The sequence below is a fragment of the Enterobacter sp. RHBSTW-00318 genome (assembly GCF_014101375.1).
GTDB classification, from domain to species: Bacteria; Pseudomonadota; Gammaproteobacteria; order Enterobacterales; family Enterobacteriaceae; genus Enterobacter; species Enterobacter ludwigii.
Window position 1 is genome coordinate 1,545,102 of record NZ_JABXQH010000001.1, and the last position, 53,777, is coordinate 1,598,878.

Here is a 53,777-nt window from a genome sequence, read left to right on the forward strand (position 1 = left end):
GACGGATATCTCTGCGGTCGCTATCCGGTGCCCTGGGCTGATGAGCCCCGTGTTCTCGTTGGTCGCTGCTGCAACATCGCCCGCTATCTTCTGTGCGGCTCTGAGACCCAGATGACAGCAGAAATCCGCGAGCGGTATGAAGACACCGTTCGCTACCTGGAAAAAGTTGCATCCGGGCGAATCAATCTGGGCCGCACGACGACAGGTGAAGTGGTGAAAAGCGGAACCGGTGCGCGGATGGTGTCAGGTGGTCGCGTCTTCGGGCGTGACCAGACTGGCGGAGGAAGTTTCTGATGGTGATTACGGATATTGAAAAAGCCATCGTGGAGCGCCTTCGCAAAGGTATGGGGCGTATGGCGAAGAATGTGCGCTCCTACGGTGGCGAGCTGGATGGCGAGCCTGCAGAGGTACTGCGCCAGCTGCCTGCCGTCTGGGTGACGTTCGGCGGGGTGCAAAAAACCGAGCCATACAGCACAGCACGGCAACGGTTTGTCACTCACGGTCGCTTTGTCGTGGTGGTAGGCGAGCGCAGCCTGCGCAGTGAAGAAGCGGCCCGTATGGGTGGGCCGCACGTACAGGAGGTCGGTACGTACATTCTTGTTGCTGCCGTTCGTCGTCTGCTGTCCGGTCAGGATATGGCGGATACGGGTATCAAAATCGACCCGCTCAGCCCAGGTCGCGTGCGCACGCTCTTCAACACCCAGATAGAGTCTCAGGCATTTTCCGTATTTGCCTGCGAGTTCGACACGAAATGGATTGAGTCAGCGCTGGAGAACGGGCGTTACCCGCTGACGGATGCGCCGGAAGGCCATGTTGATCATATGTTCCAGATTTATGGTGGTGCCACCACCGACGATGACCCGGCATGGCTGAAAACCCGACTCAGTTACGATCTTAAGCAGCCTGATAAAGACAATGCAGCAGAGGACATTATCAGTCATGAGCAAAATTAAAGTAAAAGCCGCCAGTGGGTTGAGCGTGCCGCGCGAAGATAATGCGCGCCGCTACATTACCGATGCGGAACCCCTTGAGGTGGAGAACACCGCTTATTACCAGCGTCAGGTAATGGCCGGTGATCTGATTATTGTCACCAGTAGTGACAAGAACGCCAAAAGCAAAAATAACGTTGCCAGCACGGAGGTGAACGGTGAGCAGTCCTAATATCAGTTTTGACACTATCGGTACGAACCGCAAACCGGGACAGTATTTTGAGTTCAACACCCGTCTGGCCGTTCGTACCCTGCCGGGTAATACCCAGAAGGTGCTGATGATTGCGCCAATGCTGGCCTCCGGTTCGTCTGCGCCGCTTGTCATTCAGAATGTTTTCTCTGATGAAGAGGCCGCGACGTACTTTGGCCGTGGCTCAATGGCGCATCTGATGGCCACAGCGGCTATCGGTGCCTATCCCTACCTGCAGCTGCAGATGGTCGGCATCAGCGATGCGGCCACTGCAACAGCAGCTTCGGGCAAGGTTACCGTGACCGGCACCGCGTCATCCAGCGGGAAGCTGAGCGTAACCATTAATGGTACCCGTATTGATGTCGGCATTTCGGCTGCAGATACGGCGGAGACCATTGCGGCAGCGTTGACGGAACTGATTACCCAGAAAGACGGGTTGCCAGTCACAGCGACGGCAAACGCGGGGGAAGTGACCCTGACCTGCCGCCATAAAGGGGCGGTTGGTAACGACATTATTGTCTCTTCCGGCGTGACGGCAGCGGGTATCACAGCGGCGGCGACCACTCTTACAGGCGGTAATGTTGATCCGGATATTACGCCAGCGCTGGCAGCGGCGTTCTCTGCAGGTCATAACATTATTGTTTGCCCCTTCTCCACCCAGGAAGCGATGACGGCGCTGCGTAACCATCTGACAAACGTCAGCAATGCGATGGAGCAGCGCGGCGCAATCGGTGTGGGTGGGTGGCGCAAGTCGCTTTCCACAGGCATTGCACTGGCCGCCTCACTGAATGACGGGCGTATCACGCTGGGCTGGCATAGCGGTTCGGTAAAAACCCCGGCGCAGATTGCCGCTGCCTATGCCGCTGTTATCGCCAGTGAAGAAGACCCGGCCCGCCCGCTGAACACCCTTGCGATGAGCACGCTGGATGTGACTGCAGTGGAAAGTCAGCCAGGGCGAACCGAGCAGGAGAACGCCCTGCGTAATGGTCTTACGCCGTTTGAGATTGGCCCCGGTGACAAAGTGCAGATCGTTCGCGCTATCAGCACCTACACCAAAAACGCCCAGGGCGTGGATGATGTGGCGCTGCTGGATATCACCACCATCCGAACGCTGGACTACGTGCGCAAGGCCTGCCGTGAACGCATCGCTCTGCGATTCCCGCGCGATAAGCTCAGCTCAAGGACGCCGCCGAAGGTGCGCAGCGAACTGCTTGATGTGCTTTACAAGCTGGAGGAGCTGGAGATTGTCGAGGAGGTGGATGCCAACAAAGACGGTCTTATTGTTGAGCGCGATCTGCAGGATGTTAACCAGCTGAACGGTCGCATTCCTGCGGATGTTGTGAATGGCCTGCACGTCTTTGCCGGTCGAATTGATTTGCTGCTCTGAGGAGTAAACCAGAATGGCTCTTGAAGAATATGTTGGCGCGATCGTCATGGAAGTCGACGGCCAGGAAATTGAAGTGACCGACCTCAAGGAAGATGTGACCACCGGGCGAAAGCTTGTGAAGACGATGAACAAAACGGGCCGGGCCAAAGGTTTCTCCCGTGGCATCGAAGAGATCCAGCTGACCGTTACGGTGGTCATCCCGGAATCCGGCGACCTGAACTGGGGCGGTATTGAAGGTGCGAAAATCACCCAGTATCCACTCAACAGCAGCGGTAAACGTGTTTCTTACCTGGACTGCTTCAGCACTCAGGCCGGGGCTCAGTATACCGTCGACAACGAAGCGAAGCGCGATATCACCATGAATGCGCTTCGTCGGGTGGAGGAATAAATGGAAAAGCAGCAGCTTTTATATGGCGTTAAATACGGTGATAAAGTCCATTTTGACTTTGCCGTCAGGCTGCCTGTTGTCAGGGACACTATTGAAGCCCTGCGTCTCACGGATGAGGCTTGCGGAACAACCGAAGGGGCTTCGGCGGGGATGTATTATCGTGTAGCGCTGATGGCACAGGCAATTGAAGAACTTGGTTCACTGAATAAGGAAGACATAACACCAGAGTTACTCCTTGATGAGTTGAATGATGATGACTTTGACATCATTGATGCTCAGATTAACGCTGTTAAAAAAAAGCGGATGGATTTGAACAAAAACTCACCGGCTACCGAACCCTCGTCCTCGCACTCGGACGATACGGGATCAGTGAGCAGCAAATCGGAAGCATGACACGAACGGAACTCGACGGCTACACCGAAGCACTTGCCCGGTTACACGGAAAGAAAACCGGGCAAACTACCACCCGCACAACCCGTACGGCCAAATCGCAACGCCTGAAGAAAGTCGGCAAACGGAGATAACCCATGGCGCGTAACTTACAACTGGCGCTGCAGTTGCTGGCACGTGATACCGGCTCCAAAGTGCTTAAGCAGGCACTGCAGGGTATCAGTCGTGATACCAAAGCGGCGCAAAAAACCGATGATGAGCTGGCGAAATCCCGCCAGCAGAACGCAGCCACAGCGATTCGCTCCTCCCGTTCTCTTCAGGACGAATACCGTCGCGCCAGTTCGGCGCGATCTACCCTTGGTATTCGTTCAGAGCGAGAGATTCAGCGCGAAATACAGCAGACTATGGCCGCCTATAACCGCTTATCTCGTACCGGTGCACTGTCCGCTAATGAGCAGACAAGAGCCTTCTCTGCCATGAAAGATAAAGTGCGCAATTTGCGCAGTGAATTGAACGGTGTTGGTGAAGGTATGAGCCGAATGCAAAAACTAGGTACTGCGGGCTCAACTATCTCAGCTGTAGCCGGTGGGGTCATGGCAGCAGGCGCTACACTGGTCCGTCCGGTCTCGAATCAAATGAGTTACCAGCAGAGACTGGCAATGATGGCTAACACAGCCTATGCAGATCAGGGCCTGGAGGGCCGGCGCACTGGTATGAATGAAATGGATTCCCTTATTCGTCATTCAGTTAAAACTGGTGGCGGGACTAAAGAATCAGCAGCAGAGACTCTGGATGCAATGCTTGCATCAGGCTCTGTAAGCATGCAATCGGCGAAATCAATATTGCCTTTGATTCAAAAATACTCAACTGCAACGGGAGCAGCTCCCGCTGACCTTGCAAATATCGCAATTAAATTAAAACAGTCATTTGGAATTCAGGATACAGAGCTTGATAAAGCACTCAATATGTCGATCAGTGCCGGACAAAACGGTTCATTTGAGTTGAAGGATATGGCAAAGTGGCTTCCATCACAACTTGCAAGCGCCGGTAATGCTGGTATGAAAGGTCTGGACGACTTTGCAGTGTTATTGGGTTGGAATCAGGCATCAGCCATTACCGCTGGCTCTCCTGACCAGGCAGGTAACAATCTTAATAATCTTCTCTTGAAATTAAATAGCCAGGATGCCGCTAATGCCGCCGCAAGAGTAAAATTACCGAGTGGTCGAGGAATCGATCTTTCAGGTAGTCTCGCCAAAGGTGTTGGTAAAGGAGTTAATCCTCTCGAAACATTTAACCAAATTGTAGATAAGGTTGTTGCATCTAATCCTGCTTATAAAAGGCTAGAAGAAAAACTTAAAATAGCGCCTGAAAACGAAAAAAGAGAAATTATTAACTCTCAAGCAAAAATACTGGAAGGGTCAGGTATTGGAAAAATAATTGCAGACCAACAGGCTTTACTTGCACTCCTGGGATACAGAGGTAACAAATCCTATACGCAGGGTGTTATTTCAGAAGCTAATTCTCAACGTAACTTATCAGATGGAAAAACGGCTGGCGATCTTAGTTTTTTGTTAATGTCGGAACAACCTGGATTCAAACTGGGACAACTTGATAACGAGAGAGACTTTCAGGAGATGGATTCAGTCAAGCCGTTATCAGATTCCCTGGGATATCTTTCAGATAAATTACTGAAGTATGCAGAGGAATATCCTGGTTTAACCAGGGCTGTTTCTGATGCAGCTATTGGAATTAAAGCAATGGCTGCGGCTGCGGCGGTATTTGGTGCGATAAAATGGATGTCAGGACGGGGAGGGGCTGGGGGCAAGCCAGCAGGCTCAAATCCCCTTGAAATTCTCGCGGAAGGTGCTTCTGGCAACAATGCCGTACCTGTTTATGTAACTAATGCTCAGGAAATCGGCGGCGATAAAGAAGGCTTCCTTGACAAATTTTTGGGGGGAAGTAGTGATTTGCCAGGCCAGTTAGGAAAATGGGCTTCATATGCAAATGTGGCAAATATTATTTATGAGTCTGCCCAGGATAAATTCGATTCTGCTGACGAGGAAGCTAAATCAAAAGGGATCACTACTGGCGAGCTTTTTAGACAAAAGTTTCAGGAAAAAGAGAATAACAAGAAACCTCTTTTCGATGTTGATCTCTTTTCAATGGTCAAATCCTGGTGGAGTTCACCTGCCACTATAGGGCAAAACACACCTGCAGCAACAGGCGTGCCGTCTTATCTGTTGCCTCAGCAGCAACAAAAATCACAACCCATTAACCTCACCACAAAGCTGATACTGGACGGTCGTGAAATAGCATCAGCTGTTAATGAATACAACGGCGAACAATCCGTTCGCGGCTCAACAGGAGGCCCGCAGTGAGCTGGGAAGATTCATTACAGGATGCCTCATTCAGGGGCGTCCGCTTCGATGTGGTTAATACCCGTGACAGCGCCAGCCGCGACATTGCGACCTATGAGTATCCCTATGTGGACGGCGGCGATGTTGATGACCTTGGCCGCAAGCCTCGTAACCTGCGAATGACGGTCCTTTTCTGGGGTGACGATTACGAAGTGCGACTGCAGGCGTTTCTGGCCGCGCTGGATACACGCGGTAGCGCGGAGTTAATCCACCCGGTTTTCGGCTCCATGACGGGCATGCAGTGCATTGAGTATCAGGCATCGCATGAAGCGGAGAACGTTGATTACTGCGTTGTCGAAGTGGTCTTTATCCAGGGTGGACTTAATCTGCCTTTCTTTGGCAGCGACTTCCCGCTGTCGAAGGCCGATATCATTTTCAACCAGGCGCAATCTGCTCTGGAGAAAGCCCAGACGGCCATCGACAATATTCTCTCGCCTCTGCGTACAGCGAAAAAGTGGATGAAGAAAGCGAAATTGCTGGCAACCACGACGCTGAATATGGTTACCGTACTTAAGGGGGAACTGACGGGATTTGTCAGTACCACCTCGGATTTTGTTAATTACCCGAAAGCGTTCATGAATGACCTGCAGAGTGCGCTGAGCCTGACGTCGTTTCAGTCCAAATCAAGTGTCAGTAATAATCCAGGAAGCTATTCACAGTCTTCAGACGTTTCCGGTACAGCGGGCATCGTGATGGCCGACTGGAAGAATGGCCGTAACAATCTGCAGGAGGTGGCCGCATTACCTCAGCAAATCGTGACCGGGCAAAAGACTGTTGCCGTCACCGTTCCGGCGGGATCATCAACGTCTGATATCACTGAGCTGGTAACGGCGGTAAAAATCCAGGTTGCAATCCAGCTGGCGCTTGATGCTTCCGACATACTCAGTGACAGCAGCATCAGCGATATTCTGTCGCCTGTCGATATTGAGCAGATCACCAACGACACCAGGACGGCCATTCAGACGGCAATCGACCAGACGCGGGACACCTTTGCTGCCGATACGCAAAACGTGAGCGCCGGTGAAACACCGGGTGGCGTGACATGGCAACCCGTGGTTGAAAGCCTCAAGGATATTGCCCTGACTGTTCAGGAGTTGGGCGCAGCCGTTATTACCAGCAGACCGCCACTGACGACGCGAGTGATATTGTCCGACACCAACCTGCATTTGCTGGCCCACTTGTGGTACGAGGACTACACCCGCGCCGCCGAGCTGCTGCGCCTTAATCCGACATTACGTAATCCTAACAACATCAAAGCCGGTGACATTCTGAATGCCTACTCAAGATAAAGATTCGCAGAATACGGTGAGCCTGGTTATTGATGGCAAAATCCACAGTGCATGGAGCCGCTATCAGATTGACTCCGATTTTCTGATCCCCTCCGATGCCTGGAGCGTAACGCTTGGGCTGCCTGACGGTATTTTTCCGGCGGCCATTAAACGAGGTGTGCCGGTACTGGTCAGGGTGGGTAATGATGTGGTGATGTCCGGTCGGGTGGATGTGGTTCAGCGCCGCGTATCCCGTCAGCAGGTCTCTTTATCGCTTTCCGGTCGCGATGGCGCTGCCGTGCTTGTTGACTGCGCTTCACCAGTTTTCACCTCCCGTCAGCTCAGTCTTGAAGAAGTGATCGCCCAGGTAGTCAGGCCGCTGGGGGTGACAAACATCCGCATTGAGGCTGAGACTTCCCTGCGTAATGACAAGGTCAGCGTTGAACCCGGAGAACGTGCGTGGGATACGCTTGAGCGTGCAGCTGCTGCACGCGGGTTATGGCCATGGTTTGAGCCAGATGGCACGCTGGTTATTGGTGGGCCGGACTACACAAAAGACTCGGTGGCCACGCTGATTCTTAATCGTGACGGTCGGGGAAACAACGTCCTCGATCTCAGTGACCGGTCATCCATTACCGGGGCGTTCTCTGAACTGACAATGCTGGCACAGGGACACGGTCAGGGGAAAAAATCCGGGAAGCTCGATGTTATTGACGTTGATGGCCAGAGCGCTGACGCAGAAGACGACGATGATGCCGATGATATTTATGACAGCACCGGCTCTGCAGAGAATGGCTTTCATGGCTTACGCAGCACCGTTCGGGACAGTACCGTACCATTTTACCGTCCGCAAATTATGGTTGCCGGTGATGCTGATAACCAGGCACAGGTTGATTATCGCGCAAGAAAGGCCATGGCCGATGCCCGCCTGAACGGGTTTGATCTGACAGCTATTGTTAAAGGCCATCGCATGGAGAACGGTAAGTTATGGCAACCGGGCCAGCGTATCCGTGTCCGAAGCGAGTCACATGGCATTGATGACATTTACTTCCTCATGGGAAGAGAGTTTTCAGGTGGACGGCCAGACAACACCATTACCACCCTGCGTCTCAAAGAGGATGGAATATGGATACCGGATGCTTATCCGAAAAAACGGAAATCACGTAAACGCCGCGCCAAGGTAAATAAAGAGCTGGAGATTATCGATGTGGAGCAAAATTGATTCGCGTATTAACACGGCGTTAAACCGTATAAGACAGGCCTTCAGGGGCGTTTTAATAAGGGTTAACAGCGGCGGTGATATTCAGACCATTCAGGGTAAAGGTCTGGCTACGGAGTCCCTGCAGGATGTGGAGATGTTCCAGCAATACGGTTTTACATCCAACCCGCCCAGGGGCACTAAAGCCATTATGCTCCCGCTGAACGGGCGCACCAGTCATAGCGTGGTTATTGCCACGGAACACGCTTCATACAGGCTAAAGAGCCTGAAAAGTGGTGAGCTTGCCATTTATTCGGATGAAGGCAGCAACATTATCCTGAAGCGCGGGAAAATTATTGAAGTGAACTGTGATGAATATATTGTTAATACTAAAAAACATATCGTGAATACCGAAGAGCATATTGTTAATACAAAAACGTATAAAACCACAGCCTCAGAGCGGGCAGATTTTGATACACCACTGCTGAAAGGCAGTAATGAAGTCGCTGACGGGAAATCTACGCTGAACACCATGCGTGAGACTTATGACGGTCACGACCACAACCACGGCGGCGATGCAGGCACAACGCAGAAACCTAATCAGCAAATGTAATTTGTGGTAACGTAAGTTCTCCTTCAAAAGCAATACCCACTGAACCCCTTCACCGATAATTTAAATTTCCATGCCGATAGTATTACGGCATGGAAATGTTGATTGACCCAACGACCGGCGATTATACCGGCGACAGCTCAGACACTTTAGCGAATGCCGTCTATTTAAGGCTGATGACGCCCCTTGGCTCATGGTGGGCTGAGCCAGCACTGGGCTCTCTTTTACATACACTGCGCCGCGAAAAGGATGTGTCCCGCGTTCAGAAACTCGCGGTGCAGTATTCGCAGCAGGCCCTGCAGCCGATTATTGATGACGGTCGCGCCCGGTCTATTTCCATTACTGCAGAGCACTGGCAAAAAGGCTGGATGCTGCTTCATATAATCGTCACGTCCGCGAGCGGAACGCCGCAGACCTGGAAATTTCCGGTTAAGGTCAGCTGATGCCATTCATTACCAAAAATGCCGCGCAAATTCGCACCGACATTCTGCGGGATATCAAAAATCTCCTGCAGTTGTCAGATGACAAGCTGGGGCCAGACAGCGACTGGTATGTCCGGGCGTCAAGTGTGGCCAGCGTTGCCGAAGGGCTTTATCAGCATCAGGGATGGATAGTCCGTCAGATATTCCCGGATACAGCTGATTCTGAATTTCTCTATCTGCATGCCCGCTTACGTGGTTTAAGTAAAAAAGCAGCAAATAACGCCTCCGGGCCCGCTACATTTACCGGCGAACCGGGAGCCTTAGCTGCCGCCGGTCTTGTGTTCAAACGCGACAGTGTTTCATGGACAACAACCGAAGAAATTACTATCGGGCCGGATGGAAAAGCATCCGTAAATGCCATGTCATCACTGTCAGGGACTGCGGGTAACACCACCTCAGTCACATCGGCAACGCTGACCACTACACCTGACGGGTTTGACAGCACAGTGACCGTAGGTCTGATGACTGGCGGTACGGATGAGGAAACTGATGCGGAGCTGCTTGCCCGTCTGCTAGAAATCATTCGCCGACCTCCTGCAGGTGGTAATAAATATGATTACAAACGCTGGGCCCTGGAAGTATCCGGCGTATCCGCCGCATATGTTTACCCGTTGCGTCATGGGCTGGGTACTGTTGATGTTGTGATCACGTCTGCAGGTGGGCTGCCTTCTCAGGATGTGATCGACAGGACACAGGCTCACATTGACGATGTCCGGCCTGTTACAGCAAAAAACACGCTGGTTCTCATGCCTGCCATCCGTACATTTGACGTGCTCGTAAAGGTATCACTGGAAGGCATCACCCTCGCCGCAGCCAAACAGGCTATCACCGGAACGCTTGAGGACGATGACTCGCGCCGTGAGCCGGGAGTGGCTTTTATTCGCAGCCAGGCGGGGACATTGATTTCTCTCATTCCTGGTATTACCGACTATGACATCGTTACACCATCCGCAAATATTCAGCCTGTAATCGATTCCACGAAAGTCGAATGGCTTAGATTAGGAAATGTGGAGGTAGAGCTGCTATGAGCTACTTCACGCTGTTAAATCGTCTGCTGCCACTCGTTTCGTACAGTCCGGGCCAGCCTCTGCTTGATGCATCATTGCGATCTGAATCAGGTGTTTTTGAGACTCTCGATGCGTCTGCAGGGCTTGTTGAAGGTGGAGTTACTCCATTTTATGCACGCAGCCTTTTGTCTGACTGGGAACGCGTCCTGGACCTTACTCCTGCTGAAGGTGCGACATACCAGCAACGCCAGCAGCGTGTGCTGGCCAAACTGGCCGAGGTTGGTGGTCTCAGTATTCCGTACTTTATTCAGTTGGCCAGTAACCTTGGCTACATCATCACAATTGATGAACCGCAACCTTTCAGGGCGGGAGTTAACCGCGCCGGTGATCGCCTCTGGGTTGAAGACATTATCTGGGTCTGGCGCGTCAATATTCAGAACTCAGGAACGCAATCCTATCGCTTCCGCTCAGGCAGCTCAGCAGCAGGTGAGCGCCTGACTACCTTTGGTGATCCGGTCATTGAACAAGTCTTCCGCGATCTCAAACCAGCTCATACATTTTGCTACTTCGCATATCAGGAGAATGAATAATGCGGCCCTTAATGCCACCGGTGCAGACGCCGGATAATCTTTTCCATGATGGTAATCCGCTCACTGGTGAGCTGGGAACCATAGTTGATGCTGAACACCTTAATAATGAACAAGCCGCTATCCGCGATACACAAAGTGAGCTGATTGCCATTCTTACAGCAGCGGCAATGGAACCAGCATCGACAGCAGGCCAGCTGTTAGCTGCGTTGAATAAACTTTATGCCCCATTTAACGATACTTTGGGAGCGCTTTCCACTCTGGTCGGGGGGGCCAATAAACTCCCATATTTCACCGCCGCTGATGCTGCCGCTTTAACAGCGTTATCCAGCATTGGTCGGGACATCATCGGTAAAGCAACGGTTGCTGACGTTCTCACATACCTTGGTTTGGGAGATGGCACAGGAAGACTTATAAATGCCCAGACTTTTACAGCTAGCGGGACATATACCCCAACGGCCGGAACTAAATTTGTTATCGCTGAGGTTCTTGGCGGTGGTGGCGGCGGTGGTAGTAATGCGGCTACGCCAAGCGCAGGGGCTGCCGCAGGTGCCGGAGGAGCTTCAGGTGCTTATGCGGTTTGCAAGCATACACCGACAGGGCCGGTGAGTATTGTTATTGGTGCAGGTGGGGCTGGCGGAGTATCTACGGCAGCTGGAGCCGATGGTAGCACAGGAGGAACTTCATCTTACGGCGCGGTTTCAGCTCCCGGTGGTCGTGGAGGCCCCAGAGGCGTAGCGTTTAATACCTTCCCTACGGGTGGAAACGTTGCGACAGGTTCATCTGGTGTTACTGGTTCCGTTATTGTTGGTACACCAGGTACCGGCGGATCATATGGCATTCTTTATTCAGATTCGAATGCTACAGGCGGCGGTGGAGCAAACAGTATTTATGGCGCAGGCGGAATTGCCATAACAATCAACAGCGGTGGATCAGGTACTACACAAGGGTCTGATGCCAGTGGTTATGGTTCTGGTGGCGGTGGTGCTGTTTCTGTGCATACGGCGACAGCAGCCAGTTCACGTGGAGGCAATGGCACGCCGGGGATTGTAATTATCTGGGAGTACGCATAATGAAAGAGTTTGCAGTAATTAAAGATGGTCTGGTGGTTAATATTATATTGTGGGATGGAGAAGATAATGCCTTTGCGAAAGATATTGATGGTGAGCTTATCGCAATTCCAGAAGATACTCAGGTCGGTATTGGCTGGAGTTATGACGGTAAGAAATTTACATACCCTCCTGAGCCCGATAAAACCAAAGAGCAGCTTATTCAGGAAGCAAACCTTGAAAAAGAGGGGCGCATAAATTCAGCTAATGATTACATGAACAGCAGGCAATGGCCCGGTAAGGCAGCGATAGGAAGACTCAAAGGAGATGAGCTGACACAGTATAATCTATGGCTGGATTATCTTGATGCACTGGAGACTGTTGACACCTCCAGCGCACCTAATATCGAGTGGCCTACATCCCCGGTGGTATAGGCCAGTTAAGGTCCGGAGCAGCTGATACGTCAACGGCTCCGATACTGTCAAGGTAATCCAGCCAGGCGTTATATTTCGCCTTATCTGTATCGTTCAGGCGGCCCATGGCCGCTTTTCCTGGCCACTGATTGCTGTTTATAAAGTCATTCGCAGCATCAGTTCGGCTCTGCTTTTCAACCCCCGCTTGCGCCACAATTTCTTCACGGGTCGGAGGGGGAATGTCTTCCCATTCAGGAAATCCATTTTTTCCAGCTACTCTTTTTTGTCCTTGAGGAGGCTCACCTGTAAATTCGCTGTATACCTGTTCTGTTACCTCGACTGCATCCTCTGGCCAACCGATGCCATTGATATAATCATCTTTAAGCTCAAGCGGGAAAAAGCTGTTGTGTTTAGCGCTATAAAAATATGTGTTCACATTAACTCCCAATAGCAAAAAAGTATGCATTGAAACCGCCTGCGCCGGACATATACGCCCCAAATCCTGCGCCGTTTACTGTATTATTCACCACCGCTAAAGTTGGCGAGGGGGTTACACCAGAAAAGTTAATATCTGCAAATGTAAGCTGAATATTGCTAACCACACTGGGGAAATTGATAGGGAAAGGAACTGAAATCTGAGTTTGCCCCACAGGAAAACCTGCTTTTCCCCACTGTAATATTTTCCCACCTGGCAATTTTTGCCACCCACTCGCGTTGGTAAAGCTGGACATGTCAGGTATCTGTCCGGCACCGACTCCTACGTTCTTCGTTGCCGCTGTTCCCAAACCAACATTTTTGAGAATGACCATCTAGCTCACCAGTGGCATGCTTTCTGCCTTTTGCAGGGAATAAACCATGCTTATTGGGTATATCAGGGTGTCAACAAATGACCAGAACACCGCATTGCAGCGAACCGCGCTGGAATGCGCAGGATGTGAACTGATTTTTGAAGACAAGATCAGCGGAAAGACCTCGGAGCGCCCAGGGCTAAAGCGCGTGCTTAAGACCCTGAGAAAGGGGGATACGCTTGTGGTATGGAAACTAGATCGCCTTGGGCGCAGCATGCGGCATCTTGTCCTGCTGGTAGAGGAGTTGCGGGACCGAGATATAAATTTTCGCAGCCTGACAGACAGTATAGATACGTCAACGCCAATGGGACGTTTCTTCTTTCACGTTATGGGGGCACTGGCTGAGATGGAGCGTGAGTTAATTGTGGAACGCACAAGAGCCGGTCTTGCGGCTGCCAGGGCTCAAGGTAGGGTGGGAGGAAGACGCCCAAAGTTTACATCGGAACAGTGGGAGCAGATGGGAAGATTAATTGCATCTGGAGAGCCACGCCAGCGAGTTGCGCTTATTTTTGATGCTGGTATATCCACCCTTTATCGTAGGTTCCCGGCTTCATCATTTGAATGAGATAAGCAGCGTGGCGTTTTAATTTGCACCGTGCGCAAAAGCTGTTTTTCGCTCTCTTGCTGCGGTGCATAATTTAATGCGTTTCGGTGCGAAAAATTTCGCCGCGCTACACCCCGACCATTTGTGATGCTGTCTCCACTACACAAGGAGACACTCATGAAAAACCTGAAAAAATTCATTCCCCCTGTTAAAAAGCCCCGCCTCAGCGGCTGGCTGCTGACCTCTCTGCTGTTGCTCGGCACCATCGGTCTGGTATCGCCTCAGCAGCTGCCGGTGGTTGTCTACAAGCTGTCACTCATCACGCTGGCAGCAGTGCTGGGCTACTGGCTTGACCGTTCGCTTTTCCCCAAAGCCCGTCCCGGTCAGTACCTGAAGCACGATGACAGGCTGATGGCCGACGGACGTTTCCCGGTGCAGACCGGCCTCCATCTGGTGTTTTCTGCCGCATTGATCCGCCGTGCTCTGATTGTTGCAGCGGTCTGTCTGGCCGTGGCTACGGGGCTGTGACCATGAACTGGCCTCAAATCACCCTCATCATCCTGCTCGCCTTTGGTCTGGGCGTAACCGCCATCAAGCATGGCGAGCCACGCAACGATAAATACAGCTTCTGGTGGCAGCTCGCTGGCAACCTGGTTATTGCCTGGCTGCTCTGGTGTGGCGGTTTCTTCAGTCAGGCCCGCGCAGCCCAGCCGCCACAGGCCGCTCTGCAGTATCGCGACGATGTGATCCGTAATGCCCGGCTTGAATGGGGACTGTCTGCGCCGGTGGCCGATTTCGCCGCGCAGCTGCATCAGGAAAGCGGCTGGCGACCTGATGCGGTCTCGCCGGTTGGCGCTCAGGGGCTGGCGCAGTTTATGCCCGCCACCGCTGACTGGATAAGTCAGCTGATGCCGGGGCTGAACAGCCGTGAGCCGTTTAATCCTGCATGGGCCATCCGGGCGCTGGTCAGCTATGACCGCTGGCTGTGGCAGCGTGTCAGCGCCGCCAACGGCTGCGAACGTATGGCCATGACGCTGTCCGGCTATAACGGCGGTCTGGGCTGGGTACAGCGGGACAAACGGCTGGCCTCACAGAAGGGGCTGGACAGTGCCCGCTGGTTTGGTCATGTCGAGACGGTGAATGCCGGACGTAGCGCCGCCAACTGGCGTGAGAACCGCCATTACCCGCAGCGTATCCTGCGGGAGCTGGCTCCGCGCTATCTCACATGGGGAGGCAGCAGCTGTGTGGAACCTGGTTAAAAGATTGCCGTGGCGCGGCATGGTGCTGGCGCTTGTTCTGGTGGCTGCTCTTTATGGACTGAACCGCTGGGGCTATCACGACGGTTCTGAGGACGCAAAACGTGACGGTGACGCAGCGTTCAGTCGGCTGCAGTCAGCGTTTGATACCTATAAAACCGAACAAACGACGCTTGAGAACGCAGCGCTGCGGGCCTGGGCAAAGCGGTATCAGGAGCAGGTTGCCGCAGGCCATCAGGCCGAAGCCAGTTACCTTGAGCAAATTGCTCAGCTTGAGAGCCAGAACAAACAACTACAGGGGCAAATTAACGATGTCACACAGCGCTGGATTGATGAAAAAGGTAAGAGCCATCCCATTGAGTGCGTGTTTACTCGCGGTTTCGTGCGCCAGTACAACGCCGCGCTCGGATATGACAACGCATCCGTCGGCACCGGTCATTCAGACGCAACTGCCGCCGCTGGCACCGGCGCTCGCGCAGCGTCCGGGCAACCTGAAGCCGCTGACGCCTGGCTACGCGACTCAGGTGTCTCCCAGCGTGACGTCCTCGCCAACATCATCGACAACGCGAAGCAGTGCCGCATCTGGCGCGGCCAGATAAACGGGCTGCTGGACGAACGGGAAGGATTACAGAAATGACGTTGCAGGTTGAATTCTGGACGGTGGTGGGCTTTCTCATCACCTTCATGAGCTTTGTCGGCGGTATGGCCAAGTGGCTGTTCAGTAAAGCGGAGGAGCGCCAGGCGGCGCGGTTCGCCTCCCTTGAGCAGTCTCTGCAACAGTCCGCCTCCAACTGGGGCGAACTGGAAAAAGAATTTATGCGGTTTAAGGCGGATTTACCGCTGAACTACGTCCGCCGCGAGGATTACATCCGTGGCCAGACGGTCATCGAGGCCAAGCTGGACGCACTCTACAACAAACTGGAAGTGGTACAGCAGTACCGTCATACAGGAGGTCACCATGGTTGATATCGCCCGCGTGCGCCGGGAATCACTGCGCTGGAGTCTGCTGGTTGCTCTGAACAAAACCCGCCCGTATACCGCCAGCGAGACGCTGCTGCTGGACGTGTCCCGCGCCATCTACCCGGACACCACGCCGCTGGAGCTGCGCCGTGAGCTGGATTATCTGGCCGACCGCAAGATGGTTGATCTGGAGAAAAAACCCTCCGGTGACTGGTTTGCCGACCTGACCCGCCTCGGCGTTGACCTGGTGGAATACACCGTGGAATGCGGCCCCGGCATCGCCCGCCCGGAAAAGTACTGGAGTGAATAATGGCCAGACGCAGCACGATAGAAAAGCTGCCGGAAGATGTGCGTCGCTGGCTTGAGCGGGCGCTGACTGAATCCGGCTTCAGCGGGTATAACGAGCTGGAGTCCCTGCTGCGTGAGCAGGGTTACGTCATCAGCAAATCGGCTATCCATCGCTATGGCCAGAAGATTGAGCGCCGCTATGGCGCTATCCGTGCGGCCACCGAAGCGGCCCGGATGCTGACCGAAGGTGCGGCTGACGATCAGGATGCACGTTCGGAGGCGGTGATCGCCCTGATTCAGACCGAGCTGTTCGAGAGCATCGTCCAGCTGCAGGAAGCGGAAGAAGGCGAAGTCGACCCTAAAGAGCGCGTGGCGCTGCTGTCGAAGGTGGCGAAGAACGTGGCCACGCTGTCCCGCGCGTCCGTCAACCTCAAGAAGTTCCAGTCTGAAGTCCGGGCCAGAGCGCAGCAGGCGGCCAGCAACGCCGAGAAAATTGCCCGTAAGGGTGGACTGTCAACCGATGCAGTACAGGCGCTGCGTCGTGAAATTCTGGGGATTGCCACATGAGTCAGCTTGCTCCCGTTTTGCCTGATACTTCGGCGCTGGATATCCCCGCCGTTCTGATGCCCTACCAGCAGCGCTGGGTGGCTGACACCTCTCCGCTCAAGGTGATTGAGAAGAGCCGCCGTACCGGTATCACCTGGGCTGAGGCGTCCGATGATGTGCTGACCGCAGCCTCTTCAGCACCTGCGGGCGGGATGAACGTGTATTACATCGCTTATAACCAGGACATGACCGTCGAATATATCCAGGCGTGTGCGATGTGGGCGCGGGTATTCAACTATGCCGCCAGTGAAATCGAAGAGGGTTTCTGGGAAGAGGACGAAGACGACAAGCACATCAAGACCTACACCATCAAATTCCCTGACTCCGGCTTCCGCGTTGTCGCGCTCTCCAGTCGTCCGTCTAACCTGCGTGGCCGTCAGGGCATCATCGTTATCGACGAAGCGGCGTTCCATGAGCAACTGGATGAACTGCTGAAGGCGGCGCTGGCGATGCTTATCTGGGGTGGCAAGGTGCGGGTTATCTCCACCCATGACGGTGACGATAACCCGTTCAATACGCTTATCGGTGATATCCGGGCCGGGCGTCAGGGGGGCAGCGTACACCGCATTACTTTCCAGGAGGCCGTGTCGGAGGGACTGTTCCACCGCGTCTGCCTGCGTACCGGGAAAGAATGGTCGGAAGCGTCCGAGCAGGCGTGGATGGCATCGGTGTACAAATTTTACGGTGCCGGTGCATCGGAGGAGCTTGACTGCGTTCCGGCCAACGGTGGCGGAGCCTGGCTGTCCCGCGCCCTGATTGAGTCCCGTATGTCGGCTGGCACGCCGGTGTTGCGCCTGACCTGCCCGGAGGGTTACGAGCTGAAGCCCGATGATGTCCGCTGGAGCGAGACGCAGGACTGGCTGGACGAACACCTCAAACCATTGCTGGAAGCACTACCGGTTGAAGCACGTTCTTTCCTGGGGCGCGACTTTGGCCGCAGCGGTGACCTGTCGGTGGACTATCCCCTGCTACAGGAGAAGAACCTGGTGCGTCGCGTACCGTTCGTGCTGGAGCTGCGAAACGTGCCGTTCAAACAGCAGGAGCAAATCGCGTGGTATCTGATGGACGGCCTGCCAAACCTGATGGGCGCGGCGCTCGATGCCCGTGGTAATGGCTCCTATCTCGCCGAATACGCCATGCAACGCTACGGCTCCAGCCGGGTCAAGCAGGTGATGCCTACCGAAAACTGGTATCGCGAACATATGCCGCCGGTCAAGGCTGCGCTGGAAGATGGCAACCTTGTGGATTTACCGAAGGATGAAGACACGCTGGACGACCTGCGGGCTGTTCAGGTGGTCAACGGCGTTCCCCGTGTACCGGAACAGCGCTCAAAAGCGAAGTCTGACAGTGGTAAACGTCACGGGGATTCAGCCATCGCGCTGGCGCTGGCGTACTTCGCCAGCCGTGAAATTAACAAAGGGCCGGTGAAGGCAAGCTCACGCCGTCGTCGTCAGGCGGCCCGTATGCTGGAGGATTACTGATGGCCCGTGGACTCTGGGTTTCACCCAATGAGTTTGTCTCTTTTGCCGAACCCAATAAAACGCTGACGGAGCAGATCGCCTCGCGCAGCCGCTCCATCGACTTCTTCGGGCTGGGAATGTACCTGCCTAACCCTGACCCCATTCTGAAATCTCAGCGCCGGGATATCCGCATCTATCGTGAACTGCGTACCGACCCGCTGGTTGGTGGCTGCATCCGCAGGCGTAAGGCGGCGGTCAAGTCGCTGGAGCGTGGTCTTGAGCGCGGTCATGCCCCGGCGCGGGTATTCAGCTTCATCCGGGATATGCTCGACGATCTGGATTTGTCCCGCATCATCGGCGAGATGACCGACGCCGTTCTCTACGGGTATCAGCCCTGTGAGATCATGTGGGGGCGTTCTGTTAAATCCTGGGGCATCGCCGATATCGTGAGTAAGCCACCGGAGTGGTTCCTGTTCGACAATGACAACCTGCTACGCTTTCGGGCAAAAGACGCCGGACTGGAAGGCGAGCCGGTACCGCTGAACAAGTTCGTGGTACCGCGTCAGGACGCGACCTACGACAACCCATATGGCTTCCCTGACCTGTCGATGTGCTTCTGGCCCGTGACATTCAAAAAAGGCGGCATGAAATTCTGGGTGCGCTTTGCCGAGAAGTACGGCTCACCGTGGGTTATCGGCAAGCATCCGCGCGGGACGGCCCAGGGTGAGATTGACCTGCTGCTGGACTCTATGGAGGCAATGGTGGAAGACGCGGTGGCCGCTATCCCTGACGATTCCTCCATTGAAATTAAGGAGGCCGCAGGCAAGGCCGACAGCAGCGATATTTATCAGAACCTGATAACGCTTGCCCGCAGTGAAATCTCCATCGCTCTGCTGGGGCAGAACCAGACCACCGAGGCCAACAGTAACCGCGCCTCCGCGCAGGCCGGACTGGAGGTCACCGATGATATCCGTGACGCTGACGCTGATATCGTGGAAAGCGCGGTGAATCAGGCCATCAGGATGGCGGTATCAATGAACTTTGGCGATGTGGCCAGCCCCGTCTGGAAGATGTGGGAACAGGGAACGGTCGACGATACCCAGGCAACCCGCGACGAGAAACTCAGCCGCGCCGGTGTGGTCTTCACCCCGCAATATTTCAAACGTGAGTACCAGCTGCAGGACGGCGATATTGACGAGACACCACCGTCAGAGCGCCAGAAGAACACGCAGCTGTTGTCTTTCGCCGAGGTCATTGATGCCGATATACAGGCCCAGCAGGACCTCGATGATGCGCTGGATATTCTGATGAACGGTGGCACCTTAAACGGCGTACTTGCGCCGGTGCTGGAGCCGCTCTTTAACCAGGTGAAAGATGGCGTTAACCCGTCTGAGCTGCTGGGGGCGCTGGCTGAACTGTACCCGCAGATGAATGCGGATGACCTGCAGGAACGGCTGGCCCGTATCATGTTTGTTGCAACTGTCTGGGGGCGTCTGCATGAGCGTGACAACGGCTGAACTGGCGTACTGCATGACGCTGCCCCCAAAACGGGCTATCAGTTACCTGAAGTCCAAAGGGTATAGCTTCACGTGGGACTGGGAGGAGATGTGGCAGGATGCCCATGCCCGCGCCTTTACCGTCGCCAAAGTGACCCGCCTTGATATCCTGGAAGATATCAGGAGCGCCCTGCAGCAGGCACTGGATGAGGGCAAGACTGACCGCTGGTTCCGCCAGCAGTTGGAGCCGGAGCTGCAGCGCAAGGGATGGTGGGGGCCACGTGACACCACAGACCCGGTAACGGGCGAGCCGGTCAGCATCCAGCAGGGCAGCCCGTGGCGGCTCGACACCATCTTTCGTACCAATATGTCCGTACTCTACAGTGCCGGTCGCTGGGCGGAGCAGATGGAGAACGTCGACGACAGGCAGTACTGGATGTATACCGGCATCAACGACAGCCATACCCGCAAGAGCCATCTGGCGCTGCATGGTCTGGTGCTGCGCTATGATGACCCGTTCTGGCAGGCGTTCTACCCGCCGAACGGCTGGCGCTGCCGCTGTGGTGTCATTGCCCTGAGCGCAGCCGATGTGCGTGCCCGTGGCCTGAAGGTGTCAGATTCTGGCTCAGCCATGGGCTGGGAGCTGAAGCTGGTCTCAGAGAAAACAGGCGAGATGCAGAACGTCGCCACCTTCAATACCGGCACCACGAAGGTGGCCACCGACGTCGGCTGGTCTTACGCGCCGGGGGCAGCATACCGTCCCGACCTTGCCCGCTATCAGGGTACGCTTCAACCGCTGGCACAGCAGGAACTGAGAGGATAACGATGGCTTCCGATAACCTGGTCAATATCACCATTAACGATGAATCCCTGCGCCGGAGCCTCCTTGCGCTGGACCTGGCTGCCACAGACCTGGAACCCGCGATGCGCAAAATCGCCGGAACCCTGCTGGCGGAGACGCAGTTTAACTTTCTCGATGAGGGGCGTCCGGGGTGGACTCCCTCGCTGGCAGCAGAAGAGCGCGACGGGCAAACACTGCAGGATACCGGGCGTCTGATGGGGTCAGTATCAACCGACCATGATGACCGGCAGGCAGCGGTTGGCACTAATGTCGTTTATGGGCCGATTCACCAGTTCGGTGGTAAAACGGGGCGTAATGAGTCCGTTGAACTTCCGGCCCGTCCGTTCCTGCCGCTGACAGGGGACGGTGAGCTGCAGCCTGAAGTGGTTGTCCCCATCCTCGATACGATTGTCCGCCATCTTGAAGCAGCGGCCCGTCGCTGAGTTTTGTCTCTACAGGCGGGTGATTTATCATTGCCAGCCGCTGAGGGGCTGTATTACCTTTATAAAGGCTTTACAGCCCCCGCTTTGCACCACTATTTGCCCGCAGCGTGACATTCCCCGTACCGATACCCCCGATTTTTTCTAAAGCAGATTAAAAGCGCTGCTGATGCTTTTTCCACAGACTGTCCCCGACAACGTAACGCGGGACAGCAAAATGCCAGCCATTCACATTTTTAAAGCCGGTACTCATACCGATATGCACGGCACGAAACTGCCGTTCACGCAAAGCGATCTTGCCGCCTGCGTGAAAGCCTATGACCCGTCCGTCCATGAAGCGCCTCTCGTTATTGGCCACCCCAAAACGGAAGACCCGGCGTGGGGCTGGGTGAAATCCCTGTCGCTTAACGGCGGCGATCTGCTCGCTGAGCCTGACCAGCTCGACCCGCAGTTTGCCGAACTGGTGGGCAACGGACGCTTCAAAAAGGTCTCCGCCTCGTTCTATCTCCCTGACTCACCGAACAACCCGAAGCCCGGCACGCTTTACCTGCGCCATGTCGGCTTTCTGGGGGCGCAGCCACCTTCCATTAAGGGGCTGAAGCAGGTTTCGTTTGGTGAGAAAGAAGAAGGCGTTGTGGAGTTTGCCGACTGGAGTGATATCACCAATGCCTCTTTATGGGGCCGTCTGCGCGATTTTCTGATCGCCCAGTTCGGGCTGGACGAGACCGACAAGGTGCTTCCTTCATGGCAGGTTGACTCCCTGCGCGAAGAGGCTTACCGCGACACCGGGAAGTCTGAACCGGACTTCAGTGAACACAATCCCAACCCTCAACAAGAGAACAGCACCATGACTGAAGAAGAAATCAAAGCGCTTCAGGCGGAAAACACACGTCTGAAAGCAGAAGCCACCCAGCGGGCAGAACAGGAAGCGAAGAGCAAGCAGGACAAACTGCACGCGGACAACGTCTCCTTTGCCGAGAAGTTGGTCGGCGCGGGTCGCCTGACCCCGGCAGCAATACCGGTTGTTGTTGCCATTCTTGATGCGGTAGCCGGTGGCGATAAGCCTGTCGAGTTCGCCGAGGGCGATACCCGCACCCCGCTGGCCACGGCGTTTAAGACGCTGCTGGATGGCACTGTCCCAGTACTGAATTTCAGTGAACACGCGACCAAAGACCGCGTGAACACGGATATCAAAACGACGTCAGCGGAGTTCGCTGAAGCCGACCCGGAACGTCTGGCTCTGCATCAGAAAGCGCTGGAACTGTCGAAAAAAGAAGGCATCAGCTACGACGCTGCTGTCTCCCGCTGCCTGTAATTAAGGAGAGAACATGTCTGACTATTTAAAGAGTAAGCGCGTCGTTGACCCGGTGCTGACCAGCATCGCTCGCGGTTATAAAAATGCCGTGTTCATCGGTGAGCGCATTTTCCCCATTGTCCTTACCGATAAGGAAGGTGTGACCGTGCCGACCTTCGGTAAATCCGCTTTTGTGGAGTATGACACCGAGCGTGCCGTGGGGGCTGACAGTAACGTTCTGGTGCGTGAGAAAACCGGCAAACTGGATCTGGTACTCAACGAGCACGATCTGGCCGCACCGGTGGACTATCGCGAGCAGGCGGAGTCGATGTTCAACGAAGAAGCCAAAGCCATTCGCCGTGTGACGAGCGGCGTCAACCTGAAACGCGAACTGTATGCGGCCCGTCTGGCTCAGGACAAAAACGTCTATCGCGCAGCTAACGTCAAAGCGCTGGCCGCTGCCGACCGCTGGGGCGGTGGCAAGGGTGACCCGATTGGCATCATTGAAGGCGGCATTGAAGCGGTGCGTAATGCCACCGGTTTGCGTCCAAACCTGATGACCATGGGGGCAAGCGTCATGTCACTGCTGAAGTTCCACCCAGCGATTCAGGCCGCGATTGGTGCTAACGAGCGCAAGCGTATCACCATCGAAATTCTGAAAGACCTTTTCCAGCTGGAAGATGTGGTGATCGGCGAGCCAGTCTCCATGGCCTCCATGAAAGACGCGCAGAACAAGGACAAAGTCCCGACCGATATCTGGGGCGACAACCTGATGCTGCATTACATCGGCAAACCCCAGCCAGGCACCGACAGCGCCGACGAAAACGAACCGTCCTTCGGTTACACCCTGCGCCGTAAAGGGATGCCGGTGGCGGATAAATACGACGGCGTCGGCGGCAAAGTGAAGTACTGCCGTTATACCGATATCTACAAAGTCGCCGTGGTCGGTGGCGATGCCGGGTATCTCGTCACCAACATCGTGAAATAAGGAGACGGTCATGGGTACAACTCAACAGGTCATTCTGACCACCACCGTGACGGCCAGCGCGGCGCTGACGCAACAGCGCTTTGTCGGTGCCGATAATGGCCCCTGTCAGGCCGGAGCCGTCGCGCTTGGCGTGGCAGAGGTGGATGCCGCTGCCGGTGATGTAACGCCAGTCAACGTACTGGGTATTGTTGCAGTCGAGGCTGGTGCTGCGATTGCTAAAGGGCAGAATGTCCAGTCGGATGAGAATGCCTGCGCCGTTCCCCAGACAGCCGCATCAGGCGAGACCCCGGCGGGTATTTCTGCCGGGATTGCGCTGGATGAGGCTCTGGCCGAAGGCGACGTTATCCGCATCCTGCGCGGGGTGTGATATGTACTGCACCCTCGCGGATTTGCTTGAACAGGTTCCTGAGCGGACGCTAATTCAGCTCACCAATGAGGAGCTGGACTTCGACTCGCCCGCGACGGTGAAAACTGAGGTGGTGGACAGCTGTATTCGCTATGCCGATGAGCTGATTGATGCCCATCTGCGCGGACGCTATACCCTGCCGCTGGCGGAGATACCGACCGTTCTGCGCGACATTGCCATCACGCTGGTGCGTTACCGGCTCTACACCCGCCGCCCGGAAGGCGCAGTCCCGGATACCGTGAAGGATGACCACAAAGAGGCCCGGCGTCAGCTTGAGGCCATCCGCGACGGAAAACTCACGCTGGGGCTGCAGTCGACTCAGAAAGACGTGCCTGAGTCCGGTGAAATCCGGGCACGTGCACGCCGCCCCACCTTTGGCGGGCGCGACGGCTTACTGGAGAAATACTGATGAACGTTCTGCCCGTCCTCGATGTAGTAATGACCCGGTTACGGGAGAAGCTGCCGCAGCTGCAGGTGGAGTACTTCCCGGAGAAACCGGCTGAATATCGCCTGAATCATCCGGTTGGGGCGCTGCTGGTGAGCTATGCCGGGTCGCACTTCGATAAGCCGAATGATATCGGTGCGGTACTCCAGCCTCAGACTATCCAGCTCTGCGTCACGGTGGTCTTCCGCCAGCTCAACGGTAAAAGAGGCGCGATTGATGTTCTGGATGCAGTCCGTCGCATCCTCGGTGGCTACACCCCGCCGAACTGCCGCCGTCGCATCTGGCTGACCCGCGAGGTATTTATCGGTGAGGTCAAGGGGCTGTGGCAGTACGCCCTCGACTTTGCCACTGAAAGTGTCTTTATCGAAGACAGCGATTTACCGTCCGGCCCGCTGTTAACCGAAGTGAACTATGAGGAAAGCGAGTGATGAAAGAATACCGCTATTCCGGCCCGGCCAGCGGCGTCACGCTGTCGGACGGAACCGAAATCCTGCTCTGGCCGGGGAAGAATGTTTCCCTGCCGGAGGAGCATGACTATGTGAAGGTACTGGTGGCGCTGAAGCATCTGACACCGGTATCTGAAGAGACTAAACCCGCCAGCACACCGGTTGTGCAGTTACCAAAGCGCAGGAACGTCGGCGACAACGATGTGAAAACGGAGGACTCCCATGGCAGCTAACTATCTGCATGGCGTCGAAACCATTGAGGTGGAAAACGGTGCCCGCCCGGTAAAAACGGTGAAGTCTGCCGTCATTGGCCTGATTGGTACCGCCCCGATGGGGGGCGTCAATACGCTGGTGCAGTGCCTGTCTGAGAAAGATGCCGCGGCGTTTGGCAGCCAGCTCACCGGCTTTACCATTCCGCAGGCGCTGGATGCGATCTACGACCATGGGGCAGGCACCGTTCTGGTCATTAACGTGCTTGATCCGGCTGTGCATAAAACCGCTGTGGCCGATGAAGATGTAACGTTCGACAAGGCGACGGGCAAAGCGAAGCTGGCTAATCCGGTGGTCGCGCAGCTGGTACTGAAACCGGACAGCGATGGCCAGCCTTATGTGGAAGGTCAGGACTACTCACTTGATGCACAGACCGGGGTGATTACCAACCTCGGTAAGAGCATCGCGGCAGATGCAACGGTGAAGGCCAGCTATAACTATGCTGATCCCACTAAAGTCACCCCGGCTGATATCATCGGTGCCGTTAATGCGGCGGGCAACCGTACCGGCATGAAGCTGCTTAACGACAGCTTCAACCTGTTTGGCTACTTCGCAAAAATCCTGATTGCCCCGGTCTTCTGCACCCAGAACAGCGTCTCGGTTGAGCTTATCGCCATGGCTGAGAAGCTGGGCGCGGTGACCTACATCGACGCGCCGATTGGTACCACTTTTGCTCAGGCTCTGGCGGGGCGTGGCTCGGAAGGCACCATTAACTTCAACACCAGCTCCGACCGCGTCCGTCTGTGCTACCCGCACGTCAAGGTGTACGACGCGGCCACCAACAGCGAACGGCTGGAGCCGCTGAGCCAGCGTGCTGCAGGTTTGCGTGCAAAGGTCGACCTGGACAAGGGCTACTGGTGGTCGTCCTCCAACCAGGAGATTCTGGGTATCACCGGCGTGGAGCGCCAGCTGTCAGCAATGATTGACGACCCGCAGAGTGAGGTGAACCTGCTCAACGAACAGGGCATCACCACGGTCTTCAGCAGCTACGGCAGCGGCCTGCGTCTGTGGGGCAACCGTATGGCGGCATGGCCAACGGTCACCCATATGCGCAACTTTGAGAACGTTCGCCGCACCGGTGATGTGATCAACGAGTCCCTGCGTTATTTCAGCCAGCAGTACATCGACATGCCGATCACCCAGGCGCTGATTGATGCGCTGACAGAGTCGGTCAACGCCTACGGTCGCAAGCTGATTGGCGACGGTGCGCTGCTGGGCTTCAGCTGCTGGTTTGATCCGGCCCGCAACGAAGAGACGGAGCTGGCCGCCGGTCACCTGTTGCTGAGCTACAAATACACGCCGCCACCGCCGCTGGAGCGACTGACGTTTGAGACCGAGATCACCTCGGAATATCTGTTAACCCTGAAGGGGAATAGCTGATGGCAAAGATTGAGATCAACCGCATCACGAATTCCAACATCTACCTGGATGGCGCTAACCTGCTGGGCCGGGCCGAGGAGGTCAAACTGCCTGACGTCTCCATGACCATGCAGGAGCATAAGGCGCTTGGGATGGTGGGCAAGGTGGAACTCCCGGCAGGCTTCGACAAGCTGGAGGGTGAGATCAAGTGGAACAGCTTTTACCGCGATGCGATGCTGTCTGCCGCGAACCCGTATAAGTCGCTGGCGCTGCAGTGCCGTTCCAGCGTCCAGCGTTACAGTTCGCAGGGGCTGATTGACGAAATTCCGCTGGTCACATTCCTGACAATCATGTTCAAGAAGAACCCGCTGGGGACGTTCAAACAGCACGAGAACGCTGAGTTCTCCAGTAGCTTCACCTGCACATACATCAAGCAGGTACTGGATGGTGAAGAGCTGCTGGAGCTGGACTATCTGGCCAACATCTTCCGCGTCGGCGGCGTTGACCAGTTGACCGACTACCGCATCAATATCGGGGGCTGACGGTGACCGTCGAGATTGAAGATAAAGGCGGGAACTGTGGTTCGATTGGCATGGGAAATGGTACGTGGTTTACCATCCTTGATATTCCGGGGGTGGAAAACCTTTTTAATACCCAGAAAACCAATTACCCGATTGACTGCACACGCTCTAAAGCACGAAAGCTCGCTGACCTGATTGAGGCATGGGAGCCACCTGACCACTGGTTCACCGGCATCGGCAAATCTGAAGGAAAGGCGCTTCTTATCGCCTTCCTGCGTAACTGCAAAGGCTTTCGCACTCACTGATATCACAGGGGCTTCGGCCCCTTTCTTCTTAATCCCCTTTAATATCCGTCACGTCCACCTCCAGACATACTGCTCTGAACTTACACAGGAGCACGATCATGTCACAGACCCAATCCGATACTTTTAAGCTGTCTTACCCCTTCACCACCGCAGCAGGCACCAGAGTTGAGCAGGTTGAACTGAAACGCCTGACGGTCAAAGACCTGAAGCAGGTGCGCAAAATCAGTAAAGACCCGGCTGACTGGGACGAACCGCTGATTGCCCGTAGCACCGGTATTCTCCCGGAAGACCTCGATAACATGGATCTTGCTGACTACATGGAGCTGCAGAAACGATTTCAGCAAGTCACTGGGCTGGGTAAGAGCGACGAAAACGCTGATGCAGGCGCAGGGGCTGCTGGCGAGGTGGTTTAGATTTCAGCCGGGGGAGATTGATGCCCTCGATACTGACGATCTGGAGATGTGGCTGGAGCAGGCTGAAGAGCAAATCAAAAGCGAGTTCGGCGACAATAAGTAACACCTCATCACTTAACAGCCGCCACACGCGGCTGTTCTGCATGCCTCTCAGACACTTTCCTTCCGTTTTTCCGCTTTCAGAGGATAACCACCGTGGCCAGTGAATTTTCAGTCGGCGTCATTATTGGCGGCATTGTCGGGAGCAGCTTCCGCTCAGCCGTCAGTGGCACCCGACGCGCCCTTGATTCCCTGGGTGATACATCCCGACGCCTGCAGGAGCGCCAGAACGCCTTAACCCGTGCAACTGAACGTTATGGCCAGTTAGGCTCTTCCCGGATGCAGCGCCTCAACAGTGAGCTGCTGCGGGTAAGCCGCACAATGGAGCAAATTGAACGCCAGCAGCGCCGTCTGTCAGCAGTATCAGCCACCAGTGACGCGCTGAAAGCTAACCGCATGGCGCTCTATGGCCAGGGGGCAGAGACTTATGGTATCGCCCGAACGCTGGGCGCACCGGTCATGGCCTCTGTCAAACAATATTCATCGTTTGAATCCCAGCTACGCGATATCAGTGTCACCGGTGATCTGGATTCAAGGCAGGAACAGGCCATCGGTACTGCCATTCGTCGGGCATCCCTGCAGGTCAATCAGCTCCAGGAATCTCTGTTGGGCGGCGTGGGTCAACTGGTTGCCGATGGCATGAATCCGCAGCAGGCAGCGACCTTTGCCGGGATGCTCGGTAAAGCGGCCACGGCCACCAAAGCGGATATGACTGACCTCGCAAAAATGACCTACGCCTTTAGCGATGCGCTGAAAATTACCGATGCCAAAGAGCTGGAGCAGGCGTTTGGGATTGCGGCAACCGGGGCCAAGCTAGGCTCGTTTGAGCTGAAGGATATGGCGAAAGCGTTACCCGGTATGGCCAAAGCCTTCGCTGCACGTGGTATTTACGGCAAAGACGCTATAACCCAGATCGTCGCCAGTCTGGAAGTGGGTAAAGGCAGCGGCTCAGCGGAAGAGGCCGTCACCAATATGTCAAACTGGCTGGCGGCAATGGGACGCGGAGATACCACGCAGAAATACGCTAAGGCTGGCGTGGATTACCAGGGATCAATGCAAAATTATGTAGCCCAGGGGTTCTCTCAATATGAAGCCTCCCTGATGATTGCCAACCGGTTTATCGACGGTAAAGGCAAGGCATTTGTGCAGCAATGGAAGGCGGCAGGCTCAAGAGGCGATCAGGAAGGCCAGCAGAAGCTGATGGAGTCCTTCGGACTGGCGGAAGTCTTTACCGATATCCAGACCGTGAACCATCTGCTGTCTATGCGTCAGGGCTGGGATAAGTACCAATCTAACAAGCAGGAAATGAACACTCCCTCTGCAATGTCTACGCTGGACAAGGATGCAGCGAAACAAAATGATACGCTCGAAGGACGTTGGCGCAGAACGCAGATTGGGTTTAACGACTCGGCCATTAGCATCGGAGAATCATTACGTCCGGCGTTGATCCAGCTGGGGGAAACATTCATCCCCTTAATGAACAGCGTTGGAAAATGGATAGCGGCTAATCCGCAACTCGTGAGCGGCACAATTCAAGTGATTGGCGCATTACTTGCGTTCAAGATGGCAACCATCGGCCTCAAGCTCGGGCTGAATCTCCTTATTTCACCTTTCGTCAACGTCTGGAAAAATGCCGTGCTCCTGCGGGCCAACTGGCTTCGCCTGACACTCGCACTGGGTGAAGGCGGCAAACTTCGCTGGCTGGTGACCGGCTTCAGCGCCGTCGCCAGAGGAGCCAGAACTCTGGGGGGGGCGCTGTCAGGCGGGCTGGTTCGCGGCATTATGATCGCCGGGCGTGCCGTTCTCTGGATTGGGCGGGCACTGCTGATGAATCCCATTGGTCTTGCTATCACCGCCGTCGCGGCGGCGGCTTATCTTATTTACCGCAACTGGGGCGCAGTCAGTAGCTGGTTTAAACAGCGCTGGGCTGACATTAAAGAGGCTTTTAACGGCGGTATCGTGGGGATTGGTAAGCTGCTGATTAACTGGTCGCCGGTTGGTCTGCTCTATAAAGCCTTTGCGGCTGCGCTGAAATATCTCGGCGTTGATCTTCCCGCGAAGTTCACTGACTTCGGTGGCCATCTTATCGACGGGCTGATAAACGGCATCAAAAACAAATGGGAGTCGCTCAAAACCACCGTCACAGATATGGGCGACAGTGTCGGCGGCTGGTTCAAGGAAAAGCTGGGCATCCATTCGCCGAGCCGCGTGTTTATGGGCTTTGGTGACAACATCGCGCAGGGTGCTGCTATCGGCCTGCAGCGTACCACACCATTGGCCGCACTCGCGGGGCAACGTCTTGCCACCGAAATGACCCCGGACGTTCCCCGCATCCCGTCGCCGGAAATCATGGCTGCGGGATATTCAGGCCGTGGCGCAACTGCAGCCGGAGGCGGTACATCTGGCGGTATTCAGGTCAGCTTTAACCCTCAGTTTTTCCTCAATGGCAAAGAAATCGCAGCGCCTGCCGGACTGACCGGCGCACTGAATATGAGCCTGCATGAACTGGAGAAAATGCTGGAACGTCTGCTGGCTCAGAAACAACGTCGGGGATACGAATAATGTTTGCGGTACTGGGTGATATTGAGTTTGAACTGATTACCTACTGGGACGGCTTTGAGGCCACTTTCGGTGTCGATTATGCCGAACATGCCCGCATCGAGGGTAAGCCCGGCCTGCAGTTCGTCGGCGATAAGCTGGACGAAATCCAGATAAGCCTGGTCTTCCATCAGCATTATTGTGTGCCTGACGTGGAGCTGGCGCGTCTTCGAACGGCCATGAAAGCCCATCAGGCGCTGGCGCTGGTTTTCGGCAACGGTGACTATCGAGGCTGGTTCGTGATTACCGACGTGACCGCGACCAGCGAGCAGACCGACAGCACCGGCAACGTGCTGGCCGTTAATGCCACCGCGTCTCTCCGGGAGTACATTGGCGACCCGAAAAACCCGCTGCAGCCGCCTGCAATAAGCACTCAGGTACCCGGCGTCGGGGCAGTCTCCGGTGCCGTTCCTTCACCTTCTGGGGTAGCGCAGTACGTCCGTGACGGCGTGAACTACGCCAAACAGGCGCAGTCTGTTCTCCAGACTACTATCAGTGCCGTTCGGGTGGCGCAGAAAATGAAGGATAACCCCGCCGTTGCACTGACCCGTGTACCGGGGCTGATGAGCGGGCTGGGCAATGTATCCGGGGCGTTAGGCCAGAGCGTTCCGGCGTTTAATGCTCTCTCTGAATCCATGCCTGATGCCATCAGTCTGGCCAGAGCCACCAGTGATGCGGCAACGTATGTACAACAGGCACAGTCTTCGCTGAGCGGAGTGGACGGCAGCAATATCGCAGCGGCGCTGGATGCCGTTTCCGGGCAGCTTAACTCCGCCAGCACCACGTTCACCCGGATGTCGCCAGGGTTAAGCACCATGGCAGCTAAAATTCTGGCGAGGAGTGTGTGATGTTTCTTGAACATGTCACCCGTGACGGAGAGCGCTGGGATTCTCTGGCATGGCAGTACTACGGCGACCCACTGGGCTATCCCCGGATAATTGCCGCCAATCCGCACGTGGCCATTACGCCGGTGCTGCCCTCCGGGTTGTTGTTACTGATCCCGGTGATCGAGGCTGAAGAAGTCAGTACAGAAGAGGATATTGCCCCATGGCTGAGATAAACAGCACTGCACAGGCCGCATCAGCGTTAACCGGCGTCAGCGATGTTCTGAGTCCGGTGTTCACGCTGTGGTATCTGCAGAAGAACATCACCACCGATATCGCCCCCTATGTCACCCGCGTGACCTACAGCGATAACATCAAAAGCGAGTCCGATACCATTGAGGTGGAGCTGGACGACACCGATGGCCGCTGGCTGGATAAGTGGTATCCGGGCAAGGGGGACACGCTGACGCTGAAAATGGGTTATCAGGGCGAGAAGCTGCTGTCCTGCGGTACGTTCTCTATAGACGAGATCGAGGTGAGTTCGCCCGCGTCCGTTGTCGCTATCCGGGGTGTGGCCACGTCGGTCAACAACGCCCTGCGGACTAAATCCAGTCGTGGTTTCGAGAGCACCACGCTGGCGGCCATCGCAGGGCGGATTGCCAAAAAGCATCAGCTGAAGATGGTTGGCAGTATTGAGTCCATCAAAATTGACCGGGTGACCCAGTACGCTGAAACGGACGTGGGCTTCCTGCGTCGGCTGGCCAGCGAGTATGGTTATGCCGTAAAAGTGGTCAGCGACCAGCTGATTTTCTCTCATCTGGCCACACTGCGCGGTCAGGAGCCGGTAAAACAGTTGAAGCCACAGGATGTGGCCAGCTTTTCCCTGCGTGACACCATCAACCGCGTCTACAAATCCGCAAAGGTAAAACACCAGAAGAGCAGCGATAAAAAGCTGATCGTCTACGAAGCTGATGGCGGTACCAGCGAAAGCGACAAACAAACCAAAGGCGGTAAGGTCACCAGTGCCGACTCACTGAAGGTCAACAGCCGCGTCAGCGACCCGGACAGCGCCCGGATTAAAGCGGATTCGGCGCTGGCCAAGCATAATGAATACCAGCAGAACGGCTCCCTGACGCTGATGGGGACGCCTCAACTGACTGCAGGCAACAAAATTGAACTGGTGGGTTTTGGACAGTTATCCGGGCCATGGCTGATAACCACTGCCCGCCATGCGTTTGACCGCAACAGCGGCTATATCACCGAACTGGAGGTGGCGCGAGGGCCGGTCACGCAGGGCAAGGCGAAGAAAGGTAAAAAGACCGGCAAGAGTCAGACACTGACCGTCTATAAACCGGACGGCAGCACATCTACGGTAACAAAGGAGAAGAAATAATGGCAGGTGTCACCCGTCAGGTCGGTACGGTCAGCGCCGTCGATGCCGACAAGGTTCAGGCCCGCGTTCGTCTGCCTGAGTGCGATAACCTGCGCACTAACTGGCTTAACGTACTCCAGCGCAACACCCAGGATAACAAGGATTACTGGCTCCCTGACGTGGGGGAGCAGGTTGAGGTGCTGCTCGATGCCAACGGCGAGGATGGTGTCATTCTGGGCGCGGTGTACTCAGACGTCGATAAGCCACCGTTCAGCGACAAAAACGTCCGGGGCACGAAATACGCGGATGGCGCAGAGTTCAGCTATAACCGCGCGACCCATACGCTGACGGTCAAAGGTGGTATCGAGCGCGTAGTAATCGAGGTTGCGGTAGGTATCAGCCTGAAGGGGAAAACCATTGATTTGACCGCTGACACCACCACGGTGAACGGCAACCTTGAAATCAACGGCAATGCCCACTCCACAGGTAGCATGCTGTCTGACGGCCAGAACTCTAATCACCATTCCCACTGACCTTCTTAAACGCCTTTAATATCGGCGTTCCCGCACAGGGGCAATACTGCCCCCATGAAAACAACTTCCGTATTCTGGCAACCGGCCCTGCAGGCCCCTGGCGAAATCGTCCGGGGGCTGGATGATATCTGGCAGGCCATTCAAATCATCCTGCGAACTCCTCGCGGCAGCGACCCGCATCGCCCGGAGTTCGGCAGCAACCTGCATCTTTATATCGACTGGCCCATCGACCGGGCTATCCCACATGTGGTGCGCGAGTCCGTTGATGCCATCCGGCGCTGGGAGCCTCGCTGCCAGCTTATGTCGGTTAAACCCGCCGTCGACGGCGAACATCTTACGCTCCGGGTGAGCTGGAAAGGCTCTGACGGACAGCCCCGGACTCAGGAGTTGCTATGGCGCTGACAGAACCCGATTTTATTGAACGTGATGCCGACAAAATCACGGCTGAAATGATTGCACAGTACGAAGCCGCAACCGGCAAAACGCTGTACCCCGCTCAGGCTGAGCGCCTGTTGATTGACCTGTGGGCATACCGCGAAATGCTGGTCAGGGTAGCGGCGCAGGAAGCAGCCAAACAGAATCTGGTCGCCTTTGCCCGTGAGCCGATGATTGATTACCTCGGTGAACTGGTCGGTGTTTACCGCCTTGCCGCGCAGCCTGCCACCACCACGCTCCAGTTCTCCGTGGATGAGGCACTGGCCATTGACGTGCTGATTCCGGCGGGTACCCGCGTCAGTGCTTCCGACAGCATCATTTTTGCCACCGACACGGACGTGGTGTTAAAGGCCGGATTGCTGCTGGTCAATGCCACGGCCACCTGTACCGAGCCGGGGGCCGCTGGCAACGGCTGGCAGCCTGCACAGGTCAGTCAGTTGCTCGATGAAATTGATAACGTCGACCTGCAGGTGACCAATCTGGCGGCCAGTTCTGGTGGTTCAGAGCAGGAAGACAATGACAGGCTCCGCGAGCGTATCAAACTGGCCCCGGAGTCATTCACCAACGCCGGAAGCCGTATGGCATACCGCTTTCATGCAATGCAGGCTCATCCCAACATCGTCGACGTCGCTGTGCTCTCCCCGGTTCCCGGCACCGTAGAACTGTATCCGCTGCTCAGTACCGGCCTGCCGGACGACAGCATTCTCACGCTGGTAGAGAGTTTCTGCTCGGACGAAAAAGTCAGGCCGCTCACTGATACCGTGCGGGCTAAAACACCTGTACAGGTGGATTACGCCATTGAAGCCAACATGACTATCTATCGTGACCAGGATGCCAACTCGATAAAGGACAATGCCAACAGCGCCATACAGAACTGGGTAGCGTCCCGTACCGCCACGCTGGGGCGCGATATTGTCCCCAGTCAGATTATCAGCGTGCTGTCCGTTGCCGGAGTGTATCAGGTCGAACTGGTGACACCGGTGCTGAAGGTCGTGGCAGAAAACGAATGGGCAAACTGTACGGCGATCACTCTTAACATGACTGGAGTGTCTGATGGCTGAGCCGCTACAACTCCCGCCGCCGCTTGAGGGTGATATCAGTCTCAGAACGCTGGGAAGACTGGCCGGGCGGCTGGATAACATCGACCTGAGCGTACTGATGGTCTATCTCGTCGATATCGTCGACAGTTCCGCGCTGCCATGGCTGGGCGAGCAGTTCTCACTGTTCGGCGATGGCTGGGAGCTGGCGGAATATGACGATGTTCGCCGCATGCTTATCAAATCCGCTATCGAGCTGCACCGCTACAAAGGGACGCCGTGGTCAATCAGGGAAATTATCCGCCGTTTCGGCTTCGGCGAAGTGGATCTGATTGAAGGCACTGGCCAGATTGGCTACGACGGCAAACACACTTACAACGGGCTTTTCGTTCATGGCGATGCGGAAGCCTGGGCGGTATATCGCGTCATCCTTCAACAGCCCATCACTAACGATCAGGCGGCGCTGTTACGCCAGACGCTCGCTGCTTTTGCTCCGGCCCGCTGCCATCTGGCAAGCCTGGAGTATCAGTCTGTCGCCATTCGCTACAACAACACCGTCAACTATGACGGCAGCTATAACCACGGGAGCAGTTAATTATGGCAAACCTACCCGAAACCCCGCAGTGGGAAGAAGGCATCTACCAGATTGAGGTCTCTGACCCCGTTCTGGGTGGGCCTGACGGAATTTCTAACCGTCAGGGTAAACAACTGGCCAGCCGCACGCTGTACCTGAAACAACAGGTTGAGAAAGGCGGTACAGACCTTGCGAAACACATCGCGGCAGCAGACCCGCATACCCAGTACGCACCGAAAGCCAGCCCGACATTCACTGGCACGCCAACAGCGCCTACGCCTGCAAATAGCGACAACAGCAAGAAGCTGGCGACGACGGAGTTTGTGGCCAAAGCACTTGCGGCGCTTGCAGGCAGCGCCCCTGAGACGCTGGATACGCTCAAAGAGCTGGCTGATGCCCTTGGTAACGATCCAAACTTTGCAACCACGGTCCTGAACAAGCTGGCGGAGAAGCTGGCCAAAGACCAGAACGGCACAGATATTCCTGACCCGGCGCTCTTTGTCAAAAACCTTGGTTTAGGGGAAGGCTCTGCTTTGCCGGTTGGCGTCCCCATTCCGTGGCCGTCAGCAACGCCACCAACAGGGTGGCTCAAATGCAATGGGGCTGCGTTTACCGCCTCCCAGTACCCTAAGCTGGCACTGGCTTATCCGGCGCTCAGACTGCCTGATTTACGCGGGGAGTTTATCCGTGGCTGGGATGACGGGCGTGGAGTCGATGCAGGACGTAGCCTGTTGTCGGTTCAGAATGACGCCATTCAGAATATTGTTGGTACTTTTGGGCGCACTCAACTTTTTCAGGACACAATTGCCGGTGGGCCATTTAGGCAGGATGGTGGAATATTATCTGTAGGACTTTCGCCAGCACCAGCAAATACAGGTTACGGGGCACCAAACTGGACATTTGATGCTTCACGCGCTGTACGTACATCCACAGAAACTCGCTCGCGCAACGTCGCGTTCAATTACATCGTGAGAGCTGCATAATGGTTAAAGCTGAATTAAATCAGGACATGATCGCCACTGTGGCCGGGGAAATGACCGTCTACAACTACGATGGTGAGACGCGTGAATATCTGTCTTCATCCGTTGAGCATCTGGCTGTAGGCGTGGGTCTTCCTGCAAATTCCTGCACTGATGCGCCGGGAGAGAGTAAGACCGGTTTTGCCATTTGTCGTACATCAGACTTTTCATCATGGGAATATATCACCGACCACAGAGGCCAAACCGTTTATAGCACAGAGACAATGCAACATGTTGAAGTGATGGGACTGGGAGATTATCCCAAAGGTACAACGCCTGATGCCCCTGCATCACCGTATGACAAATGGGACGGAGAGAAATGGGTCATGGATTCTGACGCAAAATATCAAGGTGATATTGCTGATGCAGAACAACACCGGCAATTGCTCATCGCTCAGGTGGATGAACTAACCTCCGACTGGCGAGTGGAACTGATGCTCGGTGATATCAGCGAAGAAAACAAAAAGAAACTGTCGTCGTGGATGGCTTATAAAACTGCGGTTAAAGCCGTCGATATTTCGACGGCTCCTGATATTAACTGGCCTGTTCAACCGGAGGCGTAGGCCATTTGATACTTTGTGCAGCGTCAGGAATGACAGCCTGCAATTCCTTTATGTAGGTCAGCCAGAGTATCAGGCTGGCCTTATCTTCATCACTAATAATGCCTAACTGCAGCTCCGTCTGCCACAGGCTGATAGTTGCCTGCGCTTGGGCTAAGAAAGCTGATTTTTGCTGTATTGCTGCCCCCACGTCTGCTGTGTGCTGCTTGTCGGTATCCGTTACCCACTCGCTGCCGTTCCACTTATCGTATGGTGTGGCAGGTGCCAGCGTAGTGGTGCTCTCCAGATAATCGCCGGGCACAGTGATGGCAAGCGCTTCACCTGTTTCGGTGCTATAAACTGTTTCACCACGATGATCGGCTACATATTCCCATGATGAAAAATCAGCCGTCCGGCAAATGGCAAAACCCTCCTTTTTTTCGCCTGGTTCATCAATGCAGGAATTGGCAGGAATACCAACCCCCACGGCGAGATACTCAACGGTTGAAGACAGGTATTCACGCGTCTTGCCGTCGTAGTTATGGACAGTAACATTACCGGCTACAGTTGCGATTTGGTCGTTATTCAGCTCAGCATGCGTCATTATGCAGCCCTCACAATATAGTTAAATGCAACGTTCCGGGGTCGTGTTTCAGTGCTGCTCATTGGCTGAGTGGATGCACTCACAACACCACCATCTGTAATCACAGAGTTTGGTAAGGGATAGTTATCAAAATCAATGACAGGTGTGGCTGGAGTGATTTGCTTTAAAATAGTCGTACCCGCGAAATCCGCTAACGACGAATCATTTAGTCGTGCAGTCCAGAAACCATAGCGGTGAACATGAGGCCCCAGATCATGATTTTGGGCTGACAGCAGACTACGACCTGCATCAACCCCACGCCCATCATCCCATCCCCGGATAAACTCCCCGCGTAGATCTGGCAGTCTGAGTGCCGGATAAGCCAGTGCCAGCTTAGGGTACTGGGAGGCGGTAAACGCAGCCCCATTGCATTTGAGCCACCCTGTTGGTGGCGTTGCTGACGGCCACGGAATGGGGACGCCAACCGGCAAAGCAGAGCCTTCCCCTAAACCAAGGTTTTTGGAAAAGCGGTTACACATAGCGAAATCTGTAAAAATCCTCCCTCCGCGACATAGAGGAGGAGAATTGATGGCCGTCATTGGTTATATCCGTGTATCAACAATCGACCAGAACAGCGATTTACAGCGTAATGCACTCACAAGCGCAAACTGTGACCGCATTTTTGAAGACCGTATGAGCGGAAAAGTTGCCAGCCGCCCCGGTCTGAAACGCGCTTTAAAGTGCGTTAATAGCGGAGACACCCTGGTTGTGTGGAAACTGGACAGGCTGGGGCGCAGCGTTAAGAACCTGATCGCACTGATATCAGAGTTGCATGAGCGCGGTGCCCACTTCCGCTCTTTAACAGACAGTATTGATACCAGCACTGCCATGGGGCGTTTCTTTTTCCATGTGATGTCGGCACTGGCGGAGATGGAACGTGAGCTAATCGTCGAACGTACACTTGCCGGACTGGCAGCAGCCAGAGCACAGGGACGCATAGGCGGAAGGCCCAATGCATTAAAGCCGCATGAGCGGGAACAGATTGGGCGGCTATTAACTAAGGGGCATACCCGCCAGCAGCTGGCTATTATCTACGGGGTGGGGTTATCGACGCTCTACCGGTATTTTCCGGTAGATGGTCAGAGGAAGGATGACGCGGTAGGATTGTAATTCTTTTGCAACTACTGAAACGCCGCAGCGGTGCCATTTATCTCACGGAAATGGGCGCATTTATCGCGCGGCGCATCAACTGGATGTCGATGGCGGGTTAAACGCCTGATCGCATGTTGAATGTAAACAAAAGCAGATCAGCTTTTGTTTACCGGAAGAGGGTTAACAGCACTTCGCGCCGCCCTTGCCGCCGTAGCGGGCGTCCTGGCGGTCGCGGAAGAAAGCTTCATAGGTCATTGGCGTCTGGTCAGGGTGGTTGACGCGCATATGCTCGACGTAGTTGTCGTAATCCGGTACGCCGATCATCATTTTGGCGGCCTGGCCCAGGTATTTTCCTGCTTTGGAGAGGGTGTCGAACATAGTGGATATCTCGTCTTTTATCCCCTCTCCCCGGCGGGGAGAGGGTGAGGGTGAGGGTGAGCGATTAATGCGCCCCTTTCGCCTGGGTCACAATCTCTTCCAGGTTCTCAGGCATTGGCTCATACGGTGTCTCTTTTGCCGTCGGCTTGTCTTCTTTCAGCGCCGCCAGTGCAGTCTTCAGAGAATACAACGCCAGCACCACAACCACCACCATAAAGAAGATGGTCAGCCCGGCGTCCAGACGGTTGTTAAACACCAGCTGCGACAGCTGTGATTCCGTATATTGCGCCGGGATCTTACCGCTGTCGATCATCGCCTGGAACTTGTTGGCGATAGCCAGGAAGCCCACCTTGTTGTCCGGGCTGAAGGCTTTCTGCCAGCCTGCCGTCAGGGTACAAATCAGCAGCCATGCGGTCGGCAGTAACGCCACCCACGCATAACGCTGACGCTTCATCTTGAACAACACTACCGCACAGAGCATCAGCGCCATGCCCGCCAGCATCTGGTTGGCAATACCAAACAGCGGCCACAGGGTGTTAATCCCTCCCAGCGGATCGACGACGCCCTGATGGAGGAAATATCCCCACGCCAGTACGCACAGCGCCGTTGCCAGCAGGTTCGCCGGTAATGAATCGGTACGTTTCAGGTTCGGTGAGATCACCCCCAGCAGATCCTGCAGCATAAAGCGTGCCGCACGCGTTCCTGCATCCACCGCCGTCAGAATAAACAGCGCTTCAAACAGAATGGCGAAGTGATACCAGAACGACACGTCCATCAGCCCGCCCAGCGCGCCGTGCAGAATATACGCCATGCCCACCGCCAGCGTTGGCGCGCCCCCCGCACGGGAAATAATTGACTGCTCGCCCACTTCACTGGCGATATGGGTCAACGTGTCAGGGGTAATGGCAAAGCCCCAGCCGCTTACCACCTGCGCGGCAGAGGCCACCACGTCAACGGTGCCGGCCGGTGCCAGCAGCGCCATTGGGCTGTTCATCGCGAAGTAAACGCCCGGGTCGATAATACAGGCCGAGACCAGCGCCATTATCGCCACGAACGATTCCATCAGCATGCCGCCGTAGCCAATCAGGCAGGCCTGATTCTCATTGGCGAGCATTTTCGGCGTGGTACCGGAGGCAATCAGCGCGTGGAAGCCAGACACCGCGCCACAGGCGATGGTGATAAACAGGAACGGGAACAGGTTGCCGGTCCAGACCGGGCCGGTGCCATCAATAAATTTGGTCAGCGCAGGCATGGTCAGCGTCGGGCGCATAATCAAAATGCCGATTGCCAGCCCCACAATCGTGCCAATTTTCAGGAAGGTGGAGAGGTAATCGCGCGGGGCCAGCAGCAGCCACACCGGCAGCACCGCCGCCACAAATCCGTACCCTACCAGCATCCACGTCAGCTGTACGCCGGTGAAATCGAAGAACGGCGCCCACGTCGGGCTCTCAGCCACCCAGCCGCCGGAGATAATGGCAAACACCAGAAAGACCAGGCCGATGACCGACACTTCACCAATGCGTCCCGGACGCAGGTAGCGAATGTAGATCCCCATAAACAGCGCCAGCGGAATGGTAAAGGCCACGGTATAGGTTCCCCACGGACTGTGGGTCAGCGCTTTCACCACGATCATCGCCAGCACCGCGAGGATGATCACCATGATCATAAAGGTCGCGATCAGGGCGATCACCCCGGCCGTGGCTCCCATCTCCTCTTTCACCAGCTCACCAAGCGAACGTCCGTCGCGGCGGGTGGAGACGAACAGCACCATAAAGTCCTGCACCGCACCGGCCAGCACGACGCCCGCGAGGATCCAGATCATCCCCGGCAGGTAACCCATCTGCGCCGCCAGGACTGGCCCCACCAGCGGGCCCGCGCCGGCAATCGCCGCAAAATGGTGACCGAACAGCACTTTCTTGTCGGTAGGCACATAGTCCAGACCGTCGTTATGACGAACCGCAGGCGTCATGCGCGTGCCGTCGACCCCTAACACCGTCTTCGCGATATAGCGGCCATAAAAACGGTACGCGATCAGATAAATACAGACCGAGGCGACAACGATCCACAGCGCGTTGATCTGTTCCCCCCGGTTGAGGGCGATATAGCCCAGGGCAAATGCTCCCACAACGGAGAGCCCTGCCCACGTAAGGTATTTCCCTGAGTTGTTCATAGTTGTTGTCCGTTGTTGTGAAACAGTGAGATGTTACATTTTGTTTCTAGAACAACGCTCAAAATTTAACAACTTTGAAACGCAATAATGCGTGGTCAAACCAGACATTTACACCACATTGTTAAGCCGATCACCTTCCGCTGAAACACCCCTGCCGCCACGGGTCACACTTTTGCCTTTTTCGTCCCGACACCGCCTTACGAAATGATTTGTATCATTTTTTTTGCTCAAAACCTCGCCAGAATGACCCTGCGCAATCGCGTGCATACAAGGAAAAGGATATGAACAGTTCAGTACCTCAGGATCTCAAGGTCGGGCCCGGCGCGTACGTTGCGCTGGCATTCGCAGCCGTTTTCTTCTCTGGCCTGCTGGGCGGAAAAGAGTGGTACGGCGTGTTTGATTTCACCACCCTCAACGGTGCGTTTGGCAAGGTGGTCAGCAAGGCCAGCCTTGAAGACGGCACCCTGACCACCGCCACCAGCGCCTTTCGCGGTACCGGCGGCAGTGGCGCAATGGACGGGTTTCTCTTTGCGCTCGGTTTAATTCCGGCCGTGATGTTTGCGCTCGGGATGATCAACGTGCTGGAGCACTATGGTGCGCTGCGTGCGGCACGTAAGCTGTTAACGCCGCTGCTGCGCCCGCTGCTGGGCATTCCCGGTACCACCGGGCTGGCGCTGATTGGCAGCCTGCAGAGCACCGATGTGGGTGCATCCCTCACCCGCAACCTGTCCGATGAAGGGCAGATTAGCGAAAAAGAGAAAGACGTTTTCGCCATGTTCCAGTTCTCCGCCGGGGCGATGATCACCAACTTTTTCTCCTCTGGTGCCATCCTCTTTACCCTGGTCGCCGTTGACGGGACGGCCGCGGTGCCGACCTCCATTGGTGCCTGCATCGCCGTGATGTTCATCATGAAGATTGTCGGCGCGAATCTGCTGCGCCTGATCCTGACCGTCATCGGCAAAGATGCCCCTGAGCAACAACCGACACAAGGAGAGACCGTATGAGTGCCCCACAATCTCATCCCGTGATTACCGATGTGTTTGTCGAAGGCGCACGCAAGGGCTGGAGTATTGCCACCGGCAGCACCCTGCCCAACGTGGTCATGGCTTTTATCATCATCAAGGCGCTGGAAATTACCGGGGCGCTGAAAGGGCTGGGGATGATCTTCTCCCCGCTGATGGGCCTGTTTGGCCTGCCGGGTGAAGCGGCTGCCGTGCTGATTGGCGGCTGGATGTCGATGGGCGGTGGGATCGGCGTGGCGATCGGCCTGTTTGATAAAGGCATTATTACCGGCGAGCACCTGGCGATTCTGGCACCTGCTATCTATCTGATGGGCTCACAGGTGCAGTATCTCGGCCGCATTCTGGGTGTGATCGGCACCCGCGCCAAACGTATTCCGCTGATGATTGCCATTTCGGTCATCAACGCCTTCTTAGCCATGCTGCTGATGCGCATTATTCTCTGAACAGGACGTTAATATGAACCTTGACCATTATATTGAAGAGCTGAAAACCCTGGTGAACGTGGACTGCGGCACCCGCACTGTCGCAGGCGTCGAAACCGTGGCTGGCATTATTGAAACGCTCTGGCAACGCGAAGGCTGGCACACCGAACGGGTCAATCTGGGCGACAAGGTCGGCCCGGGCGTATTCGTCAGTAATAAGCCACAGGCGGCACAGTTCGACGTTCTGCTGGTCGGCCATCTTGATACGGTATTTGCCCCCGGCACCGTCGCCGAGCGTCCGCTGAGCGAGGACGCCACCCGTCTTTATGGCCCTGGCGTATCGGATATGAAGAGCGGCCTGCTGAATATCTTGTGGGCGATGCGTGAGCTGGACGCAGCCGACCACGATCGTCTGGCCATTGCGATCGCCATGAATCCCGACGAGGAGACCGGCTCCGTCTATTCACACGAATGGATTGGCGAACTGGCAAAACGCGCCCGCTGCGTGCTGGTATGCGAAGCCGCGCGCGCCGACGGTTCGCTGGTGAAGGCTCGCAAAGGGATGGCGGGCTATCACCTGACGTTCAGCGGCGTGGCGGCACACGCGGGTAACGAACCGGAGAAAGGCCGCTCGGCGATAACCGCCCTGGCAAACAGCATTATTGCCATTAATGCCCTGACCGACCAGGAACGTGGCACCACGCTCAACGTTGGGGTGATCCACGGCGGCAGCGCGGCAAACGTGGTGGCCGATAAAGCCGCTGCCGAGCTGGACGTGCGTTTCTGGGAAAACGATGAGTACAGCCGGGTGAACCAGGCGCTGGAGGCATTGTGTGAAAAAGGCTTTTTAGAGGGCGTCACGACCTCGCTGACGCGCGTGAACCACAAACCGGCGATGGCAGCGAGTAAAGCCACGCAGGCGCTGATGCAGCAGGTTGAAGCAGCAGGTCAGGCGGAAGGAATAGCCATTACCTGGCAGGCGGTCGGTGGTGGCAGTGATGCCAACCACACCGCCGCGCTGGGCATTCCGACCCTGGACGGGCTGGGGCCGATCGGTGCCGGGTTCCACAGCCCGGCGGAGTGGCTGGATAAAGCGTCGATTGCGCCGAGAATACGCTTGTTGAAGCGGGTGATTTCGATGCTGTAAGCCTTATCCCTCTCCCCAACGGGGAGAGGGATATTGACCGTGCAACGCTAGCCCAAAATTTGGGTACTCAACCGGCAGGTACAGCACCGCCGTCCCTGCTCGTCGAACACCACAATCTCCCAGCTCTGGCTGGTTCGCCCAAGATGCAACGGCTGACACACTCCGCGCACCTTCCCATGCGATACCGCGCGATGGTGCGTTGCGTTCAGCTCCGTTCCCACCACGCTTTGTCCGTCGCGGGTCATCAGAAACCCGGCCATCGACCCCAGCGTTTCCGCCAGCGCCGCCGACGCCCCGCCGTGCAGCAGACCGAACGGCTGATGGGTACGCGCATCCACGGGCATTTCGGCCTCAAGCGTATCGTCACCGATGCGGGTATAGACGATGCCCAGATGCGCCACCATGGAGTTCAGACTGGTGGCGTTCATTTCTTCACGCGATAAGTGACGTTTCCAGATCATCTACGCCCCCAGCGTGGAGCCGCCGTCCACCACGATATCCTGCAACGTGATATGGCTGGCAGCATCGGAGGCGAGGAACAGCACCGTGCTGGCAATCTCCTGCGGACGGGCGATTTTGCCCAGCGGAATACCGAGCTTGAACTGCTCGCCAAAGCCGCGAATACGCTGCTGCTCAGCATCGTCGCTTTTCCACAGGGTGCGCTGCATATCGGTATCCGTTGACCCGGGCGACACCAGATTACAGCGCACGCCACTGCCCGCCAGCTCAAGCCCGACGGTCAGCGCCAGGCTTTTTAGCGCCGCTTTCGACGCACCGTAGGCGCTCATGCCGATACGCGGCGTGTGGGCCGCGTCGGACGCCACGGTGACAATCGCCCCGCTTTGCTGGCGACGGAACTGGCCCATCGTCTGCTGGAACAGGTTAAATGCCCCGCCGACATTAACCGCGAAGGTCTGCTGCCAGTCCTCCTGCGCAATCTGGTCGGTCGCGCCCATAGGCAGTATTCCCGCCGCGTTCACCAGCACGTCCAGACGCTCAAGCCTTGCCAGCGCGCGACCGCACACCTCGCGAACCTGTGCGGCATCCGCGATATCCAGCGTTTCGGTGGCAAAGGGATACGCTTCCTGCGGGAAGGCCAGGTCGAATCCGGTGACCTGCGCGCCCGCTTCAACAAACGCCCGCGCCGTCGCGCAACCGATGCCCTTACCCGCGCCCGTTACCCAGACGGTTTTGCCGGTAAAATCGAACCCCGCCATCACTTCACCTCGCGGGAGAGCAGCGCCCACCAGGCGTCGAGGGTGGGATTTTTCGCCAGCATCACAAAGTCGATATCGCCGTGCACTTTGCGCCAGCGGGCGGCCAGCGCCATCATGCGCACCGAGTCCAGACCGTAGTCGATCAGGTTTTCGTCATCCATCGGCTCATCTGATTCATCCAGCAGCGGCAGGATGATGTCACGCAGCGCCGCTTTCGTGGCCGGAATGGACGGCAGCAGGTCGTCCGTCATGACCACCCGGCCGGCGCGCCCTGCGACGTAGTTCAGGGACATCAGGTGCTCATCGCGGGTAAAATCGGCCAGCGCATCGGCGATAAAGAACGGTTTGATATCCCGCATAAAGGCGTCTGTAGCGGTCGTCATGCAGCCAATATGGGCGTAAACCCCGGTGATCAGCAGCTGGTTGCGCCCCGTCTCTTTCAGCATCAACTCCAGCGGCGAGCGGTGGAACGCGCTGTAGCGCCACTTCACCAGTACCGTATCGGCTTCATCCGGCGTCAGCTGAGACACAATGCGCTGCTGCTCTGGTGAGCGGGTCAGCCCCGGTCCCCACATATCGTTCAGCAGGGCGCGGTCTTCATCGCTTTGCGCTTTCGGCTGCGCGGTGTAGTAAACCGGAATATTGTGTTGCTTGCAGTAATCGCGAAGTCTGGCGATATTCGCGACCACCTGGGCCATCATCGGGCTGTTTTCGCCCCAGAAGTTCAGGAAATACTCCTGCATATCATGGATCAACAGCGCGGCACGTTCTGGCTCAAACGCCCAGTTCACTTTGTTGTCTGGCAGGTCTGCGGCCGTCGGCAGCGCATAAGCGGTTAATTGTGGAATGGCCATACTCTGTTCCTTAGCCCCGGGCGCGTTCAGCTAGCCACAGGCGCAACTGTTTCTTATCGACTTTGCCGACGGGCGTTAACGGAAGCGCATCAACGCTCTCCACGCGGTCCGGCAGTTTAAATTCTGCAACGCCCTGCTCACGCAGGAAGCGGCGCACCTCCACCGCACGCAGTGGCTCTTTCACCACCAGATACGCGCAGCTCTTTTCACCCAGCAGGCTGTCCTCCATGCTCACCAGGGCCGCGTGGATCACCGCGTCGTGGCGCAGCAGCAGGTTTTCAATCTCTTCTGCGGCAATCTTTTCGCCGCCGCGGTTGATCTGATCTTTCTCCCGTCCCTGAACGGTGATGTAGCCCTGTTCGTCAATGGCGATCAGATCCCCGGAGCAGTAAAAGCCGTCCGCATCAAAGGCGCTGGCGTTGTGCTCCGGACTGTTGAAATAGCCGCGGAAGGTATACGGCCCGCGGGTCATCAGACGCCCGACTTCACCGCGCGGGAGCGGATTACCGTGCTCGTCCGCCACCCACACTTCGTCATCCGGGCACATCGGGCGCCCCTGCGTATTGATAATGCGTTCCGGCGTATCATCGAGCGCGGTGTAGTTCACCAGCCCTTCCGCCATACCAAACACCTGCTGCAGCTGGCAGCCAATTTCTGCCGGAATACGCGCCGCGAGCGACGCGGACAGGCGCGCCCCACCGACCTGCAGCAGCGTCAGCGATGAGAGCGGAGCATTCCCTGCACCGTCGGCAATCGCCTGCAGCCACAGGCTGACCGCCGGGGGCACCAGCGAGGTAACCGTGATCTGATGTTTTTCTATCAGCGGGAAGCAGATTGTGGCGCTCGGATCGTTTGCCAGCACCACGCAGCCCCCCGCCGTAAAGACGCCTAACGAGCCGGGCGAGCTCATGGCGTAGTTATGGGCCGCTGGCAGCGCATTCAGATAACGCGTGTCCGCGGTAATCCCGCAGATCGCATTGCTGCGACGGATGCTGTAGTCATAGTCGTTATGCGTACGCGGGATCAGCTTCGGCGTGCCGGTGCTCCCGCCCGAGAGCTGGAAGAACGCCACTTCGTCGGCAGGAGTCGGGTTCGGAATGAAATTTTCTGCCGGATGCGCAATCGCCGCGTCCAGCGCATGTTCACCTTTGTCGCCGCGCAGCAGCACGACGCGTACCGAACGGTGCTCATCGACAAAAGTATTGAGGAAGTCATCCCCTGCAAACAGGGCGTGCTCGCGATCGGCTATCAGCAGCGCAGGTTTGATCTGCGCGGCGTAGGCGTTCAGCTCCGAGCGCTGATGGCTAAAGAGCGCATTGACCGGCGCCACGCCCACCTGCAGCAGGGCGAAAAAGGTCATGTAAAACTCGCACACGTTGCCAAGCTGCACCAGCGCCGTTTCACCGCGATGAAGCCCCAACGCCTGCAGCCGCGATGCCAGGTTATTCACGGCCTGGTTAAACTCGCGGTACGTTATGCGACGGTCACCGTCGACGATCGCCACCGCATCGTTATTCGCCTGATCCGTCAGGATGTGGGTCAGCGGCAGATCCTGCCAGTAGCCTTTTTCACGGTAGCGCCGGGCAAAATCCTCGGGCCAACGGGTAAAGGGAAGGGTCATGAGTGTTCCTTAGTGCAAACCAAAAACATTGAGCATGGTGGAGAGTTTTACGCCGGTTTCACGCCACTCGCCCACGGGTGAAGAGGCCGGGACAATGCCCGCGCCGGCAAACAGGCGAACGGTATTCTGCTGCAGACGTGCGCAGCGGATGGTGACCACCCATTCGCCATTGCCTTCACTGTCACACCAGCCGACGATGCCGCCGAACAGCTCGCGATCGAACGGCTCCAGCCCGGCGATCAACGCCTTAGCAGCCTGATGCGGGAAACCGCTCAGGGCTGGCGTCGGGTGCAGCAGGCAGGCCAGCGTCAGCGCGTTTTCGTTTTCACGCGCCTCACCTTCCACCGGCGTGGCCAGATGCCAGAGCGTGGGAGTGGTGATCAACTGTGGGGAGGACGGCATGCTGAGGTGATGGCTGCGCGGTTTGAGAATGGCTTTCATCGCCTGGGTCACCAGGTCATGCTCGTGACGATCTTTTTCGGACGCCAGCAGCTTGTTGCCCGCCTCACGATCCAGCACGTCATCCGGCTGACGACGCGCGGAGCCTGCCAGCGGCAGAGAGCTAAAATGCGCCCCTTCTTTACGCAGCAGCAGTTCCGGGCTTGCGCCGAGCAGCACGCCACCGTCTTCCAGCGGTACGTGGAAGTTGTAGCTTGCCGGGTTCTGGGCGATCAGCCGCTCCATGAGTGCACCGCTATCAATCGGTTTGTCGGTGACGATATCAATCAGGCGCGACAGCACCACTTTGTTCACCTGCGGCGTGGCGGTGAGGGCAGCCGCGCGGGCGACCATCTCTTCAAATACCGGCTGCGGCGGGATCTCGGTGCGTTTTTCCACCTTCAGCGCCTGTGAGCCGGCAACATAGCGGGCGGACTGCTGACGCGCCGGGCGAGAAAAGGTCTGCCAGCGTTGCGGTATAAACAGAGACGACGGCTTGCGGGTATCAAACGGAATGGCACCCACCATCACAGGATGGGCAATGCCGCTGGCTTTTGCGTTGCGGAAAGCGTGGGCTAATTTCTGCTGAAACTGTCCTGCCGGATCGTCACCCCCGACGGCGGATTCAGAGAAGCGGGAAAAACAGCCGGACGTGGTAAAACTGCGGTAAGGCGACATAAAGAAAAAGCTGTCTGATTGCAGCGTGCTGGCGGTGTGCTGAACTTCCTCAGCCAGGGACGTATCCATTTCATCCTCCTAAAATGATAAAGGCAGTAATAATGATTATCATTTATATTTACGCTCGCTAACCTAATCTCACATCGCGTCGGTGTCAACCGCAGAGCAAACATCTTCTTCGGGTAACGCTTGCATCCCGTCGTCGCAGACATGAAAATGAGAAGCATTAACTTCAACAGAAACAGGATGCCACATTGTGAAATGTCTTGCCGTCTGCCGTAATCCCCTGCTTTTCATCGGACTTTTTGTTTTAGGACTTACCTCAGCGCTTGCCGCCGACTGGCCGCGTCAGGTGACAGACAGCCGCGGCGTGCATACGCTTGAGCACAAACCGACGCGCATCGTCTCCACCAGCGTGACCCTGACCGGCTCCCTGCTGGCGATTGACGCGCCGGTTATTGCCAGCGGCGCCACCACGCCCAACAACCGCGTGGCGGATGGGCAGGGATTCCTGCGCCAGTGGGGCGATATCGCAAAACAGCGTCAGCTTGCGCGTCTGTACATTGGCGAGCCGAGCGCCGAAGCGGTGGCCGCCCAGATGCCGGACCTGATTTTGATCAGCGCCACCGGCGGGGATTCGGCGCTGGCGTTGTATGACCAGCTTTCAGCTATCGCGCCGACGCTTGTTATTAACTACGACGACAAAAGCTGGCAGGCGCTGCTAAAACAGCTCGGCACAATCACGGGTCAGGAAAAACAGGCCGCCGAGCGCATCGCCGCGTTTGATAAGCAGCTTGCCCAGGTGAAACAGCAGATGACATTACCGCCGCAGCCGGTGAACGCCATCGTCTACACCGCCGCCGCACACTCGGCAAACCTGTGGACGACGGAATCCGCTCAGGGCCAGTTATTACAGCAGCTGGGCTTTACGCTGGCTGAACTGCCTGCCGGATTGCACACCTCAAAAAGTCAGGGTCAGCGTCATGATATTATTCAGTTAGGCGGGGAAAATCTGGCGACCGGGCTGAACGGCGAAGGGCTGTTCCTGTTTGCCGGTGATCAGAAAGATGTGGATGCGATTTACGCCAATCCGCTGCTGGCGCACCTTCCAGCCGTGCAGAACAAGCGCGTCTGGGCACTGGGAACAGAGACGTTCCGCCTGGATTATTACAGTGCAATGCGGGTACTGCAGCGTTTAGACGCACAGTTCAGGTAAGAGGCTAGCCCGGCCCTCTCGGTGAGAGGGCCGGTGTGAACGCATCAGGCCGCACTGTCGTTCAACACAATCTCCTGCCTGAACCGACGCAGCTCAACCAGGACCACCAGCAATATCCCTCCCAGCATAGCCAGGACAAAGCCGCTGCTGCTCGCTGAAGCCACCGGGGTCATTATCGCCCCCAGCCCGCCGAGGATAGCCGCGCCAATGGCATCGCCCGTCACGTTCTGTGCGGTCCACAGACCGTTGATACGCCCCAGCATCCCTTCCGGCGTCTGGGTCTGAATCAGGGTGTACTGCAACAATGAACTGATGGCGCTTAGCCAGCCAAAAATCACCAGACACATTACGCCCAGCGCCCATACCGGCATCAGACTGAAGAAACCAATCGCAATAAACGACGCCAGGGTAGCCAGCAGCATGATCAGCCCGGGACGCGCACTCTGCGCCAGGTTACCGCTGGTCAACGCGCCGCATGCCGCGCCGAGCGGAATAGCCGCGTACAGCACGCCGATTTCCGACGCGCTCATCTGCCACACGCCCGCCAGCGCCGGGTAAAGCACGCGTACGGCACTGGCCATCGTCAGCAAACCGCCGAGCAGCGCAATGCCACCTATCAACGGATTACTGAACAGAAAACGGATCGCGGCCATTAGTGATGTCAGCGGATGTTCGCGCGGCTGTGGCGGAGGCGGCAGACGCGGCAAACGCAGGAGCGTGAGCGTAGTGATAAAGGTGCCCGCCGCCGCCAGCCCATAGTTCCACGCCACGTTGCCGGTCGCCAGCAGCAGGCCACCGACCATCGGTGAAATTACCGACCCGAGGCGCACGGTCAGCATGGTGATTGCCCCCGCCTGCATCAGGTTTTCGCGCCCGACCAGCGCGGGCGTGGCTGCCAGCAGCGCCGTGACGCCGAGTGACGCAAAAAAACCGTCCCACAGACCGAGGGCGTAAATGGCAATCAGTGACGGCTCCGGCAGCATGGCGTTCAGACACAGCCCGATAAAGCCTACGCCGCACGTGCCGCGTGCCAGCAGGATCAGTTTTTTACGCTCATACCGGTCCGCCAGCACGCCGCCCACCATCAGGCCGATAAACATCGCCCCACCGGTTAAGGTGACCGAAAGCCCCACCAGCCAGCTGGAGTGGGTCATGGACTGGATCTGCACCGGCACGGCAACGCCAAGCAGGCCGAGGGAGAGGATGGAGATAAAACGGGCGATAAAGACAGCGCGGTATGCGGGGTGCGTCTTCAGCAGGCTGAGGTTGAGCAGCCAGGATTTTTGATTCATGACAAGGCCTTGAGTGTATTTCTACCAATTCCATTGGCGCACATGCTAACATAGCCAAATAAGATAGATAACGATAATCACTATCATTATCAAATCATGGATGTTGCTATGTCGATTTCCTCTTCCGCGGTGCGCGCCATTGCCGTGCCCGTGTTATTGCTACTGTTAATCCTTGCGATTGCACTCAGTTTGCTGGTCGGCGCGAAGCCGCTGCCCGCGTCCGTTATTGTCGATGCGCTCACTGGCAGCTGTCAGAGCGCCGACTGCACCATCGTGCTCGATGCCCGCCTTCCCCGTACCCTTGCCGGACTGCTGGCCGGGGGTGCGCTGGGTCTTGCCGGTGCCTTAATGCAAACGCTCACCCGTAACCCGCTGGCCGACCCCGGCATTCTTGGGGTAAACAGCGGTGCCAGCTTTGCGATTGTGCTTGGCGCGGCGCTCTTCGGTTTTACCTCTCCGTCTGAACAACTGGTGATGGCCTTCTGCGGCGCGCTGGCGGCGTCGCTGGTGGTGGCGTTTACCGGTAGCCAGGGTGGCGGACAGCTGAGTCCGGTACGCCTGACGCTGGCGGGCGTGGCGCTCGCCGCCGTGCTGGAAGGGTTATCCAACGGCATCGCCCTGCTTAACCCGGATGTTTACGACCAGCTGCGCTTCTGGCAGGCCGGTTCGCTGGATATCCGCACCCTGGAAACCTTAAAAGTGGTGGTGATCCCGGTCTTCATCGCCGCCGCCGTCGCGCTGTGTTTAAGCCGTGCGCTCAACAGCCTGAGCCTCGGGAGCGACACCGCAACCGCGCTCGGCAACCGCGTGGCGCGCACGCAGCTAACGGGTCTTATCGCGATCACCGTACTGTGCGGCAGCGCAACTGCAGTTGTCGGCCCCATTGCTTTTATCGGCCTGATGATGCCCCACATGGCACGCTGGCTGGTGGGTGCCGATCACCGCTGGTCGCTGCCGGTCACGCTGCTTGCTACCCCTGCCCTGCTGCTGTTCGCGGATGTTGTGGGTCGCCTGCTGGTGCCTGGTGAACTGCGCGTCTCGGTGGTAAGCGCGTTTATCGGTGCACCGGTGCTGATCTTCCTCGTGCGACGTAAACGCGGAGGTGGCGCATGATGGCCCCGTCCCGACGTTTAGTCACCAGCGTGTCGTTGCTGGCCGTCGTCATTCTGATGCTGGCGGTCTGGAGCCTGCGCAGCGGCGCGGTCACGCTCGATTTCGCGCAGGTTTTTAACGCGCTGCTTGGCAGTGCGCCGCGCAATGTCACCCTGGTGGTCACCGAGTGGCGACTGCCGCGCGTGGCGATGGCGATTCTGGTGGGCGCGGCGCTCGGCGTCAGCGGTGCCATTTTTCAGTCGTTGATGCGCAACCCGCTTGGCAGCCCGGACGTAATGGGGCTGAACACCGGCGCCTGGAGCGGCGTGCTGGTGGCGATGGTGCTGTTTGGTCAGCACCTGACGGCCATCACGTTCACCGCGATGACCGGCGGGATAGTCACCGCGCTCATTATCTGGGCGCTGGCCTGGCGCAACGGTATCGACACCTTCCGCCTGATCATTATCGGTATCGGCATTCGCGCCATGTTAATGGCTTTCAACACCTGGCTATTGCTGCAGGCTTCGCTCGACACCGCGCTCTCTGCCGGTCTGTGGTATGCCGGTTCACTCAATGGCCTGACGTGGGGCAAAACCTGGCCCGCTGCCCCGCTGATCCTGGTGATGTTTCTTGGCGCGGTGTTGCTGGTACGCCGGATGCGCCTGCTGGAGATGGGTGATGACAGCGCCTGCGCGCTGGGCGTGGGCGTTGAGCGCTCGCGCCTGATGCTGATGCTGGTGGCAGTGTTACTGACCGCTGCCGCCACCGCTATCGCCGGGCCGATCTCGTTTATCGCGCTGGTTGCACCGCACATTGCCCGGCGCATCAGCGGCACGGCGCGCTGGGGATTAACCCAGGCGGCGCTGTGTGGCGCAGCGTTACTGCTGGCCGCCGACCTCTGCGCCCAGCGGTTATTTATGCCTTATCAACTTCCGGTAGGCGTCGTGACCGTCAGCCTCGGCGGGATTTACCTCATCGTCTTGTTAGTTCAGGAGTCACGCAAGAAATGACAAACAGCACAACCCGCTTGCGCGGCGAACACTTAACCCTCGGCTATGGCAAAAAAATCATTGCCCGTGACCTGACGGTCTCTATCCCGGACGGCCATTTTACGGCGATTATCGGCCCGAACGGTTGCGGTAAATCGACCCTGCTGCGCACCCTCAGCCGCCTGATGACACCGGTTGAGGGCTGCGTGTATCTCGACGGCGAGCAGATCCAGCGCTTTGCCAGCAAAGAGGTGGCGCGCCGTATCGGCCTGCTGGCGCAAAACGCCACCACACCCGGAGATATCACGGTGCAGGAACTGGTCTCGCGTGGGCGCTATCCGCATCAGCCGCTGTTTACTCGCTGGCGTAAAGAGGATGATGAGGCGGTGAAGCGGGCGATGCAGGCGACGGGCATTACCGATCTGGCTCGGCAAAGCGTGGATACGCTCTCCGGCGGACAGCGCCAGCGGGCGTGGATTGCGATGGTGCTGGCGCAGGAAACCGCCATCATGCTACTGGACGAGCCAACCACATGGCTGGATATCAGCCATCAGATCGATCTGCTGGAGTTGTTGAGCGAGCTGAACCGCACGCAGGGCTATACGCTGGCGGCCGTACTGCACGATTTAAATCAGGCATGCCGCTATGCCACACATTTGATTGCGTTGCGCGACGGCGAAATTGTGGCGCAGGGTGCGCCAAAAGAGATTGTGACGCCGGATCTGATCGCGCAGATCTACGGCATGCGCTGCATGATTATCGACGATCCCGTGGCCGGTACGCCGCTGGTGGTGCCGTTGGGCAAGCATGCAGTCTGATGCCCTCACCCTCTCCTGGAAGAGAGGGTGAGAGTGAGGGGAAACCGCTACCCCAATATCGCCTTCAGCACCGGTCCTATTGTCTCAAACGCCTGCG

The 53,777-nt window shown here is 56.6% G+C and carries 69 protein-coding genes (2 of these 69 cut by a window edge); 56 read left to right on the forward strand and 13 right to left on the reverse strand.

What is annotated here, in order from left to right:
- The 16 genes from HV157_RS07720 to HV157_RS26425 form a co-directional block, all read left to right on the forward strand.
- On the forward strand, positions 1–294 hold the 3' portion of the coding sequence (locus tag HV157_RS07720; protein WP_021567602.1) for a phage protein Gp36 family protein. Its footprint begins 135 nt before the window's first position; only the last 294 of its 429 coding nucleotides appear in the window; the start codon falls outside the window, past its left edge; it ends in the stop codon at positions 292–294.
- Complete coding sequence (locus tag HV157_RS07725) at positions 294–953, forward strand: DUF1834 family protein (protein WP_023311741.1); 660 nt, start codon at positions 294–296, stop codon at positions 951–953. Before HV157_RS07720 ends, HV157_RS07725 begins: the two co-directional genes overlap by 1 nt.
- Positions 940–1,161, forward strand: a complete 222-nt coding sequence (locus HV157_RS07730; RefSeq protein ID WP_023311742.1) for a hypothetical protein — start codon at positions 940–942, stop codon at positions 1,159–1,161. Before HV157_RS07725 ends, HV157_RS07730 begins: the two co-directional genes overlap by 14 nt.
- A complete protein-coding gene (locus HV157_RS07735; protein ID WP_045261513.1) occupies positions 1,148–2,566 on the forward strand; it encodes a phage tail sheath subtilisin-like domain-containing protein in 1,419 nt (472 codons plus the stop codon). The genes HV157_RS07730 and HV157_RS07735 overlap by 14 nt, the downstream gene beginning before the upstream one ends.
- Positions 2,567–2,579: 13 nt before the next feature.
- A complete protein-coding gene (locus tag HV157_RS07740; protein ID WP_023311695.1) occupies positions 2,580–2,954 on the forward strand; it encodes a hypothetical protein in 375 nt (124 codons plus the stop codon).
- Positions 2,955–3,347, forward strand: coding sequence for a hypothetical protein (locus tag HV157_RS07745; protein WP_045261512.1), 393 nt, complete (start codon positions 2,955–2,957; stop codon positions 3,345–3,347).
- The gene (locus HV157_RS26390) at positions 3,344–3,478 is read left to right on the forward strand and encodes a hypothetical protein (RefSeq protein WP_262153027.1); all 135 of its coding nucleotides are present in this window, start codon (positions 3,344–3,346) and stop codon (positions 3,476–3,478) included. Before HV157_RS07745 ends, HV157_RS26390 begins: the two co-directional genes overlap by 4 nt.
- A 3-nt stretch (positions 3,479–3,481) precedes the next feature.
- Complete coding sequence (locus tag HV157_RS07750; RefSeq protein WP_045261511.1) at positions 3,482–5,722, forward strand: phage tail tape measure protein; 2,241 nt, start codon at positions 3,482–3,484, stop codon at positions 5,720–5,722.
- Positions 5,719–7,050 carry a DNA circularization N-terminal domain-containing protein gene (locus HV157_RS07755; protein WP_182268337.1) on the forward strand — a complete coding sequence of 444 codons (1,332 nt, stop codon included), beginning with the start codon at positions 5,719–5,721 and terminating at the stop codon, positions 7,048–7,050. The genes HV157_RS07750 and HV157_RS07755 overlap by 4 nt, the downstream gene beginning before the upstream one ends.
- Positions 7,034–8,251, forward strand: a complete 1,218-nt coding sequence (locus HV157_RS07760; RefSeq protein WP_060570684.1) for a phage baseplate assembly protein — start codon at positions 7,034–7,036, stop codon at positions 8,249–8,251. The genes HV157_RS07755 and HV157_RS07760 overlap by 17 nt, the downstream gene beginning before the upstream one ends.
- A complete protein-coding gene (locus HV157_RS07765; RefSeq protein ID WP_060570683.1) occupies positions 8,235–8,840 on the forward strand; it encodes a phage baseplate assembly protein V in 606 nt (201 codons plus the stop codon). Before HV157_RS07760 ends, HV157_RS07765 begins: the two co-directional genes overlap by 17 nt.
- Positions 8,841–8,929: 89 nt before the next feature.
- Positions 8,930–9,280, forward strand: coding sequence for a phage GP46 family protein (locus tag HV157_RS07770; RefSeq protein ID WP_060570682.1), 351 nt, complete (start codon positions 8,930–8,932; stop codon positions 9,278–9,280).
- The gene (locus HV157_RS07775; RefSeq protein ID WP_182268336.1) at positions 9,280–10,347 is read left to right on the forward strand and encodes a baseplate J/gp47 family protein; all 1,068 of its coding nucleotides are present in this window, start codon (positions 9,280–9,282) and stop codon (positions 10,345–10,347) included. Before HV157_RS07770 ends, HV157_RS07775 begins: the two co-directional genes overlap by 1 nt.
- Positions 10,344–10,916 (forward strand): putative phage tail protein, encoded by a 573-nt coding sequence (locus tag HV157_RS07780; protein WP_065944679.1) that lies wholly within the window; start codon positions 10,344–10,346, stop codon positions 10,914–10,916. The genes HV157_RS07775 and HV157_RS07780 overlap by 4 nt, the downstream gene beginning before the upstream one ends.
- The gene (locus tag HV157_RS07785) at positions 10,916–11,986 is read left to right on the forward strand and encodes a hypothetical protein (RefSeq protein WP_182378451.1); all 1,071 of its coding nucleotides are present in this window, start codon (positions 10,916–10,918) and stop codon (positions 11,984–11,986) included. Before HV157_RS07780 ends, HV157_RS07785 begins: the two co-directional genes overlap by 1 nt.
- Positions 11,986–12,396, forward strand: coding sequence for a tail fiber assembly protein (locus HV157_RS26425; protein ID WP_220471077.1), 411 nt, complete (start codon positions 11,986–11,988; stop codon positions 12,394–12,396). The genes HV157_RS07785 and HV157_RS26425 overlap by 1 nt, the downstream gene beginning before the upstream one ends.
- On the opposite strand, the gene HV157_RS07795 is transcribed toward HV157_RS26425, so the two are convergent.
- Both HV157_RS07795 and HV157_RS07800 read right to left on the reverse strand, forming a co-directional pair.
- Positions 12,377–12,841 carry a tail fiber assembly protein gene (locus HV157_RS07795; protein WP_182268331.1) on the reverse strand — a complete coding sequence of 155 codons (465 nt, stop codon included), beginning with the start codon at positions 12,839–12,841 and terminating at the stop codon, positions 12,377–12,379. The two genes, HV157_RS26425 and HV157_RS07795, sit on opposite strands and share 20 nt — an antisense overlap.
- A complete protein-coding gene (locus HV157_RS07800) occupies positions 12,813–13,184 on the reverse strand; it encodes a hypothetical protein (RefSeq protein ID WP_182378453.1) in 372 nt (123 codons plus the stop codon). Before HV157_RS07800 ends, HV157_RS07795 begins: the two co-directional genes overlap by 29 nt.
- 46 nt (positions 13,185–13,230) lie before the next feature.
- Between HV157_RS07800 and HV157_RS07805 the strand changes: the two genes are divergently transcribed.
- From HV157_RS07805 to HV157_RS07960, 32 genes are all read left to right on the forward strand, one after another.
- Positions 13,231–13,788, forward strand: a complete 558-nt coding sequence (locus HV157_RS07805) for a recombinase family protein (RefSeq protein ID WP_115465978.1) — start codon at positions 13,231–13,233, stop codon at positions 13,786–13,788.
- A gap of 156 nt (positions 13,789–13,944) precedes the next feature.
- Positions 13,945–14,295, forward strand: coding sequence for a putative holin (locus tag HV157_RS07810; RefSeq protein WP_006118559.1), 351 nt, complete (start codon positions 13,945–13,947; stop codon positions 14,293–14,295).
- Positions 14,296–14,297: 2 nt separating this feature from the next.
- On the forward strand, positions 14,298–15,026 hold the full coding sequence (locus HV157_RS07815; protein WP_150317592.1) for a transglycosylase SLT domain-containing protein: 729 nt from the start codon (positions 14,298–14,300) through the stop codon (positions 15,024–15,026).
- Positions 15,010–15,660, forward strand: coding sequence for a hypothetical protein (locus HV157_RS07820; protein WP_182268334.1), 651 nt, complete (start codon positions 15,010–15,012; stop codon positions 15,658–15,660). The genes HV157_RS07815 and HV157_RS07820 overlap by 17 nt, the downstream gene beginning before the upstream one ends.
- Positions 15,657–15,989, forward strand: coding sequence for a hypothetical protein (locus HV157_RS07825; protein ID WP_000175096.1), 333 nt, complete (start codon positions 15,657–15,659; stop codon positions 15,987–15,989). Before HV157_RS07820 ends, HV157_RS07825 begins: the two co-directional genes overlap by 4 nt.
- Complete coding sequence (locus HV157_RS07830) at positions 15,982–16,293, forward strand: hypothetical protein (RefSeq protein ID WP_006122433.1); 312 nt, start codon at positions 15,982–15,984, stop codon at positions 16,291–16,293. The genes HV157_RS07825 and HV157_RS07830 overlap by 8 nt, the downstream gene beginning before the upstream one ends.
- Entirely contained in the window at positions 16,293–16,838 is a 546-nt protein-coding gene (locus HV157_RS07835; protein ID WP_011410682.1) for a DUF3486 family protein, read from the forward strand. Before HV157_RS07830 ends, HV157_RS07835 begins: the two co-directional genes overlap by 1 nt.
- Complete coding sequence (locus HV157_RS07840) at positions 16,835–18,358, forward strand: hypothetical protein (protein WP_175072526.1); 1,524 nt, start codon at positions 16,835–16,837, stop codon at positions 18,356–18,358. The genes HV157_RS07835 and HV157_RS07840 overlap by 4 nt, the downstream gene beginning before the upstream one ends.
- Positions 18,358–19,854, forward strand: coding sequence for a DUF935 domain-containing protein (locus HV157_RS07845; RefSeq protein WP_175072525.1), 1,497 nt, complete (start codon positions 18,358–18,360; stop codon positions 19,852–19,854). Before HV157_RS07840 ends, HV157_RS07845 begins: the two co-directional genes overlap by 1 nt.
- Positions 19,835–20,656, forward strand: a complete 822-nt coding sequence (locus HV157_RS07850) for a phage minor head protein (RefSeq protein ID WP_175072524.1) — start codon at positions 19,835–19,837, stop codon at positions 20,654–20,656. Before HV157_RS07845 ends, HV157_RS07850 begins: the two co-directional genes overlap by 20 nt.
- A gap of 2 nt (positions 20,657–20,658) precedes the next feature.
- A complete protein-coding gene (locus tag HV157_RS07855) occupies positions 20,659–21,117 on the forward strand; it encodes a phage virion morphogenesis protein (RefSeq protein WP_175072523.1) in 459 nt (152 codons plus the stop codon).
- A gap of 214 nt (positions 21,118–21,331) precedes the next feature.
- Entirely contained in the window at positions 21,332–22,429 is a 1,098-nt protein-coding gene (locus HV157_RS07860; RefSeq protein ID WP_175072522.1) for a peptidase, read from the forward strand.
- A 13-nt stretch (positions 22,430–22,442) separates the two neighbouring features.
- On the forward strand, positions 22,443–23,396 hold the full coding sequence (locus HV157_RS07865; protein ID WP_175072521.1) for a hypothetical protein: 954 nt from the start codon (positions 22,443–22,445) through the stop codon (positions 23,394–23,396).
- A gap of 10 nt (positions 23,397–23,406) precedes the next feature.
- Positions 23,407–23,763, forward strand: coding sequence for a DUF2190 family protein (locus HV157_RS07870; RefSeq protein WP_000537462.1), 357 nt, complete (start codon positions 23,407–23,409; stop codon positions 23,761–23,763).
- A 1-nt stretch (position 23,764) separates the two neighbouring features.
- On the forward strand, positions 23,765–24,211 hold the full coding sequence (locus tag HV157_RS07875) for a DUF1320 domain-containing protein (RefSeq protein WP_032637441.1): 447 nt from the start codon (positions 23,765–23,767) through the stop codon (positions 24,209–24,211).
- Positions 24,211–24,675, forward strand: a complete 465-nt coding sequence (locus HV157_RS07880) for a Gp37 family protein (protein WP_175072520.1) — start codon at positions 24,211–24,213, stop codon at positions 24,673–24,675. The genes HV157_RS07875 and HV157_RS07880 overlap by 1 nt, the downstream gene beginning before the upstream one ends.
- Entirely contained in the window at positions 24,675–24,926 is a 252-nt protein-coding gene (locus HV157_RS07885) for a hypothetical protein (protein WP_175072519.1), read from the forward strand. The genes HV157_RS07880 and HV157_RS07885 overlap by 1 nt, the downstream gene beginning before the upstream one ends.
- On the forward strand, positions 24,916–26,343 hold the full coding sequence (locus tag HV157_RS07890) for a phage tail sheath subtilisin-like domain-containing protein (RefSeq protein ID WP_175072518.1): 1,428 nt from the start codon (positions 24,916–24,918) through the stop codon (positions 26,341–26,343). The genes HV157_RS07885 and HV157_RS07890 overlap by 11 nt, the downstream gene beginning before the upstream one ends.
- Complete coding sequence (locus HV157_RS07895) at positions 26,340–26,864, forward strand: phage major tail tube protein (RefSeq protein WP_175072529.1); 525 nt, start codon at positions 26,340–26,342, stop codon at positions 26,862–26,864. Before HV157_RS07890 ends, HV157_RS07895 begins: the two co-directional genes overlap by 4 nt.
- Positions 26,865–26,866: 2 nt before the next feature.
- The gene (locus tag HV157_RS07900; protein ID WP_175072517.1) at positions 26,867–27,148 is read left to right on the forward strand and encodes a hypothetical protein; all 282 of its coding nucleotides are present in this window, start codon (positions 26,867–26,869) and stop codon (positions 27,146–27,148) included.
- A gap of 98 nt (positions 27,149–27,246) precedes the next feature.
- Positions 27,247–27,561, forward strand: coding sequence for a phage tail assembly protein (locus HV157_RS07905; RefSeq protein WP_000084225.1), 315 nt, complete (start codon positions 27,247–27,249; stop codon positions 27,559–27,561).
- A complete protein-coding gene (locus tag HV157_RS07910) occupies positions 27,527–27,664 on the forward strand; it encodes a GpE family phage tail protein (RefSeq protein WP_182268333.1) in 138 nt (45 codons plus the stop codon). The genes HV157_RS07905 and HV157_RS07910 overlap by 35 nt, the downstream gene beginning before the upstream one ends.
- Positions 27,665–27,756: 92 nt before the next feature.
- Positions 27,757–30,222 carry a phage tail tape measure protein gene (locus tag HV157_RS07915; RefSeq protein ID WP_175072607.1) on the forward strand — a complete coding sequence of 822 codons (2,466 nt, stop codon included), beginning with the start codon at positions 27,757–27,759 and terminating at the stop codon, positions 30,220–30,222.
- Complete coding sequence (locus tag HV157_RS07920) at positions 30,222–31,106, forward strand: phage tail protein (RefSeq protein ID WP_175072606.1); 885 nt, start codon at positions 30,222–30,224, stop codon at positions 31,104–31,106. The genes HV157_RS07915 and HV157_RS07920 overlap by 1 nt, the downstream gene beginning before the upstream one ends.
- Positions 31,106–31,318, forward strand: a complete 213-nt coding sequence (locus HV157_RS07925) for a tail protein X (RefSeq protein WP_172943175.1) — start codon at positions 31,106–31,108, stop codon at positions 31,316–31,318. The genes HV157_RS07920 and HV157_RS07925 overlap by 1 nt, the downstream gene beginning before the upstream one ends.
- Positions 31,306–32,475 carry a contractile injection system protein, VgrG/Pvc8 family gene (locus HV157_RS07930; protein WP_175072605.1) on the forward strand — a complete coding sequence of 390 codons (1,170 nt, stop codon included), beginning with the start codon at positions 31,306–31,308 and terminating at the stop codon, positions 32,473–32,475. Before HV157_RS07925 ends, HV157_RS07930 begins: the two co-directional genes overlap by 13 nt.
- Positions 32,475–32,987 (forward strand): phage baseplate assembly protein V, encoded by a 513-nt coding sequence (locus HV157_RS07935; RefSeq protein ID WP_000929399.1) that lies wholly within the window; start codon positions 32,475–32,477, stop codon positions 32,985–32,987. The genes HV157_RS07930 and HV157_RS07935 overlap by 1 nt, the downstream gene beginning before the upstream one ends.
- 54 nt (positions 32,988–33,041) lie before the next feature.
- On the forward strand, positions 33,042–33,389 hold the full coding sequence (locus HV157_RS07940; RefSeq protein ID WP_000859115.1) for a GPW/gp25 family protein: 348 nt from the start codon (positions 33,042–33,044) through the stop codon (positions 33,387–33,389).
- Positions 33,380–34,483, forward strand: coding sequence for a baseplate J/gp47 family protein (locus HV157_RS07945; protein ID WP_097455064.1), 1,104 nt, complete (start codon positions 33,380–33,382; stop codon positions 34,481–34,483). The genes HV157_RS07940 and HV157_RS07945 overlap by 10 nt, the downstream gene beginning before the upstream one ends.
- Positions 34,476–35,054, forward strand: coding sequence for a phage tail protein I (locus HV157_RS07950; RefSeq protein ID WP_182268332.1), 579 nt, complete (start codon positions 34,476–34,478; stop codon positions 35,052–35,054). Before HV157_RS07945 ends, HV157_RS07950 begins: the two co-directional genes overlap by 8 nt.
- A gap of 2 nt (positions 35,055–35,056) precedes the next feature.
- The gene (locus HV157_RS07955; protein WP_175072476.1) at positions 35,057–36,016 is read left to right on the forward strand and encodes a phage tail protein; all 960 of its coding nucleotides are present in this window, start codon (positions 35,057–35,059) and stop codon (positions 36,014–36,016) included.
- Positions 36,016–36,615 (forward strand): tail fiber assembly protein, encoded by a 600-nt coding sequence (locus tag HV157_RS07960; protein WP_175072477.1) that lies wholly within the window; start codon positions 36,016–36,018, stop codon positions 36,613–36,615. The genes HV157_RS07955 and HV157_RS07960 overlap by 1 nt, the downstream gene beginning before the upstream one ends.
- Here the strand turns inward: HV157_RS07960 and HV157_RS07965 are convergent.
- Both HV157_RS07965 and HV157_RS07970 read right to left on the reverse strand, forming a co-directional pair.
- Positions 36,587–37,195, reverse strand: a complete 609-nt coding sequence (locus HV157_RS07965) for a tail fiber assembly protein (RefSeq protein WP_175072478.1) — start codon at positions 37,193–37,195, stop codon at positions 36,587–36,589. The two genes, HV157_RS07960 and HV157_RS07965, sit on opposite strands and share 29 nt — an antisense overlap.
- Positions 37,195–37,713 carry a phage tail protein gene (locus HV157_RS07970; RefSeq protein ID WP_102035450.1) on the reverse strand — a complete coding sequence of 173 codons (519 nt, stop codon included), beginning with the start codon at positions 37,711–37,713 and terminating at the stop codon, positions 37,195–37,197. Before HV157_RS07970 ends, HV157_RS07965 begins: the two co-directional genes overlap by 1 nt.
- 49 nt (positions 37,714–37,762) lie before the next feature.
- On the opposite strand from HV157_RS07970, the gene HV157_RS07975 reads away from it, so the two are divergent.
- The gene (locus HV157_RS07975) at positions 37,763–38,344 is read left to right on the forward strand and encodes a recombinase family protein (RefSeq protein WP_006118565.1); all 582 of its coding nucleotides are present in this window, start codon (positions 37,763–37,765) and stop codon (positions 38,342–38,344) included.
- Between the two features lie 162 nt (positions 38,345–38,506).
- Here HV157_RS07975 and HV157_RS07980 read toward each other — a convergent pair whose 3' ends face one another.
- Positions 38,507–38,704, reverse strand: coding sequence for a YbdD/YjiX family protein (locus HV157_RS07980; RefSeq protein ID WP_014169079.1), 198 nt, complete (start codon positions 38,702–38,704; stop codon positions 38,507–38,509).
- A 64-nt stretch (positions 38,705–38,768) separates the two neighbouring features.
- Positions 38,769–40,874 (reverse strand): pyruvate/proton symporter CstA, encoded by a 2,106-nt coding sequence (gene cstA, locus HV157_RS07985; protein ID WP_014169078.1) that lies wholly within the window; start codon positions 40,872–40,874, stop codon positions 38,769–38,771.
- 281 nt (positions 40,875–41,155) lie between these two features.
- Between cstA and HV157_RS07990 the strand changes: the two genes are divergently transcribed.
- The 3 genes from HV157_RS07990 to HV157_RS08000 are packed head-to-tail and all read left to right on the forward strand — an operon-like array spanning position 41,156 to position 43,465.
- The gene (locus HV157_RS07990; RefSeq protein WP_020885022.1) at positions 41,156–41,878 is read left to right on the forward strand and encodes a nucleoside recognition domain-containing protein; all 723 of its coding nucleotides are present in this window, start codon (positions 41,156–41,158) and stop codon (positions 41,876–41,878) included.
- Entirely contained in the window at positions 41,875–42,339 is a 465-nt protein-coding gene (locus HV157_RS07995; protein ID WP_014169076.1) for a YjiG family protein, read from the forward strand. The genes HV157_RS07990 and HV157_RS07995 overlap by 4 nt, the downstream gene beginning before the upstream one ends.
- 13 nt (positions 42,340–42,352) lie before the next feature.
- On the forward strand, positions 42,353–43,465 hold the full coding sequence (locus HV157_RS08000) for a M20 family metallopeptidase (RefSeq protein WP_047357089.1): 1,113 nt from the start codon (positions 42,353–42,355) through the stop codon (positions 43,463–43,465).
- 47 nt (positions 43,466–43,512) lie between these two features.
- On the opposite strand, the gene entH is transcribed toward HV157_RS08000, so the two are convergent.
- Genes entH through entC form a run of 5 tightly spaced genes read right to left on the reverse strand, consistent with a single transcriptional unit; the run spans position 43,513 to position 48,342 of the window.
- Positions 43,513–43,926 (reverse strand): proofreading thioesterase EntH, encoded by a 414-nt coding sequence (gene entH / locus HV157_RS08005; RefSeq protein ID WP_014169074.1) that lies wholly within the window; start codon positions 43,924–43,926, stop codon positions 43,513–43,515.
- Complete coding sequence (gene entA / locus HV157_RS08010) at positions 43,927–44,682, reverse strand: 2,3-dihydro-2,3-dihydroxybenzoate dehydrogenase EntA (protein WP_182268329.1); 756 nt, start codon at positions 44,680–44,682, stop codon at positions 43,927–43,929.
- Positions 44,682–45,536 (reverse strand): isochorismatase, encoded by an 855-nt coding sequence (locus tag HV157_RS08015; protein ID WP_014169072.1) that lies wholly within the window; start codon positions 45,534–45,536, stop codon positions 44,682–44,684. Before HV157_RS08015 ends, entA begins: the two co-directional genes overlap by 1 nt.
- Before the next feature lie 10 nt (positions 45,537–45,546).
- Positions 45,547–47,157 (reverse strand): (2,3-dihydroxybenzoyl)adenylate synthase EntE, encoded by a 1,611-nt coding sequence (gene entE, locus HV157_RS08020; protein ID WP_020885025.1) that lies wholly within the window; start codon positions 47,155–47,157, stop codon positions 45,547–45,549.
- A gap of 9 nt (positions 47,158–47,166) precedes the next feature.
- Complete coding sequence (entC, locus tag HV157_RS08025) at positions 47,167–48,342, reverse strand: isochorismate synthase EntC (RefSeq protein WP_025204697.1); 1,176 nt, start codon at positions 48,340–48,342, stop codon at positions 47,167–47,169.
- Positions 48,343–48,529: 187 nt separating this feature from the next.
- Between entC and fepB the strand changes: the two genes are divergently transcribed.
- A complete protein-coding gene (gene fepB / locus HV157_RS08030) occupies positions 48,530–49,489 on the forward strand; it encodes a Fe2+-enterobactin ABC transporter substrate-binding protein (RefSeq protein WP_182268328.1) in 960 nt (319 codons plus the stop codon).
- 44 nt (positions 49,490–49,533) lie between these two features.
- On the opposite strand, the gene entS is transcribed toward fepB, so the two are convergent.
- Positions 49,534–50,781 carry an enterobactin transporter EntS gene (gene entS / locus HV157_RS08035; protein ID WP_182268327.1) on the reverse strand — a complete coding sequence of 416 codons (1,248 nt, stop codon included), beginning with the start codon at positions 50,779–50,781 and terminating at the stop codon, positions 49,534–49,536.
- Positions 50,782–50,889: 108 nt separating this feature from the next.
- Between entS and fepD the strand changes: the two genes are divergently transcribed.
- Genes fepD through fepC form a run of 3 tightly spaced genes read left to right on the forward strand, consistent with a single transcriptional unit; the run spans position 50,890 to position 53,680 of the window.
- The gene (gene fepD / locus HV157_RS08040) at positions 50,890–51,894 is read left to right on the forward strand and encodes a Fe(3+)-siderophore ABC transporter permease (protein WP_182268326.1); all 1,005 of its coding nucleotides are present in this window, start codon (positions 50,890–50,892) and stop codon (positions 51,892–51,894) included.
- A complete protein-coding gene (gene fepG / locus HV157_RS08045) occupies positions 51,894–52,883 on the forward strand; it encodes an iron-enterobactin ABC transporter permease (RefSeq protein WP_073971006.1) in 990 nt (329 codons plus the stop codon). Before fepD ends, fepG begins: the two co-directional genes overlap by 1 nt.
- Positions 52,880–53,680, forward strand: coding sequence for an iron-enterobactin ABC transporter ATP-binding protein (gene fepC, locus HV157_RS08050; RefSeq protein ID WP_182268325.1), 801 nt, complete (start codon positions 52,880–52,882; stop codon positions 53,678–53,680). The genes fepG and fepC overlap by 4 nt, the downstream gene beginning before the upstream one ends.
- Before the next feature lie 47 nt (positions 53,681–53,727).
- Here the strand turns inward: fepC and entF are convergent, their stop codons facing one another.
- Positions 53,728–53,777, reverse strand: the 3' portion of a protein-coding gene (gene entF / locus HV157_RS08055) for an enterobactin non-ribosomal peptide synthetase EntF (RefSeq protein ID WP_182268324.1). Its footprint extends 3,808 nt past the window's final position; the window shows 50 of its 3,858 coding nt (coding positions 3,809–3,858); the start codon falls outside the window, past its right edge; it ends in the stop codon at positions 53,728–53,730.

Excerpts from the sequence above, each read along its gene's own strand:
- HV157_RS07725 (WP_023311741.1), top strand. The coding sequence starts at position 294 with ATGGTGATTACGGATATTGAAAAAGCCATCGTGGAGCGCCTTCGCAAA.
- HV157_RS07730 (WP_023311742.1), top strand. The coding sequence starts at position 940 with ATGAGCAAAATTAAAGTAAAAGCCGCCAGTGGGTTGAGCGTGCCGCGC.
- HV157_RS07740 (WP_023311695.1), top strand. The coding sequence starts at position 2,580 with ATGGCTCTTGAAGAATATGTTGGCGCGATCGTCATGGAAGTCGACGGC.
- HV157_RS07745 (WP_045261512.1), top strand. The coding sequence starts at position 2,955 with ATGGAAAAGCAGCAGCTTTTATATGGCGTTAAATACGGTGATAAAGTC.
- HV157_RS26390 (WP_262153027.1), top strand. The coding sequence starts at position 3,344 with ATGACACGAACGGAACTCGACGGCTACACCGAAGCACTTGCCCGGTTA.
- HV157_RS07750 (WP_045261511.1), top strand. The coding sequence starts at position 3,482 with ATGGCGCGTAACTTACAACTGGCGCTGCAGTTGCTGGCACGTGATACC.
- HV157_RS07760 (WP_060570684.1), top strand. The coding sequence starts at position 7,034 with ATGCCTACTCAAGATAAAGATTCGCAGAATACGGTGAGCCTGGTTATT.
- HV157_RS07765 (WP_060570683.1), top strand. The coding sequence starts at position 8,235 with ATGTGGAGCAAAATTGATTCGCGTATTAACACGGCGTTAAACCGTATA.
- HV157_RS07770 (WP_060570682.1), top strand. The coding sequence starts at position 8,930 with ATGGAAATGTTGATTGACCCAACGACCGGCGATTATACCGGCGACAGC.
- HV157_RS07775 (WP_182268336.1), top strand. The coding sequence starts at position 9,280 with ATGCCATTCATTACCAAAAATGCCGCGCAAATTCGCACCGACATTCTG.
- HV157_RS07780 (WP_065944679.1), top strand. The coding sequence starts at position 10,344 with ATGAGCTACTTCACGCTGTTAAATCGTCTGCTGCCACTCGTTTCGTAC.
- HV157_RS07785 (WP_182378451.1), top strand. The coding sequence starts at position 10,916 with ATGCGGCCCTTAATGCCACCGGTGCAGACGCCGGATAATCTTTTCCAT.
- HV157_RS26425 (WP_220471077.1), top strand. The coding sequence starts at position 11,986 with ATGAAAGAGTTTGCAGTAATTAAAGATGGTCTGGTGGTTAATATTATA.
- HV157_RS07795 (WP_182268331.1), bottom strand. The coding sequence starts at position 12,841 with ATGCATACTTTTTTGCTATTGGGAGTTAATGTGAACACATATTTTTAT.
- HV157_RS07800 (WP_182378453.1), bottom strand. The coding sequence starts at position 13,184 with ATGGTCATTCTCAAAAATGTTGGTTTGGGAACAGCGGCAACGAAGAAC.
- HV157_RS07805 (WP_115465978.1), top strand. The coding sequence starts at position 13,231 with ATGCTTATTGGGTATATCAGGGTGTCAACAAATGACCAGAACACCGCA.
- HV157_RS07810 (WP_006118559.1), top strand. The coding sequence starts at position 13,945 with ATGAAAAACCTGAAAAAATTCATTCCCCCTGTTAAAAAGCCCCGCCTC.
- HV157_RS07815 (WP_150317592.1), top strand. The coding sequence starts at position 14,298 with ATGAACTGGCCTCAAATCACCCTCATCATCCTGCTCGCCTTTGGTCTG.
- HV157_RS07825 (WP_000175096.1), top strand. The coding sequence starts at position 15,657 with ATGACGTTGCAGGTTGAATTCTGGACGGTGGTGGGCTTTCTCATCACC.
- HV157_RS07830 (WP_006122433.1), top strand. The coding sequence starts at position 15,982 with ATGGTTGATATCGCCCGCGTGCGCCGGGAATCACTGCGCTGGAGTCTG.
- HV157_RS07835 (WP_011410682.1), top strand. The coding sequence starts at position 16,293 with ATGGCCAGACGCAGCACGATAGAAAAGCTGCCGGAAGATGTGCGTCGC.
- HV157_RS07840 (WP_175072526.1), top strand. The coding sequence starts at position 16,835 with ATGAGTCAGCTTGCTCCCGTTTTGCCTGATACTTCGGCGCTGGATATC.
- HV157_RS07845 (WP_175072525.1), top strand. The coding sequence starts at position 18,358 with ATGGCCCGTGGACTCTGGGTTTCACCCAATGAGTTTGTCTCTTTTGCC.
- HV157_RS07850 (WP_175072524.1), top strand. The coding sequence starts at position 19,835 with ATGAGCGTGACAACGGCTGAACTGGCGTACTGCATGACGCTGCCCCCA.
- HV157_RS07855 (WP_175072523.1), top strand. The coding sequence starts at position 20,659 with ATGGCTTCCGATAACCTGGTCAATATCACCATTAACGATGAATCCCTG.
- HV157_RS07860 (WP_175072522.1), top strand. The coding sequence starts at position 21,332 with ATGCCAGCCATTCACATTTTTAAAGCCGGTACTCATACCGATATGCAC.
- HV157_RS07865 (WP_175072521.1), top strand. The coding sequence starts at position 22,443 with ATGTCTGACTATTTAAAGAGTAAGCGCGTCGTTGACCCGGTGCTGACC.
- HV157_RS07870 (WP_000537462.1), top strand. The coding sequence starts at position 23,407 with ATGGGTACAACTCAACAGGTCATTCTGACCACCACCGTGACGGCCAGC.
- HV157_RS07875 (WP_032637441.1), top strand. The coding sequence starts at position 23,765 with ATGTACTGCACCCTCGCGGATTTGCTTGAACAGGTTCCTGAGCGGACG.
- HV157_RS07880 (WP_175072520.1), top strand. The coding sequence starts at position 24,211 with ATGAACGTTCTGCCCGTCCTCGATGTAGTAATGACCCGGTTACGGGAG.
- HV157_RS07885 (WP_175072519.1), top strand. The coding sequence starts at position 24,675 with ATGAAAGAATACCGCTATTCCGGCCCGGCCAGCGGCGTCACGCTGTCG.
- HV157_RS07890 (WP_175072518.1), top strand. The coding sequence starts at position 24,916 with ATGGCAGCTAACTATCTGCATGGCGTCGAAACCATTGAGGTGGAAAAC.
- HV157_RS07905 (WP_000084225.1), top strand. The coding sequence starts at position 27,247 with ATGTCACAGACCCAATCCGATACTTTTAAGCTGTCTTACCCCTTCACC.
- HV157_RS07910 (WP_182268333.1), top strand. The coding sequence starts at position 27,527 with ATGCAGGCGCAGGGGCTGCTGGCGAGGTGGTTTAGATTTCAGCCGGGG.
- HV157_RS07920 (WP_175072606.1), top strand. The coding sequence starts at position 30,222 with ATGTTTGCGGTACTGGGTGATATTGAGTTTGAACTGATTACCTACTGG.
- HV157_RS07925 (WP_172943175.1), top strand. The coding sequence starts at position 31,106 with ATGTTTCTTGAACATGTCACCCGTGACGGAGAGCGCTGGGATTCTCTG.
- HV157_RS07930 (WP_175072605.1), top strand. The coding sequence starts at position 31,306 with ATGGCTGAGATAAACAGCACTGCACAGGCCGCATCAGCGTTAACCGGC.
- HV157_RS07935 (WP_000929399.1), top strand. The coding sequence starts at position 32,475 with ATGGCAGGTGTCACCCGTCAGGTCGGTACGGTCAGCGCCGTCGATGCC.
- HV157_RS07940 (WP_000859115.1), top strand. The coding sequence starts at position 33,042 with ATGAAAACAACTTCCGTATTCTGGCAACCGGCCCTGCAGGCCCCTGGC.
- HV157_RS07945 (WP_097455064.1), top strand. The coding sequence starts at position 33,380 with ATGGCGCTGACAGAACCCGATTTTATTGAACGTGATGCCGACAAAATC.
- HV157_RS07950 (WP_182268332.1), top strand. The coding sequence starts at position 34,476 with ATGGCTGAGCCGCTACAACTCCCGCCGCCGCTTGAGGGTGATATCAGT.
- HV157_RS07955 (WP_175072476.1), top strand. The coding sequence starts at position 35,057 with ATGGCAAACCTACCCGAAACCCCGCAGTGGGAAGAAGGCATCTACCAG.
- HV157_RS07960 (WP_175072477.1), top strand. The coding sequence starts at position 36,016 with ATGGTTAAAGCTGAATTAAATCAGGACATGATCGCCACTGTGGCCGGG.
- HV157_RS07965 (WP_175072478.1), bottom strand. The coding sequence starts at position 37,195 with ATGACGCATGCTGAGCTGAATAACGACCAAATCGCAACTGTAGCCGGT.
- HV157_RS07970 (WP_102035450.1), bottom strand. The coding sequence starts at position 37,713 with ATGTGTAACCGCTTTTCCAAAAACCTTGGTTTAGGGGAAGGCTCTGCT.
- HV157_RS07975 (WP_006118565.1), top strand. The coding sequence starts at position 37,763 with ATGGCCGTCATTGGTTATATCCGTGTATCAACAATCGACCAGAACAGC.
- HV157_RS07980 (WP_014169079.1), bottom strand. The coding sequence starts at position 38,704 with ATGTTCGACACCCTCTCCAAAGCAGGAAAATACCTGGGCCAGGCCGCC.
- cstA (WP_014169078.1), bottom strand. The coding sequence starts at position 40,874 with ATGAACAACTCAGGGAAATACCTTACGTGGGCAGGGCTCTCCGTTGTG.
- HV157_RS07990 (WP_020885022.1), top strand. The coding sequence starts at position 41,156 with ATGAACAGTTCAGTACCTCAGGATCTCAAGGTCGGGCCCGGCGCGTAC.
- HV157_RS07995 (WP_014169076.1), top strand. The coding sequence starts at position 41,875 with ATGAGTGCCCCACAATCTCATCCCGTGATTACCGATGTGTTTGTCGAA.
- HV157_RS08000 (WP_047357089.1), top strand. The coding sequence starts at position 42,353 with ATGAACCTTGACCATTATATTGAAGAGCTGAAAACCCTGGTGAACGTG.
- entH (WP_014169074.1), bottom strand. The coding sequence starts at position 43,926 with ATGATCTGGAAACGTCACTTATCGCGTGAAGAAATGAACGCCACCAGT.
- entA (WP_182268329.1), bottom strand. The coding sequence starts at position 44,682 with ATGGCGGGGTTCGATTTTACCGGCAAAACCGTCTGGGTAACGGGCGCG.
- HV157_RS08015 (WP_014169072.1), bottom strand. The coding sequence starts at position 45,536 with ATGGCCATTCCACAATTAACCGCTTATGCGCTGCCGACGGCCGCAGAC.
- entE (WP_020885025.1), bottom strand. The coding sequence starts at position 47,157 with ATGACCCTTCCCTTTACCCGTTGGCCCGAGGATTTTGCCCGGCGCTAC.
- entC (WP_025204697.1), bottom strand. The coding sequence starts at position 48,342 with ATGGATACGTCCCTGGCTGAGGAAGTTCAGCACACCGCCAGCACGCTG.
- entS (WP_182268327.1), bottom strand. The coding sequence starts at position 50,781 with ATGAATCAAAAATCCTGGCTGCTCAACCTCAGCCTGCTGAAGACGCAC.
- fepD (WP_182268326.1), top strand. The coding sequence starts at position 50,890 with ATGTCGATTTCCTCTTCCGCGGTGCGCGCCATTGCCGTGCCCGTGTTA.
- fepG (WP_073971006.1), top strand. The coding sequence starts at position 51,894 with ATGGCCCCGTCCCGACGTTTAGTCACCAGCGTGTCGTTGCTGGCCGTC.
- fepC (WP_182268325.1), top strand. The coding sequence starts at position 52,880 with ATGACAAACAGCACAACCCGCTTGCGCGGCGAACACTTAACCCTCGGC.